The following is a 55,896-nucleotide window of genomic DNA, read 5'->3' as shown; positions in this document are numbered from 1 at the left end:
CGCGAGACACCTCGGTCGCGCATCCACCGGCATCCGCCGAAATCCGCCGGAGCCCCCGGCATCCGCCTGGGAGCTTCCGGGCGTCTGGTCAGCGACCGTCGACCCGCTGGGAGGACTCCCCGAACACCCAGGCGGAGGTCTGCGCGATGAAGTCGTGGGGGAACCCGGCGACGAAACCGGTGGCCTCCTCCAGCCGCCGCATCGCGGCGTCCGGCAGCTCGCAGTCGAGCGCGGCGAGATTGTCGGCCAGCTGGGCCGCGGTGCGTGCCCCGACGATGGGGTGGACGGCACGCGAACGGGCCCGCGTCCAGGCGATGGCCACCTGCGCGCTGGTGACATCCAGTTCCTCGGCCACCTCCTGCACCACGTTGGCGACGGCCAGGTCCTGCGCGCTGATCGACTCGGCCTTGATTCGGGTGCCCGGCCCCGCCGTACCCTGGGCGAACTTGCCCGACAGCACCCCGCCCGCCAGCGGGCTCCAGGCGGCCACCGTCATCCCGTACGCCTCGGCCATGGGCAGCAGTTCCCGCTCGATGTCGCGGTTGAGCAGGCTGTAGGGGACCTGCAGCCCCGCGAAAGGGGTCCAGCCGCGCCATTCGGCCAGCGTGTTCGCCCGGGAGACGATCCACGCGGGCGCGTCGGAGATGCCGACGTACAGCACCTTCCCGGCGCGGACCGCGTCGTCGAGGGCGCGCATGGTCTCCTCGACCGGTGTGTGCCTGTCCCACAGGTGCACCCAGTAGATGTCGAGGTAGTCGGTGCGCAGCCGGCGCAGGCTGGTCTCCAGGGAGGCGGTGAGGTTCTTGCGGTGGTTGCCCGCCGCGTTGGGGTCGGCGCCGTCGCGGGAGACGGTGTACTTGCTGGCCAGCACGAACGAGTCCCTGCGGCCGTCGAGCAGTTCGCCGAGGATCTCCTCGCTGGCCCCGCCTCGGTAGTTGATCGCCGTGTCGAGCACGTTGCCGCCCGCCTCGGCGTAGATGTCCAGCATCTTGCGGCATTCCTCGACCGGTGCGCCCACCCCGCCCTGCTCCCCGAACGTCATCGCGCCCAAGAACAGTTCCGAGACCCGCAGGCCGGTCGATCCGAACAGCCGGTAACGCATGATCAGTCCTTTCCATGGCAGGGGCGTCGACGCGCTCCCTGTCGATCATCAGCGTTCGCCCCGACTCCGTCCCTGATCCTCGCCGCGGCGATGCCACGTCCTTCGCAGTGCCTGGCGAGCCGGAGGGAGGCCCACGGGCTCAGGACGCCCGCCGCGGCGCCAGGACGGGCACCGCATTGCCTTCCACATCATTGTGATCTTTACGGCGAGGACTGTAAACGATCGCGAGCGCCACCCGACGACCGGATCCGAACGGCCCGCCCGTCAAGCCCCGGAGGCCCCGGCCGTCAGGGCCGGGCCGTCAGGGAAGGTGGCGTTCCTTCCACTGGGTGAGGTCCTGCCGCTGGATCGCGGCCGCCATGAGGTCGGGGAAGGCGTCGGGGGTGCAGGCGAACGCCGGAACCCCCAGCGCCGCCAGCGCCGCCGCGTTGTCGTGGTCGTAGAACGGCGCGCCCTCGTCCGACAGCGCCAGCAGGACGATCACCTGCACCCCGGCTCGCGTCATCGCCGCGACCCTGCGCAGCATCTCCTGGCGCACGCCACCCTCGAACAGGTCGCTGACCAGGATGAAGATGGAGTCAGCCGGCCTGGTGACCAACTCCTGACCGTAGGCGAGGGCCCTGTTGATGTCCGTGCCGCCGCCGAGCTGCGTGCCGAACAGCACCTCCACCGGATCGTGCAGCTGGTCGGTGAGGTCGACCACCGCCGTGTCGAACACCACCAGCGACGTCTTCAGCGACCGCATCGACGCCAGGACCGCCCCGAACACCCCCGAGTACACCACCGAGGACGCCATCGACCCGCTCTGGTCGACGCACAGCACCACCTCACGCCGCACGGCGCTCTGCTGCCGGGCGTAGCCGACCAGCTTGGACGGCACGACGGTGCGCCGGTCAGGAAGGTAGTGCCGCAGGTTCGCCCTGATCGTGCGGTCCCAGTCGATGTCGGCGGCGTTGCGTGGCCGGTGGGTCCTGGCCGTCCGGTCGAGGGCGCCCGCGATCGCCGACCTGGTGCGTTCGGTCAGCCTGCGTTGCAGCTCGCCCACCACCCGCCGGACGACCGCGCGTGCCGACTCTCGCGACTCGTCTGGCATGACCCTGTTGAGTGCGAGAAGGGTGCCGACGAGATGGACGTCCGGTTCGACGGCGTCGAGCATCTCCGGTTCGAGCAGCAGCCGGGTGAGGTTCAGCCGTGTGATGGCGTCCCGCTGCATGACCTGCACGACCGTGGAAGGGAAGCAGGACCTGATGTCGCCCAGCCAGCGCGCCACCCGCGGCGCCGACGCGCCGAGCCCGCCGGCCCGGTCCGGCTCGCTCTCGTAGACGGCGGCGAGCGCCTCGTCCATCCGGGCGTCGGCGCCGCGCGGCACGACCCCCGTGCCGTCGGCGTCACCGCCCCCCAGCACCAGCCGCCACCTGCGCAGCCGCTCATCCACGTGCCACCCCCAGGATCATCTGCACGGTGCGTACGGCAGGCGCCGCCCGGCCCTCGTCCACCTCGACCGGACGACCGGCCGTACCGGCGCCCGCGGCCTGCACCCGCTCCCCGATCACGCGCCGCTCCGGAGCCTCGAAGGCGGCGAAGGTACGGCGCAGCAGCGGCAGCACCTCGGTGAACTGGTCGCCGGTCAGGCCCGTCAGCCAGCCGTCGACGAGGGCCAGCAGGCGAGGGTCGTGGACGAGCATGAGCGCGCCGCCGGCCAGGAAGCCCTCGACCCACGCGGCGGACCTGGCGGGAGGGTTGCCGTGGGACATCGCCCTGGACATGCGGTCGCTCGCGTCGTCGAGGGCGAGCTGTCCGGCGTCGAGGAGGAGGCGGGTGAGACGGCCCTCGATGAGGCCGTGCGGCTCGGAGCGGTCGCACACGGCGTGCAACGTCGCCAGCCATCGGGTCTTCGGCGACGCCTTGGGGGATGCGCCGCCACCCGGCAGGTCGGACGAAGATCGGTCGGAGGTGGCCGGTTCGTTCGCGAATCCCCCGGTCGAGGGCCGATCGGGTGAGGATCGGTCTGGTGAGGATCGGCCAGGTGAGGGCCGGTCAGACTCGAGATGCTCGCCTGCGGATCGATCGGGTGAGGGCCGGTCAGATGAGAGCCGGTCAGACCGGAAATGCTCGCCTGCGGATCGGTCGGATGAGAGCCGGTCAGGTGAGGGCCGGTCAGACCCGAAATGCTCGCGTGCGGATCGCTCGGGCACCGGTGAACCGGATGAAGGCGACACCGACGCCGGCCGATCTGAAACCGGCTGTTCTCGGCCGGGCAGGGCAGCTGCGGGCTCGACAGGGGTGGGTCTGTCGTCGAACGCCCCGCGGGGGGCAGGTCGAGCTCCGCCGGGCAGGGCAGCCGAGGGTTCGGGAGGGGTGAGCCTGTCGTCGAGCGCCCGATGGGGGGCAGGTCGGGTGCCGCGGGGTTGCTCATCGGCGGGTCCTGCAGGCACGGCTGTCTCGGGAGCAGGTGCGGCAGCGGTCGGGCGGGCGGGGGTCGTGGAGGGGGCGAGGGTTGGGTCCGGAGCGCTGGAGGGATCGAGGGCCGTGGAGGGGGCGAGGGTTGGGTCGGGGGGCCTGGAGGGGTCGGGGGCCTTGGAGAACCCGGGGACCGTGGAGAACCCGGGGGTCGCGGAGGGCGGCGGGGTCATGGAAGGGCCGGAGGCCGGGGCGGAGGAGGTCGGGAAAGGGGCGGAGGCCGGGGAGGGGGCGGAGGCCGGGGAGGGGGCGGAGGCCGGGGAGGGGGCGGAGGCCGGGGAGGGGGCGGAGGTTGGGGAGGGGGCGGGGGTTGGGGAGGGGGCGGGGGTGAGGAGGGTGGCGGCGGTGTGGACGGCGTCGATGTGGGTGACCAGGGCCGCCGCCGACTCGTCGCTCAGTCCCGTCACCGCCGCCGGCAGTCCCGCGCAGATCCGGTCCAGCATCGACTCGGCCACCGCCGCCAGCCCAGCCGCCGAGGTTCCGCGCACGTCGCCGTACCGGTGGGCGCGGGCCATCGCGGGCAGGGCGGCCATGAGGTGGGTGAGGTCGGCGTCCAGCGCCGCCTTCGCCGACAGTGCCGCCAGCACGTCGGGCAGCGCCTCCCGCAGGTCCGCCAGCAGGCACCGCTCCACCAGCAGCGTCAGTCCGGCCAACCCGGCCGGATCCGCCTGTCCGGTCAGCCCCGCCCTCCCGCCCGGAGAGACCCGTCCACCCGGAGACGCCGGCCCTGCCGGAGAGACCCGTCCACCCGGAGACGCCGATCCACCCGGAGAGACCCGTCCACCCGGAGAGACGCCTCCCGGAGACGCCGGACCGGCCTCGTGCGGCGGGATGGTCACGGTTGCGGAACCATCCAGCCCCGCACCGTCCCGTCCCCCGTCGCCCGCCTCGGCGGCGAGGTCGCGGGCGTGGCGGGTGGCGGCCGACTCCACGCTGGTGCCGAGCGCGGCCGCCTCGATGAGCGTCAGGTCGAACTCCGGGCGCCAGGCCAGCCGCCACACCTCTCTGAACGTCCCCTTCCCCCGTGTCTCGGCCGGCCGGCCCCACTCCACGCCGAGCAGCCGCAGCCGGTGCAGGAGGTGGCTGCGCGCGAGGTCGAGCGGCCTGCGCAGGTCGAGGTCGAGCTCCCGCTCCCCCGGCTCGGCCTTGAGCCGCACCTTCCTGCGCTGTTCGCGCAGGTCGCGCTGGAGCGGCACCATCGGGGTGCGCTCGCTCACCGTCCCGAGGCGGTCGCTGACCACCATGCGTCGCTGGACCAGCTCGACCAGGAGTTCGTCGCCGTCGCACAGCACGGCCCGCACCGCGTCCGTCACCTCGCCGAGCCCGGCGAGCGGCCGGCCGCGCAGCGCGGCGAGCCCTTCGGCCAGCCGTACCGCCTCGATGACGTGGGCGGAGGAGACGGTCCTGCCCTCTTCGCGCAGGACGTCCGCCGCGGCGGTGAGCCAGCGTTCGACGGGCCGGTCGGGGACGGTGAACAGGTGGTGGTACCAGCCGGGCGAGGTGATGCCCGCGCCGTAGCCGCTCCACGAGGCGAGCCTGCCGTACGTCCACGGGACCCAGGTCAGTTCGGCCTTCACCTTCGGCAGCCCGCGCAGCAGCGCGTTGTCGGCGGTCGCGGACGGCAGCCGGCCGGTCAGGGCGGGGACGTGCCAGGCGCCGCAGACGACCGCGACGCGCTCGAAGCCCTCCTTGATCGCCGCGCGCAGGGATCGGCGCATGTGGGCCTCGCGGCGGGCCTCCCGCTCGCCGGGCCGGTGTCCCTCGCGGACGGCGGTCATGGCCTCGGCGATCGCTTGGAAGGGCGTGTCGCCGCGATGCTCGACGGCGTCCTCCCACCAGCGTTCGGGATCGTCGTAGCCGGCGGCGGCGGCCAGCTCGCCGAGCGGGTCGGTGTGCGCGTCGGTGCCGGGCGCGGCCAGGGTGTGGGCGGCCGGCAGGTCGATGAAGCGGACCGGGATCCCGGCCGCCGTGCCGTACAGGATGGCCTGCCATTCGGGGGAGAACACCGCGAAGGGCCAGAAGACGGCCCTGTCGCCCGCGTGCGCGAGCAGCGCCACGGGCGGCTCCATCTCGGGCGCCAGGGAGACCAGGGCGTCGGCCTCCGGCGGGCCCTCGATGAGGATCGCGTCGGGCTCGAGCCTGCGCAGCTCCTCTCGTACGGCACGCGCCGAGCCGGGGCCGTGGTGGCGGATCCCGAGCACCGAGACGGTCGCGGAGGCGGTCACGGCACCTCCCGGCAGGCGCGGTAGAAGTCTCGCCAGTCGTCGCGTTCGCGGACCACGGTCTCGAGGTATTCGCGCCACACCACCTGGTCGGACACCGGCTCGCGCATGACCGCGCCGACGATGCCCGCCGCCACGTCGGCGGCGCGCACGACGCCGTCGCCGAAGTGGGCGGCCAGCGCGATGCCGCTGGTCAGCACCGAGATGGCCTCGGCGGTGGACAGGGTGCCGCTGGGCGACTTGAGCTTGGTGCGCCCGTCGTGGGTGACGCCTTCGCGCAGCTCGCGGAAGATGGTCACGACCCGGCGGATCTCGGTGAGGTCGGCGGCGGTCTCCGGGAGTTCGAGCGAGCGGCCGAGCTCGGCGACGCGGCGGGTGACGATGGCGACCTCCTCCTCCGCGCTGGCGGGCACGGGCAGGACGACGGTGTTGAAGCGCCGCCGCAGCGCGCTGGACAGCTCGTTGACGCCCCGGTCGCGGTCGTTGGCGGTGGCGATGAGGTTGAAGCCGCGCCTGGCCTGGATCTCCTGGTTGAGCTCGGGAATGGGCAGCGTCTTCTCCGACAGCACGGTGATCAGCGCGTCCTGGACGTCGGACGGCATCCGGGTGAGCTCCTCGACCCTGGCGATCCTGCCCTCGGCCATCGCGCGCATGATCGGTGAGGGGGTGAGCGCGTCGCGCGAGGGGCCCTCGGCCAGCAGCCTGGCGTAGTTCCAGCCGTAGCGGATCGCCTCTTCGGCGGTGCCGGCCGTGCCCTGCACGAGAAGCGTGGAGTCGCCGCTGATGGCGGCGGCCAGGTGCTCGGACAGCCACGTCTTGGCGGTGCCGGGCACGCCGAGCAGCAGCAGCGCCCGGTCGGTGGCCAGGGTGGCGACGGCGACCTCGACGATGCGGCGCCGGCCGATGTACTTGGGCGTGATGCGGTCGCCGTCGCCCAGCAGGTAGGTGGTGACCGCCCACGGCGACAGCCGCCAGCCGGGCGGCCTGGCCCTGTCGTCCTCCTTGGCCAGCAGCGCCAGCTCCTCGGCGTAGTGGTCTTCGGCGTGCGGTCGCAGAACGGTCGTCACGTGAGCTCCTTCATCATCGCGGCGCGGAATCCCAGCAGGCCGGAGACCTCGCTCAACCCGTCGGCCAGGAAGCGGTCGGCGGGGTCGATCCGCTCGCCTGCCATCCTGGCCAGCTCGTCGAGGTTCCACGGCTGGGTGGCGGCCACCTTTCTGATCTTGGTGAGGACGGCGTGCGTCAGCCCACGCCCCCAGGGCGCCGAGGCGCCGCCCAACACCATGATCATCTGGCCGTCGACGCCGTGCCGCCGCACGAAGTCGGCGGCCACCTCGTCCTGGTCGCCGGGCGGCAGCACGGCCAGCAGGTCGGCCAGCGGATCCCACGCGAACAGCGCCCTGGCCCACACCGGGTCCCGTTGCAGCACGGTGGCCCGCACCCAGCCGGAGCGCACCTCCCGGTCCCACGCGGGGATGGTCATCCTGAGCATCGCCGGGTCCCACATCCGCAGCGGCGCCCTGGAGACGACCTGCTGCAGCCACCAGGCCCGCTCGCCGGTGCCCCGGGGCGGTCTGGCCCTGACGCCGTCGCGCTCCATGCCCGGGTCGCACGCGGCGGGCGGCTCTACGACGATCCTGCCCTCCCGTACGGCCAGGCAGCGGGCGGCGCGCTCGGCCATCCTGGCCGCGAGCCGGGAGCCGGGCAGCCTGGTGAGCAGGTCGGCGGCCTGCTGGCGCACCTCCCTGCGCCGGTCGTCGAGCACGCTCTCGAGGAACGGCTCGTCGGCCATCGACAGCCCCTCGCCCAGCACGGTCAGGAACTCAGCCCGGTCGTCGGGCGTCTCCTTCTCCCACGCCTCCTCCAGCAGCCGCCTGGCCGCCGCGGGATCGCGTGCGCGCAGCTCCCCGAGGTAGGCCATGCGGTCGCCGTGACCGCCGAGCTCCCAGCTCTCGCCCGTCGGCTCGGCCAGCAGGTAGGACCACGCGGGGTTGAGCCCGGCCAGCCACCTGCCGCGCCGTCCCGCCAGCACTCCCAGCGACGGCCTGATCGACCGGTCTCGCGCGCCCTTGTCGAGGAGTTCGGGCAGCAGCCGGGGCGGCACCCTGCGCCCGGTCGCCGCCGCCACGGCCAGCCACTCGGGCAGCAGGCGCGGCTGCTCGCCGGCCAGGATCCTGGCCAGGCGCGCGGCGGCCGCCGCGCCGACCTGCTCCTGGTCCTCCTCGGGCGCGGGCGTGAGCGCGGGGCCCTCCGGAGGTTCCGGCAGCCGGCCCGCCCTGCGCCGGACCAGCTCGGCGGCGGCGTCGGCCAGCAGGTCGCCGGGGTACGGCCGGCGGTCGGTGCCGACCAGCGCGGCCGACACCAGCTCCTCCCACGCCTCGCTCACAGGATCACCGCCTGCCCCTGCTCGTCCCAGGCGGTCAGCGGCACCAGGCCGCGCGGGGTCCATTCGGCGGCCACGGTCAGTGGCCGGCCGCCCGACACGGCGATCAGCCGCCACGGCGTCTCCAGCCTGGGGTGCAGTCGCAGCCCGCCGAGCCGGCCCGCCGAAGGGACGACGCCCGCCAGGACCAGCGGCCACGACTCGGTCCACGGATCGCCGGCCAGCGCCGCCGCCACCTGCTCGAGCGCCTCCCGCTCGGTCGTGCCGGGCGGGGGCGACGGCGGGCGGGGGCCGTCGTGCCGGGCCGACACCAGCGCCCGCAGCGGGGCGGCGCCCGGGTAGAAGGCCAGGCAGGCGTCGACCACGTCGCCGGTGGCCAGGGAGTCGTCGAGCGCGTGACCCACCGGCGCGAACGTCAGCACCAGCGCCGCCCGCCCCGTGGCCCGGCCCTTCAGCCAGACCCGCCGCGCCACCAGCCGGTCGCGCGTCTCGTCGCGCCTGCCGACCACGTGCCACAGGTCGCGTACGCCGGGCCCGGCCAGCACCTCCTCGCGCGGGATCGGGAAGCCCACCCTGGTGCGGACCGTCCTGGCCAGGTCGCCGGGCAGCTCGCCGGACCTGCGGTAGCCGACGGCCAGCAGGTGGAGCAGCGCGTACTCCTCCAGCAGCCGCTCCGGCCAGCCGGCCGCGGCCCTGATCCCGCCGAGCCGCCCCACGGCGCCCGCCACGCCCGGCGCCTGGGCGTCGACCAGCCGCCTGGCCAGCTCCGCCCACTCACGCTCGCCCGCGCCGGCCAGACCGTGGCGCACCTGGTCGGCCAGCCACCGCTCCAGCTCCGACAGCCCGGCCGCCACCCGCGTGTGGCGCGCGCCGGCGGCGGCGTGGCTCGACCGTTCGTTCACCTGCCGCACCCTAGCGACCCCCTCCGACAATTCCGCCACGGATGCGATGATGATCGCCATGTCAGGCGTCGAGTCGGCGGTGATCGCCGCGGGAAAGGCCATCGCGGAGCGGGCGGTGCGCGAGTGGCTGTCCGCCCGTGGCGCCAGGGAGCAGCGTGCCGCGGAGCTGAAGGAGCTCGTGCAGAGCGCGTTCAGGGACCGGATCCTGCGCAGGCGGTTCGACAACCAGGTGGAGGGCATCGCCCTCGCGGTCGAGGACCGGTTGAGGGCTCTGGTCGAGCAGGAGTTCCGCGGCCTGGAGGACCACGACCGCGCCGCGGTGCTGATGGAGGTCGTGGACGGGTTGCGCCGGGCCGACCTGTCCGACGCGGCCGTGCTCGGCGCGGACGGCGACGCCGTACGGCTGGCCGAGCGGGTGCGCGCCGCGCTGCCTCCGCCGAGGCTCGGCGAGGCGCAGGACCGGCTGTACGAGGTGCTGCTGGCCGAGTCGCTGGAGTGCCTGGTCAGGATGATCCAGCAGCTGCCGCAGTTCCTGCCCAGGGCCGCGGCCGAGACCCTGTCACGGCTGTCGGGCCTGGCCGAGCAGGTGGAGCGGCTGCTGGCGCGCATGCCGGTCCGCACGCTCGAAGCGCCCGAGGGGCGACAGGACGACGCCGCGTTCGAGCGCCGCTACCTCGACCACGTCAGCCGGGTGCTGGACCAGGTGGAGCTGTTCGGGGTGCGCGTGGAGAGCTTCCGGCCGCGCACCTCGCTCAGCGTCGCCTACATCAGCCTCAGCGTCTCCACGGCCGAGCCGGGGAAGGCCGCGGCCCCGCCGCCGCTCGCCTCGCTGACCGGACGGCACGAGCCCGACCCCGCGACGCTCCGGATCGAGGCGGCGCTCGGCAGGTCGCGGCTGACGCTGCTGCGCGGGGAGGCGGGTTCGGGCAAGAGCACGCTGCTGCGCTGGCTGGCGGTGACGGCGGCGCGCGGCGCCTTCTCCGGCGAGCTGGCCGGGTGGAACGGCTGCGTCCCGCTGATGGTCAAGCTGCGCAGCCACGCCGACGGCCGCCTGCCCGGCCCGGACGCCGTCCTCGACGACGTCGCCCAGGAGATCGCGGGTCTCGCGCCGCGCGCCTGGGCCGAGCGGGTGCTGCTGTCGGGGCGGGGCCTGCTGCTGGTCGACGGGGTCGACGAGCTGCTGGTACGGCACCGCCCCGCCGTACGGCAGTGGCTGTCGAGGATGCTGGCCGCCTACCCGGGCACCAGGGTCGTGGTGACCTCCAGGCCGGCCGCCGCGGAGGGCAGGTGGCTGGCCGACGAGGGCTTCGCCGCCTGCCAGCTCGAACCGATGACGCCCGGCGACCTGCGGGAGCTGGTCCGGCAGTGGCATCTGGCGATGCGCGACTGCCCGAGCCTGCCGTGCGAGCCCGACGAGCTCGACGGGTACGAGGGCGCGCTGCTGGCCCGTCTGGAGAGCAACGCCCACCTGCGCGTGCTGGCCACCACCCCGCTGCTGGCCGGCATGCTGTGCGCGCTCAACCTGGACCGGCGCAAGCAGCTGCCGCGCAGCCGGATGGGCCTGTACGACGCGGTGCTCGGGATGCTGCTCGAACGCCGCGACGCCGAGCGCGGCATCACCGACGACATCGTGCTCGACCCTGAGCAGAAGGTGTGGATCCTGCGGGACCTGGCCTGGCGGCTGGTGTCGATGGGACGTTCGGAGCTGTCGAAGGCCACGGCGCTGAAGCGGGTGGGGCAGCGGCTGGGCTCCATGACGCGGATGCCGTACCGGGCCGAGGAGGTGGTCGAGCATCTGCTGCGCAGGAGCGGCGTGCTGCGCGAGCCGGTGCCGGGACGGATCGACTTCGCGCACAAGACGGTCCAGGAGTACCTGGCGGCCGGCCAGCTCGCCGACGACGAGGACGTGGAGGCGGCGGTCGAGCGCGCCCACCTCGACCAGTGGCGCGAGGTCGTGATCATGGCGGCCGGGCACGCGACCGGCCGGCTGCGCCACGAGCTGCTGGCCGGGTTGCTCGACCGGGCGGCGCGCGAGCCCCGGCACGCCAGGCGGCTGCGGCTGCTGGTCGCCTCGTGCCTGGAGACCATCCAGGAGATCCCGGTGGAGCTGCGTGACAGGGTCGAGGAGTGCCTGGCCGCGGTGATCCCGCCGCGGAACGAGGACGAGGCGCGGATGCTCGCCGCGGCGGGCGAGGAGATCCTCCGGCGCCTGCCCCGGCCCCTGGAGGGCGTGCCGGACCGGGCCGCCGCGATGGCGGTCAGGACGGCGTGGCTGGTCAACGGCCCGGCGTCGCTGGACCTGCTGGCCGCCTACGCGCCCGACGGCCGCGACTGCGTCAACGAGGCCCTCCAGGAAGGCTGGCGGTTCTACGACCCCGAGGAGTACGCGCGCAGGGTACTGGCGCTGGCCCCCCGGTTGTGGCTGGGGGTCATCGGCGATCCGTGGCTGTTGCCCGGCCTGAGACATCTGGACGTGCAGGACAGCCTGCTGATCACGGCGCCGGTCACGGATCTGGGCTTCCTCGACGGCCTGCGGGAGCTGCGGAGCCTGCAGCTCTACGAGCTGGGCACGGCCGAGCTCGACCCGTTGCGCCGGCTGCCGCTGCTGGAGTCCCTCTTCCTCTTCTTCGAGGGCCTGCCGGCCGTCGACTTCGGCGCCTTCCCCGAGCTGGGCTCGCTGCGGGAGCTGTCGCTGTGGGGGACGGTGAGCGCCGACGGCCTCGGATTCCTCGACCGTTTCGCCGGGTTGCGCAAGCTCGGGCTCGAGGTGCCGGACGGCGGCCTGTCGTCGCTGAGCAGAGCGCTGGAGGCCCTGGCGCTCGACTGCCGCGGCCAGGCGTTCGACCCGCGGTCACTGGCCGGGGTCACCGGGCTGACCACCCTGCTGATCGAGGGCGCCGCGGACATCGCCGGCAGCGTGGCCGAGATCGCCGCGCTCTTCCCCGGCCTGCAGCAGCTCGGCCTGACGGGCACCGCGGGACCCGCCGGCCTCGACGCGCTGGAGCGGCTGCCGCTGTCGTGGCTGGAACTGGGCGGCCCCTGGGTCACCGACCTGGACTGGCTCCCGGACGGACCCAGCGACCTCACGGTCCTGCGGCTCATCGGCACCGCCGTGGCCGACCTGAGGCCACTGGCCGGGACGGACCGGCTGACGCTCCTCTACCTCGAACGCTGCGACCAGGTGAAGGACCTCAGCCCGCTCGCGCGGCTGACCGGGCTGGAGACCCTCCACCTGCGCGACATGCCCGACACCCTCGACCTCGCGCCGCTGGCCGGCCTGGACCACCTGACCGTGCACCGGACCTAGACTCGCCCCATGGAGCTGATGATCTATCCGGACGGCCCCGTCACCGAGGTCGCCGACGAGGCGGAGGCGCTGGCCAGCGGCCTGGAAGGCCAGCTCGTCCTCGACCGCACGCGCTTCCTGCGCCGCGACGTCAGGGGCGACGCCGTCGCCTTCGTCCAGCGCCCGCCGATCGCCGCGGCGCTCGACCTGCTCCCCCACCCCGAGGGCGGCTGGTACCGGCAGACCTGGAAGAGCGCCGTCACCTTCGAACCCGAGGGCTACGACGGGCCGCGGGCCAGCGCGACCGGCATCTACTTCCTCCTCCAGCCGGGCGAGGAGTCGGTGCCGCACATGGTCAGGTCCGACGAGATCTGGCTGTGGCACCGGGGCGGCCCGCTCGCCCTGACCATCGGCGACGAGCAGGTCCTGCTCGGCCCGGCCGTCGAGGAGGGACAAGTCCCGCAGGCCAGGGTGCCCGCCGGGGTGTGGCAGGCCGCGCGTCCCGCGGGTGACGAGGAGGTGCTGGTGAGCTGCGTCGTCTCCCCCGGATTCGAGTTCGCGGATTTCACCGCCTGAAGGCGGTGTTTCCCGCAAGTCGTGCGGAATGATTGGCTTGCGGCAGGAAGAACCACAAGGAGGTCACCGGTGACCCGTCAGATCGTCTCCGTCGTCGGCGGCAAGGAAGCCGCCGCCACCACCACCTACGACTCGACGAACCCCGCCGACACCGCCCAGGTCGTCGCGCGCGTGGGCCTCGCGGACGCGGCCGCCTTCGCCGCGGCCTGCCGTACCGCCAAGGAGGCGCAGCGGGAGTGGGCGCGCACGCCGGCGCCGGTCCGCGGCAGGGTGATCGCCTCGATCGGCCGGCTGGTCGAGGCGAACGCCGAGGCGCTGGCCAGGCTGGTGACCGAGGAGATCGGCAAGCCGTACGCGGAGTCTCTCGGCGAGGTGCGCGAGATCGTCGACACCTGCGACTTCTTCCTCGGCGAGGGCCGCAGGCTGTACGGCCAGACCGTGCCGTCGGAGATGCCGGACAAGAACCTGTTCACCTTCCGCAACCCCGTCGGCGTGGCCGCGGTGATCACCGCCGGCAACTTCCCGGTGGCGGTGCCGAGCTGGTACCTGGTGCCCGCGCTGCTGTGCGGCAACGCCGTGGTGTGGAAGCCCGCCGAGTACGCCGCGGCGTCGGCGCACGCGATGTACCAGCTGTTCGCCGCCTCGGGCCTGCCCGACGGCGTGCTCAACGTGGTCTTCGCCGACGGCCGGGAGACCTTCGAGGGGCTGGAGACGGCTCTGGGCGAAGGCACGGTGCAGAAGGTCGGCTTCACCGGCTCCTCCGAGGTCGGCAGGAAGATCGGCGAGCTGTGCGGCCGTCACCTGCAGTCGCCCTGCCTGGAGCTCGGCGGCAAGAACCCCATGGTGATCATGCCGGACGCCGACCTCGACCTGGCCGTCGAGGGCGCGCTGTTCGCCGGCTTCGGTACGGCGGGCCAGCGCTGCACCAGCCTCGGCACCGCCATCGTGCACGAGTCGGTGCACGACGAGTTCGTCGAGCGCTTCGCCAGGGCGCTGGCGACGGCCGAGATCGGCGACCCGAAGGGCGAGGTGCTCGCCGGGCCGCTGCTGGACGGCAAGTTCGCCGACCGGTTCGAGGAGTTCCTGACCTGGGTGCAGCCGCACCACACGGTGCTCACCCCGCAGGGCAGGATCAGCGCCGCCAACCCGCGCGGCTCCTTCACCGGCGACGGCGGCATCTACTACCACCCGACGATCGTCGACGGGGTCAGGCCGGGCGACCGGCTGTTCATGGAGGAGACCTTCGGCCCGATCGTCGGCGTCACCACCTTCAGCACCCTCGACGAGGCGATCGAGCTGGCCAACCTGCCCGGTTACGGCCTGTCCTCCTCGATCTACACCACCGACCCGCGCAGCGCCTTCCGCTTCCGCGAGGGCATCTCGGCGGGCATGGTCAGCGTCAACAACTCCACCAGCGGCGCCGAGGCGCACCTGCCGTTCGGCGGCAACGGCAAGTCCGGCAACGGCAGCCGCCAGTCCGGGATGTGGGTGCTCGACCAGTTCACCCGCTGGCAGGCGATGAACTGGGACCACTCGGGACGGCTGCAGAAGGCCCAGATGGACGTCGCCGAGATCACCCCGGACCTGGAGTTCCGTATCTGAGTTGATCTGGGTCGAAGCTGCGTCAACCCGGGTGTGGAAAAACCACATCCGCTCCTCCGCAGGTCGGTGCCGGGCTGTGTCACGATGACGACGCCTGCGATTACGGGGAGAAACCGATGCGTGACGATCCGATGCTGCCCGCGCCTGTGGCCCGCATGCTGGAGGAGTACCGCCAGCTGCTCGCCGATCACGGAATGACATGGGGCGAACCCCCCATCGCCTATGTCAGGGTCATGAGCCAGTCGCGGTTCGTGGACGTCGGCCCCTTCTGGCGGGAGGCCCGGCGCCAGGCCAGGCAGCAGGCCCCCGGGGCCGGCCCCGCCGAGCTGCAGCGCCTGGAGTGCGAGCTCGACTACGACGAGGTGCTGCGCGGCGCGCTCGGCCCCGTCCCGCCGGAGGGGCTGGCCGTGCTGCGCCTCACACCCGACGGCCACGACCTGCGCGGCCGTACCCGGGCGGTGGTGGGCGGCACGCCGCTGCCGCTCACGCTACTGATCGACAGCGCCTGCGACCACGCGGCGTGGGTGACGGTCGGCGACCAGGAGTACGAGGTGCCCGCCAAGGGCGCGCGCCTGATCGAGCTCGACACGGCGGCCGACGTGCGCGTCGACGGCCGCGGCCTCGACCTGTCCGGCCTGACCAGGAGCGCGCCCAGGGCGGCGCTGCGGCTGCGGGCCGGCTTCCCGTGCCGGTGGAGCGTGTGGAACGCCGACGGCCAGGGCTGGTACCCGCCAGGGGTGCCGCCCAAGCGCGACTTCAACGGCGTGCCGTACTTCCACGGCGACGATCTGATGCTCTTCGTCCCGGCCGAGCCGCTGACGGTCAGGGTGACGCGGGGCATGGAGTACGGCTGGGCGGAGACCTCGCTCACCCCTCCCGAGCACATCGAGACGCTGGTCGAGCTGACCCCCAAGCGCATCTACGACGCCGCGGCCAGAGGCTGGTACGGCGGCGACCTGCACGTCCACCTCAACTACGTCGGCGACCTGGTGGCGCCGCCGCAGTGGGCGGCCGACTCCCAGCACGGCGAGGACCTCCACGTGCTGAGCCTGCTGGCCGCGAACGTCTCCGGCGAGCGGGTGCTGGACAAGGAGGCGCTGGAGCACTGGGCGGGCCAGGACCTGCCGTGGTCGGACGCCACCCACGTGGCCAGGATGGGGGTCGAGCACCGCAACGACCTGTTCGGCCACCTGCACGCCTTCGCGCCGGCGGCCCCGCCGTCGCTCTACGCCACCGGGTTCGCCGGCGCGCCCGACTGGCCGCCGACGACGGAGGCGCTGAGAGAGCTGCGCGAGCTGGGCGCGCTCGTCGGCTACGCGCACGCCTTCCGCGGGCCGACCGAGACCCCCGAGCAGCTGGTCGGCACGCCCGGCTGCACGGCCAGGATGGCGGTCGTCGACGCGGCGCTCGGCCTGGTCGACGGGTTCGAGCTGCTCCACTTCTCCTGCGCCACGGGGTCCGCGCGGGCCTACCGACGGCTGATCGGCGCGGGCAACCGGCTGGCGGCCGTCGCCGGCACCGACTCGATGCTGACCTACACCAGGCAGCGCATGGAGATGGTGGCCAGCCCCGTCGGCTGGGAGCGCACCTACGCGCGGGTCGAGGGGCCGCTGACCGCGGACTCCTACGCCGACGCCGTACGGCGGGGCCGCACGTTCGCCACCACGGGGCCCTTCCTGGAACTGCTGGTCGACGGACAGGGGCCGGGCGAGACGCTGAACCTCACGCCGGGCCGGACGGTGCGGGTGACGGCCCGGGTGATCGGCCCTGAGGTGGAACGGCTGACCGTGCTGACCGCCGACGGGGAGCTGGCCTCGACGTCGGGCTCGGAGGTGAGCGCGGAGCTGGCCGTGCAGTGGCCGACGTACGTGGTGGCCGTGGCGGAAGGAGGCGCGCATCCCCGCTCGCTCTTCACGCACGTCTACGCGCACACGAGTCCGGTGTACCTCGACGTGGAACATCGGCGGGTGGCCAGGGAGGACGACGTCATGTTCTGCCTGCGGTGGATCGAGCTGCTCGAAGAACTGGTGAGAACGGCGGCCAGATTCGACGAGCAATGGCAGATGGACGATTACCTGAAGGCGATAGAAGAGGCGCGCCGCATTTATCGGGCCCGGCTGGCCATATAGCTTTTCGGCAATCGTCTGGCCTCGCCGGCGACCAAGCGCCTCCTGGAGGAGATCATGACGTCCACCACCTGGCCCGTCTACAGCCCGTTCGCCAAGGAGCACTTCTACCGAGGCAAGGAAGTAGGCATGGAGGAGGGCAGGGCACAGGGCCGAGAGGAAGGCCGGGAAGAAGGCCGCGAAGAGGGCCGGGAAGTGGGCCGCGAGGAAGGCATGGCGCGGGGGGAAGCGCATTGTGTGCTCATGCTCCTCGAGCACCATGGCGTAGCCGTTTCCGAGGAGGTCCGTCAGCGCATCCTCAGCTGTAACGACCTGGAACAGCTCGCGCAATGGGTCCTGCGCGCGGGCGCCGTCACCACGACTGACGAGCTCTTCGGCTAATCACCTCCAACCACCTTCCACAGAGCCCATCGCTGTTTCCGGCGTTGGGCTCTTTGCTTTCCGGCAGTGTCGATTTGTTCAGCTCCCTGGAAGGATGTGTATTTCTCCGGGGAGGGAGTCGAGCCATCCGATGAGGGAGGCGCCCTGCCGTTCCATGATGCCGGGGTCGCGCAGGGCGTTGGCCAGCAGGGACATGCCCTGGTAGGCGCCCACCATCGTCAGGGCGAGGCCGTCGGGTTCGGGCAGCCCCAGGTCGCGGAACTGGCGTTCCACCCAGTCCAGGAGGAGCCGGATGACCCGCCCGGCCTCGACGTCCAGGCCGCCCTCGGCGCGCTTGTCCAGCTCGACGGCCAGCGTTCCGGTCGGGCAGCCGTAGCGGGCGGCGAGATCGCGCTGGCTGACCCATGCCGCCACCAGGCCCTTGAGCCGTTCCATGGGATCGGGAAGCTCGTCCAGCCGTCCGATGAGGATCCCCAGCTGCCGGGCGTGCTCGCCGAGCGCGGCCGCGACGAGTTCGTCCTTGGTCTTGAAGTAGTAGTACACGTTGCCGACCGGGACGTCGGCGGCTCGGGCGATGTCGGCGATGGTGGTCCGCTCGGCGCCCTGCTGATGCACGACCCGCGCGGCGGCCGCCATCAGCCGCTGCCGCTTGGCGCTCGCGGCCCGCACCCGGGAACCCTTCGAGTCAGTCACCTGACTCACTATAGGCGCCCGTGGCATGCCGCCAGTATGGGTGGACGAGACGGCGGACTTGAACCTCCAGCAGGGGGAGGCGCGAAGGTGAGGGCATGCACGACGACACGCTCTACTCGATCGGCGACCTGGCCCGGCGCACCGGGCTGACGGTCAAGACCGTCCGGTTCTACTCCGACCGGGGAATCGTGCCGCCCACTGACCGCAGCCCTGCCGGTCACCGTCTGTACGGCATCGACGCCGTCGCCCGCCTGGACCTCGTGCGCACGCTGCGCGACCTGGGGTTGGATCTGCCCACGATCCGCAGGGTCGTCGACCGGGAGGTCTCGCTTCCCGAGGTCGCCGCCATGCACGCCGAGGCGCTGGCGGTGCAGATCCGCACGCTACGGCTGCGGCGGGCGGTGCTGACGGCGGTGGCCAGGCGCGGCTCCACCCCGGAGGAGATGGATCTCATGCACAAGCTGGCCAAGCTGTCCGAGGACGAACGCCACGTCCTGATCGACGACTTCCTCGACACCGTCTTCGGCGGTCTGGAGGCCGCCGCGCCGGAGTTGGCGGGTGTCCGGCGCTCGATGACTCCCGAACTGCCCGACAACCCCGAGGCCGAGCAGGTGGAGGCGTGGGTGGAGTTGGCCGAGCTGTCCCAGGACCCGGGTTTCCGCGCCGGCATGCGCCGGATGGCCGAGGAACATGCGGCCGAGCGCGCCAACGCCGGCGGGCCGGGACCGCGCCGCGATCTCGCCGCTGTCGTCCGGGACCACATCGCGCCGGCCGTGGCGAGCGGCGTCGACCCGGCCTCCCCCGGCGCCGAGCCGATCGTCGGATCGCTCACGGCCCGCTACGCGCGCCTCCTCGGCCGGCCGGACGGGGCCGAGGTCGGGCGGCTGCTGCTGGCGCGGCTGGAGAGCATGAACGATCCTCGCCGGGAGCGATACTCGCGGCTTCTCGCGGTCGTCAACGGCTGGCCGGCGCCGGAAAGCCTGGCGCCGGTGTTCGGCTGGTGCATCCAGGCGCTGCGCGCCCGCGCGGAGCCGTAGCCGACCGCACTCCACAGGGTCGGCCTCCACCTCGATGCGCACCCGGACGAACGGGGAGCAGATCCACCTCGACGCGCGCCCGGACGAACGGCGAGCAGATCCACCTCGACGCGCGCCCGAACGAACGGCGAGCAGATCCACCTCGTGACGGGCGACGGCTTGGCGGGTTTCGTGCCACACTGCCTGCGCGGCGCCGACAGCATCAAGGGGCGAGGGGGAGTGACGCGGATGGGCTTGGCGGTCGAGAGCCGATCGTCCGACTCGCCGTACATCGAGCGGGTGTGGCGGAGCAGCAGCGACGACGTCGGCCGCATGACGTCGGTCGCGACGGCGCGCTTGGATCTGGTCTTCTGGGACCACCGCGGCCAGATCCACGTCGCGGTTCAGGGCCCGGAGTCGAAGGCGAGCACGGCCCCCGTTCCCGAGGACGCCACGTTCTTCGGGATCATCTTCTCGCTCGGCACGTCGATGCCCCATCTTCCGGTCGGCGGACTCGTCGACGGTTCGGTGGAGCTCCCCGATGCGACGCGTAGGTCGTTCCGGCTGAAGGGTTCCGCCTGGCGCCTTCCCGACTACGACAACGCCGAGGAGTTCGTCGGGCGGATGGCACGTGAGGGGGTCCTGGACCGTGACCCGATCGTCGCCGCAGTGCTTCGTGACGGGTCGCCGGAGGTGTCCGAGCGCACCGTCCAGCGGCGCTTCGTGGCGGCGACCGGGCTCACGCGCGGCGCCGTCCGGCAGATCGATCGGGCCAGGCGGGCGGCGGTCCTCATCCAGGAGGGCGTGCCGGCCCATGATGTGATCCACCGGCTCGGGTACTTCGACCAACCGCACCTGGCGCGGTCGCTGGCCCGCTATGTCGGGCGGACCGCCACGCAGTTGCGCGACCGGGACGCGCCGGAGCCGCTGTCGCTTCTGTACAAGACGTGAGCGCCGCTTCCGCCTAGTCTGCCGGTCGCGGGCCACCGTCAGAGGAGGATCGCGCGGCCGGCGTCTGCAGCCGCGACACGTGCGGCGAGCGTGCCTGCCGTACATGCGGCGTAGGTGCCTGCCGCGACATGTGCGGCGGTGCCTGCCGTGGCGCCCTCCTCGTCACCCACGACGACCGAGGAGCAGAGCATATGGGCAGGATCGTTTCGAACTTCTTCATTTCCCTGGACGGCGTGGTCGAGTCGCCGGACCAGTGGCACTTCCCGTACTGGAACGACGAGATGGGCGCCGCGGTCGAAGCGGGCATGCAGCGCGCGGCGGCGTTCCTGATGGGCCGCAGGCTGTACGAAGAGTGGTCCGCGTACTGGACGACGACGGACAACGACCAGGACGCCGCCGCGTTCTTCAACAACGTGCGCAAGTACGTCGTGTCGAACACCCTGGAGAAGGCGGACTGGAACAACACCACCGTCGTCTCCGGTGACGTGGTGGCCGCGCTGCGCGAGGTCAAGGAGCGGACGGACGGCGACATCCAGATGTCCGGCTCGGCGACGACCGTGCGGTGGCTGCTGGCCAACGGGTTGCTCGACGAGCTGAACCTGCTGGTCCACCCGATCGCCGTCGGCCATGGCCGGCGGCTGTTCGAGGACACCCCGACCCACCGGCTGAAGCTCACCAGGTCGGAGACGTTCACGACCGGCGTGCTCAACCTGAGCTACGTTCCGGACGCCGGCTGACTCGCCGGACGCCGTCATGGTGCGGCGCGCACGGGTCCATGCTCGGCCCCTGCCAGGCCGGGCCGAGCCGGGCGGGCCTGGGCCGAACCGGCCGGGACGGGCCGAGGCCGGGGCTGGGGCTGAGGCTAGGCCGGGACGGGCCGAGACCGGGGCTGGGATGGGCTGGGGCTGAGGCTGGGGCTGGGGCTGGGCATGAGGAAAGCCCACCGCTGCCGGAACAGCGGTGGGCTTCTTCATGTTCGACGAACCAGCGCACCGATGCGCGCGGCCGATCCGAGCCGGAGTTCGGGGACCCGCCGGGCCGTCAGACCCGGCCGGTCTGCCGTCAGACCTGGCCGGCCTTCTCCAGGGCGGTGCAGCAGGTGTCCACCAGCAGGCGGGTCACCACGTACGGGTCGACGTTGGCGTTCGGGCGACGGTCCTCGATGTAGCCCTTCTTGTCCACCTCGACCTGCCACGGAATGCGCACCGAGGCGCCGCGGTGCGAGACGCCGTAGGTGTACTTGTTCCACGGCGCGGTCTCGTGGTGGCCGGTCAGGCGGGACTCGATGCCGGAGCCGTACTGGGTGACGTGCTCCATCGGCTTGTCGCCCTCGCCGAGCGCCTCGCAGGCGGTGATGATGGCGTCGTAGCCTTCGCGCATCGCCTTGGTGGAGAAGTTGGTGTGGGCGCCGGCGCCGTTCCAGTCGCCGCGGGCGGGCTTGGCGTCGAGCGTGGCCTCCACGCCGAACTCCTCGGCGGTGCGGTAGAGCAGCCAGCGGGCGATCCACAGGTGGTCGGAGACCTCGAGCGGGCCGGCCGGGCCTACCTGGAACTCCCACTGGCCGGGCATGACCTCGGCGTTGATGCCGGAGATGAGCAGGCCGGCGGCCAGGCAGCGGTCGAGGTGCAGCTCGACGATCTCGCGTCCGAAGATCACGTCAGCGCCGACGCCACAGTAGTAGGGGCCCTGCGGGGCGGGGAAGCCACCCTCGGGGAAGCCGAGCGGGCGCGAGCCCTTGAAGAAGGTGTACTCCTGCTCGATGCCGAACCACGACTCCTGCTCGGCGAAACGCTCGGCGATCGGGCGGAGTCGCGCACGGGTGTTGCTGGCGTGCGATTCGCCGTCGGTCTCCTCGACCTCGCACAGGACCAGGATGTTGTCACCGCCGCGGATCGGGTCGGGGCAGGTGAAGACGGGGCGGAGCACACGGTCGGAGGAGTGGCCCACGGCCTGGTTCGTGCTGGAGCCGTCGAAGCCCCACAGCGGCGGGGTGGCGCCGTCGGCAAGGATCTTCGTCTTCGAGCGGAGCAGAGCCGTGGGCTCGGTGCCGTCGATCCAGATGTACTCAGCCTTGATGCTCACGGCGGTCCTTTCGGGGTGTTTCTCAGCCACGCCGAGATTCGCAGTGCGCCGTTTCGCGGTTTTTGCCCGTATGTGAACGGCATGTTAATCGGGGCGAGTGTGAGCAAGGTCACCCGTGGACGGATCGGTCATCAACGACGGCGGAATGAGGACGATGGCGGTGGTGCCGCCGTAGGCGGAGCGCTGCAGGGTGACCTTGATGCCATGACGTACGGCCAGCCGTCCGACGACGAACAGCCCGAGCCTGTCGCTGTCGGCCAGGTCGAACTCGGGCGGGTCGGCCAGGCGCCGGTTGAGCTCGTCGCGTTCGGCGTCGGGCATGCCGAGGCCGCGGTCCTCGATCTCGACGGCGAAGCCGCGGGCCACGAGCTCGCCCGTCACGTTGACCTGGGTGTTGGGCGGGGAGAAGACGGTCGCGTTCTCGACCAGCTCGGCCAGCAGGTGGATGACGTCGGCCGCGGCGCTGCCGGTGAGGGTGCCCTCGGAGATGGGGTGGATGGTGACGCGCAGGTAGTCCTCGACCTCGGCCACCGCACCGCGCACGACGTCGAGCATCTGGACGGGGCGGCGCCACTGGCGTCCCGCGGGCGCGCCGGACAGGATCACCAGACCCTCGGCCTGGCGGCGCATGCGGGTGGTGAGGTGGTCGAGCCGGAACAGGTCACTGAGCTGGTCGGGCTCGGCGGTCTTGCGCTGCATGGCGTCGAGCTGGCCGAGCTGGCGGTGGACGAGCGACTGGTTGCGCCTGGCCAGGTTGCGAAAGACGCGGTTGAGGCCCTGGCGCAGCTCGGCCTGCCCGACGGCGGCCCTGACGGCGGTGCGGCGGACGCTTTCGAAGGCGTTGGCCAGGTCGCGCACCTCCTGGGTGGGGGTCGAGACGGAGATGGGCGAGGAGGTGTCGGCCTCGGCGGTCTGCCCGCTGCGCAGCCGTTCGACGAGCTGCGGCAGCCGTACCTCGGCCACGTCGGTGGCGGCGCCGCGCAGGCCGTCGAGCTCCTCGACCAGGCCGCGGCCCAGCCGTACCGACCAGATGACGGCGACCAGGATGGCGGCGATGCCGAGCACGCCGACGATGCCGATCCTGAGGATGATGCCGCCCGCGGCGTCGTCGGACCTGTTGGTGAGCAGCAGGACGCGGGATTCGAGCAGCTGGTCGAGCCCCGGGCCGAGGCGGGTGACGGTCTGCTGCCACGCGGTCGTGTCGCGCGGCAGCCTGGCGTCCTCGACGATCTCGTGTTCGAGTACGGCCAGCCGCTTGCTGTCGGCGCCCTCGAGCAGCCGCTCGAAGGGGCCGCGCAGCTCGGTGTCGAGCATGGCCACGCCCTCGTTCATGAGCAGCTGCCGGTTCGGCGCGAAGACCTCCATGGCCTCGTACTCGTCGTGTTCGAGCGTGCCCGACATCACCGCGCCGGAGATCATCGCGTCCTCGCGCGACATCAGGTCGCGGGCGTGGGCGATGCGCTGCAGGCCGATCGCCTGCTGGTAGAGCTGCACCCGGGGCACGGTGATGAGCTGGTCGAAGAGGCGGAAGACGGTGTCGGTGATGGCGCCGTAGGCCTGGACGGTGTCGAGCCGGTCCGACTGCTTGCCGTCGACCTTCTCGCGGAGCCTGGCCAGGCCCTGGGTGCGCTCCACGACGGCGTCGATGGCGGCGCGCACCTCCGGCGTGGTCACGGTCGAGGCGCGCTCGCCGGTGGCCGTCCCCCGGAACTGCTCGACCGCCTGGTCGGTACGGCGCCGCGCGTCGGCGAGCCGGAGCGCGTCCGGCTGTCCCGCGCTCAGGTAGACGGCCGAATCCCTGCGTTCCTGCTGGAGCGAGGTGACGAGCGTGGCGGCGGGGTCGCCGATCTCCTCGAAGACGGCCGTCGCGGCCGACAGTTCGAAGAAGTCGCCGAGCACGTGCCCCGCCACGAAGGTCCACAGGCCGACGAGGGCCACGATCGGCACGCTGAGCAGCGAGTACAGCTTGAAACGCAGACTTTGGGAGGCCATGGGTCAGGTCATTCCGGTCAGGGGCGAGCCGCCTACCACGGTCGCGACGCAGCGGCCCGCGCCGTGCTCGGCGAGGGTCCGGTAGGGGTTCGCGGTCGAAGGGTCGAGGTCGAACACCGCGAAGTCGGCGCGGTGTCCCGGGGTGAGGCTGCCGATATCGTGCTCCAGGCCCATCGCGCGGGCGCCCCCGACGGTGGCCGCCTCGATCAGCCGCTGGTCGAGGTCGCCGTCGCGGTAGCCCTGCCGTACGGCGAGCTCGCGGAGGGCGGCGACGTCGGCGAGCAGGTCGAGCGAGGGCGAGGACGACAGCGAGTCGGTGCCGACGGCGATGGGGTTGCCTTCGCGCAGCAGCGCTGCCACGTCGGGGCCCGGCAGGCCGAGCACGTGGTTGGAGCGGGGGCAGAGCGCGACGGAGGTCTCGCGTTCGCGCAGCAGCGCGCGGTCCTCGGCGGTGAGGTCCACGCCGTGCGCGATGTGGCAGGTGGGGCCGAGCAGTCCGGTGGAGTCGACGTAGGCGACGGGCGCCAGCCCCGAGCCGCCCTCGCGCAGGAGGGCGAAGTCGAGTCCGAGCTTGGTGATGTACCGCTCGAGCGCGCCCGTGCCGTGGACGGTGAACTCGCGCTCGTGGGCGGACTCGGCCAGGTGGATGTGGATCCGCAGGTCCCGCTGCCACGCCAGCGCCGCCAGGTCGGCCAGCACGCCGGTGTCGAGGGAGTAGGGGGCGTGCGGCGAGACGGCGTCGGCCTTGGCGAGCAGGTCGAGGTAGCGCTCGCGGCCGCCGTCGCGCCAGGAGGTGTCGTTGTCGCCGAGCGCCTCCAGGTAGCGCAGGCCGCCGAGCGGGGTGTCGACGAGCGCCTCCTGGTCGGTGACGATGTCGGCGACGGCGGTGGTGCCGGTGCGCAGGCACTGCCAGGCCCCGTCGGTCGCCCCGGCCGCCCAGTCCCACACGCCGTGCCGGAGGGCGGGGTTCCAGCTGCCGTCCTCGCCGCCGAAGTAGACCCGGTCGAAGACCTCGGCCCACTCCTCGAAGGAGGCGTAGACGCGGCGGCCGACCTCGGCCATGCAGGTGTACTGCAGGTGGGTGTGCGCGTTGACCAGCCCGGCGACGATGATCCCCGGGTAGTGGACCGCGCCCCCGCCGGTGTCGATCGCCTCGATCCTGCCGTCGCGCACCGCGATCCTGCCGTCGCGCACCGGCGGGCCGTCCATGGGCAGCACGAGCGGGGCGCTGAACGTGGTCACGGCACCCATACGACGTCACTCCCGAAGATCTTGTAGCTGAGCAGCGCCACGGTGAGCGCGGCGAAGGAGCCCAGCACCAGGTAGTCGGTCCTGTCGAAGGCCAGCTCGCGCATCCAGGTGCGGTGCTTGGCGCCGAACCCGCGCAGGTCCATGGCGTTGGAGGTGTCCTCGGCGTCGATGAGCGCGTTGACGGTGAGCGGGATGACGATGGGTTTGAGGGACCGGAGGCGTTTGACGGGGTTGCTGGTGCGCGGATGGTCGTAGCCGCGCACGCGCTGGGCGTCGATGATCTCCTGCATGCCGGCCGCCGTGGACGGCAGGAAGCGGAAGGTGAGGTCGACGCCGAAGGCCAGCCGCTGCGACACCTTCAACCTGGCGAAGGTGACCCCGAGATCTCCGGGCGCGACGCAGAAGGCGACCGGAAAGCCCATCATCGCCAGCGACACGAAGCGCACCAGCAGCGTCGCCGAGTACGACAGCGTGGCGGCGGTGACCGCGTTGCCGGTGATCGGCATCGTGAACAGCGTCGGCGCCCCGGTCGTCGTCTCGATCTGCAGGGCGTCGGTGAACACGCTGTTGACCAGCACGGTGATCGTCATCAGCGTGAGGACGAACGCCCAGTTGGCCCTGACCGCCCGCCACGGGATGCCCGCGCTCAGGTAGTAGGCCAGGGCCACCAGGCCGCACAGCAGGATGACCCGCAGGTCGTCGAGGCGCGCCACTGCCACGAGGTAGAACACCGGGACCAGCAGGAGCACGCGCGGATCACGGCGTCCGAGGAAGGAGTCGCCTCCCAGGTAACGTGGCGTGACGTCCATCGGCTACCTGCCGATGCGCTTGGAGATCGGTTCCCAGACCGCGTCGAGCGCGGGTGTGAGAATCAGCGCGACCAGCGTGTTGCTCAGCAGCAGCGGGCCGAAGGCGACGCTCGCCCAGGTCGCGAAGTTCATGTCCTGCAGCCACATGTCGGTGAAGGTAGTGGCGAAGGCGATGAGCATGGCGATCCAGGTGACGACGCCGACGGCCACCAGGCGGACGGCCTCCTTGCGGAGCCGGGAGGCGACGAGGGCGAACAGCACGCCCGCCAGCAGACCGGTCAGGGCGTTGGCCAGGCTCCAGTTCCAGTAGGTGAACGCGCCGTAGCCCTTGATCTGGTCGATGACGATGTTGCCGACCAGGCCGACGAAGAAACCGGCGACCGGGCCGAACCGCATGCCGAAGAACGGGACGAGCGCGAAGGCGGGTCTGATGTCGACGTTCTGGGTGCCGGGGATGGTGAAGCTGATGAGGCCGAGCACCGCGTAGAGCGCTGCGCCGACGGCCGCGAACACCACGACCCTGGAGTTGATCTCCCACAGGGGTGGGCGTGGTGATACTGCCTCTGTACTCATGGGGGGTCGAGTCCTTCCTCACTGGGGGGTCAGGCGCGCTAATTGGAAGGGGTGCGGGATGGTTCCCGTTCCGGGGAGGCGGTCGCGGACGGCTCGGACCAGGCTGGTCGCGCGCAGGCCCGATTCGGCCCACAGCTCCTCGCGGTGGGCCAGCTCGGCGGGGGGCGCGTCCGCGACGATCCGCCCCCCGTCGACGATCACGATCCGGTCGGCCGAGGTGATCGCCAGATCGACGTCGTGGGTGATGAAGTAGACGCTGCGCATGCCGCCGAGCACGCGCTCCATGAACGTCGTGGTGGTGTGCAGGTCCTGCCCGGCGGTCGGCTCGTCGAGGATGAGCGTCTCGGGCCGCATGGCCAGGGCGAGGGCGACGGTGAGGCGGCGCTGCTGGCCGTAGGACAGGGTGTGCGGCGAGCGTCGCATGATGTCGGGCTCGTGGTGCAGCAGCATGGCGGTCAGCGCCGCCTCGGCGGTCTCGGCGATCTGGTCGGCGCTCCACCCCAGGTTGCGGGGGCCGAAGGCGAGCTCCTCGGCGACGGTGGCGGAGAACAGCGCCTGGCTGGGGTTCTGGAAGACGTAGCCGAAGGTGGTGGCCAGGCTCAGCGTCGAGCGCCGGTCGACCGGTTCGCCGTCGACCAGCACCCGGCCCGCGGAGGGCTCGATCAGCCGGACGGCGGCGCGCAGCAGCGTGGACTTGCCCGCGCCGTTGCGGCCCAGCACCGCGATCCGTTCGGCCGCCCCGAGCGCCAGGTCGACCTCGCGCAGGACGGGCCGCGGGCCGTACCCGAGGGTGACCCGCTGGTAGTGCAGCCTGGCCGGGCCGCCGGGGGGCGCGGCGCGTGGCAGGGCGGGCACCTCGGGCAGCTCGTCCGCCCTGGCGACCAGCGCCTCGAAGGGGAGCTTGACGTGCGCGACGGGGGCTTCGCGCAGGAAGCCGGTCACGTCGCCGGTGTAGCGGGGCCGACCGCCCTCCAGGTAGAGCACCTGGGTGGGGCCGAACTCCAGCAGTTCCTCGACCCGGTGCTCGACCACCACGGCCGCGCCGCCGTCGTCGACGAACCGGCGCAGCTCGGTCAGCAGGTGGCGGCTGGCGGCGGGGTCGAGGTTGGCCAGGGGCTCGTCGACCACGACCACCCGTGGCCGCATGACCAGCACGCCCGCGAAGGCCACCATCTGCAGCTCGCCGCCGCTCAGCTCGTGGGTGGCGCGGCCGAGCAGGTGGGTGATGCCGACCCTGGCGGTGACCTCCTCGATGCGGGCGCGGATCTCGGCTCGGGGCAGCCCGAGGTTCTCGGGGCCGAAGGCGAGCTCGGAGAAGACGGTCGCGCCGACGATCTGCTTGTGGGGGTCCTGCAGGAGCGTGCCGACGACGGTGGACAGCTGCCGGATCGTCTGGTCGGCGACGGGCGCGCCGCCGACGTTGACCTGCCCGGTCACCTCGGCCCGGTAGGAGTGCGGGACCAGGCCGTTGACCATGCGCAGCAGCGTGCTCTTGCCGCCTCCCGAGGGGCCGCTGACCAGGGCGAAGTCGCCCGCGGCCACCTGGAGCGAGACGTCGCTGAGCACCTGCAGGCCGGTCGCGCGGTAGCGGACGGCGGCGTCGCGGATGTCGATGATCACTGGTCGAGCTCCAGTCCGAGCGCGTCGAGCTTCAGCCTGGCCACCCGCTCGTCGAGCTCGTCGGGCAGCGGGTGCAGTCCGGGTGTCAGGTCGTGGGTGAGCAGGTGGCCGACGGCGAGGGCCTGCAGCGACAGGGACAGGTCCATGATCTCGATCGGGTTGCCCTCGGCGGCCGCGCAGTTGACGCACTCGCCGTCGGCCAGCAGCCGGTAGGCGCCCGCGACGCCGGGCTCGACCTCGTCGCGCACCCCGCCGGCGACCGCCACGACCGCGCCGGCCCTGAGCGCCTCCAGGTGCTGCCGCCTGATCGTGTACGGCTCGCCGGTCGCGGAGAACACCAGGTCGGCCTCGGCGCACGCGGCGAGGAGCCGGCGCACCTCGTAGCCGTCGTGGAAGGCGCGCAGCGCGGCGAGCGCGTCGACCTCGCTCACGATCACCCGGGCGCCGAGCGCGGCCGCGTAGCGGGCGACGCCCTGGCCGACGTGGCCGTAGCCGGCGACGGCGACGGTCGCTCCGTCGAGATCGAGGCCGGTCAGGTCGAGGGCGGCCATCACGCACGACTGTCCCGTGCCGTGGACGTTGTCGAACAGGTACTTGGAGCGGGCGTCGTTGACGGCGATGACCGGGATGCGCAAGGGGGTGCGCCGCAGGGCGCGCAGCCCGCTGGTGGTCTCCTCGGCCGCGCCCTTCAGCGTGGCGAGCCGGTTCTCGGCGTGGGCCAGCGTGATGACCCGGGCGCCGTCGTCCACCAGCACGTCGAGCCGCTGGTCGAGCATCCTCCTGGCCAGCTCGTCGTCCTCGGCGCGGCCGGCGTCGGAGCGGGCCAGCACGGCGACGCCCTCGTGGACGAGCGCGGCGGCCACGTCGTCCATGGTCTCCCTGCCGGGACAGGTGACGATGACGTCGGCCCCGGCGTCCCTCAGCGTCAGGGCCAGGTTGGCGGTCTTGGGCTCCAGGACCAGGACCAGGCCGATCCGAACGCCGTGGAGGGACAGCCCCGAGCGCAGCGCGGCCATGACCGGCATGAACCGGCGTGCCCACGCGATCTTCTCCAGCCCCTCGGACCACCGCTCGGGGTGCCTGATGTCGGTTAACACGTCAGGTCCACCACGAACAGGCGGCCCTGCGCCAGGACCCCGTCACGCATCCGCTCGCCGTCGCCCGGCCGGGTGGTCGCCAGGATCGCGCCGGGCCGCAGCGCGGCCCGGTCGACGTCGTCGCCGATCACGAGGTCGGCCTCGGCGAGCGCGGCGCCGGGGTGGGCGCCCATGGCGCGCAGGCGGGAGGCCAGTCCTGGCACGTCGCCCACGATCGATACGCGCTTGCCCGCCATGAGGAGGTTCGTGCGCCGCAGGATGGTCTGGATGACGACCTGGGCGGCAGGTAGCGGGGTCAATGGTCTCCGTCCGAAATCGCAGGTTCCGATTAAAGGGGAGATCAGGGGCTGACGGCAAGGAAGAGAAAGGCCCCGAAAAGCACCAGGTGGACGGTTCCCTGCATGAGTGTCGCTCTTCCCGGGGCGACGGTCAGAGTTGTTATCACCACCGTCAGTGCCAGCAGCACCATCTGGAGCGGTCCAAGGCCGAGGGCGAGACTGTCGCCGGTCAGCAGCGAGACGACCGCGATCGCCGGAATGGTCAGCCCGATGCTCGCCAGAGCGGAGCCGAGCGCGAGGTTGAAGCTGTTCTGCACCCTGTTGCGGGCCGCGGCGCGCACCGCCGCCACCGTCTCGGGCAGCAGGACCAGCAAGGCGATCGCCACGCCGACCGTGGTGCGCGGCGCGCCGATCGCCGCGATGCTCTCCTCGATGGCCGGAGAGACGGTCTTGGCCAGTCCCACGACGCTGACCAGGCAGATCAACATCAGGCCGAGGCTGATCAGGGCGGTGCGCCCGGTGGGCGGGTCGGCGTGCTCCTCGGACGGGCGCACCCCGCCGCCGGTCTGGACCGGCAGGAAGTAGTCGCGGTGGCGCACGGTCTGCATGAAGACGAACACGCCGTAGAGGACCAGCGAGGCGATGCCCGCGAAGGCCAGCTGCGCGGCCGAGTACGTCGGTCCCGGCGTGGCGAGCGTGAAGTTCGGCAGGACCAGCGCGAGCGTGGCCACGGCGCTCAGCGTCGCCAGCGCGGCGGTGACGCCGTCGACCCTGAACTCCAGCACGTGGTGCTTCAGCGCGCCCACCAGCAGGCACAGGCCCATCACGCCGTTGCAGACGATCATGAAGGCGGAGAACACGGTGTCGCGCGCCAGGGACTCCGCACCCGCGCCGCCCGCGCTCATCAGGATGACGATGAGCCCCACCTCGATGACGGTGACGGCGATGGCCAGGATCAGCGTGCCGAACGGCTCCCCCACCCGGTGGGCGACGATCTCCGCGTGGTGCACGGCGGCGATCACGGCGCCGACCAGGGCCAGCGCGACCAGCGCCATGAGCAGGCCGACGGCCGGGCGGCCCCAGGCGAAGGCAAGAACGAGGAAGGCGGCGACAGGCACGATCACGGTCCAACGCAACATCATGCCGATCACCCTATCGGCTCTCTTGACGGAGTGAGCGCTCACTCCGTACCGTGGGCGATATGACGACAGACACACCCCGGCGCCGCGCCCCCGGCATGACCCCCGAGCGCCGTCGCGCGATGATCGTCGCCGCCGCGCTCCCCCTCGTCGCCGAGCACGGCACCGCCGTGACGACCAGCCAGATAGCCCGGGCCGCCGGCATCGGCGAGGCGACGATCTTCCGCGTGTTCGCCGACAAGGAGGAGCTGCTCGACGCCTGCATGGCCGAGGCGCTCCGCCCCGACCACGCCGTCGAGCAGATCGCCTCGATCCCGATGGACCAGCCGCTCGCCGACCGCCTCACCGAGGCCGCTGACGCGCTCGGCGCCCACCTCGCCCGCATCGGCGCCGTCGCCGGGGCGCTGATGTCCTCGGGCCACCGTCGCGGCGACGCGACCGCCGGCCGGCCCGGCGACCGCGAGCGCTCCATGGACCTCGTCAGGGCAGCGATCGCCGAACTGTTCGAGCCGGAGGCGGGCGCCCTGCGGGCGAGCGCCGACCAGGTCGCCGCCGTCTTCCTCGGCCTGCTGTTCACCGGGGCGCGGACGGGCGACGGCCCCGCCACCGCCGATCTCGTCCAGATCTTCCTCTACGGCGCGCTGCGGGAGGAGCCCTCCTGACCGTCCCCGCCGCCGGCCAGGACGCGGCCAGGTGTCCTCGCCGGCGTCGTCGCCGCTCCCCCGCTCTCCGCCGGCGCGACCGGTGACCGCACCGAGGTCACGTCCCCTCGCTGACCGAGCCGGTGCCGGACACGGTGATCACGGCCTGCGGACCCGCCTCGCCGCAGTCAGGGCCGTTGGGGAAGACGGCCTTCGGCGTGAGGGTCAGGCGCCGCTCCACGACGGTCGCTCCGGCCCGCCCCTCCAGCCGTAGCACCGCGTCCACCCGCGCCTTCGGCAGCTCCGCCAGGTCGCCGAAACCCTGCTTGCCGCCCTTGGGCCCCAGCTCGGCCGTGCAGTCCGTGCCCTCGCAGCTCTGCCGCACGATGCCGCCGGCCGGGTGGAGCTCCACCCTCGTCCGGCGGCAGGAGCCGTTCCAGCATGCCGTCAGCTCGGCCGCCGACACCCGGCCGGCGAGCGGGGCGTCGACGCGTATCGAGATCCCGGCGGGTGCGCCGACCAGCGTGCACGCCCGCTCGGCGGCGCAACCCGGCAGCGCCGTCAGGATGCCCACGGCCGCGACAAGTCTCCTCATGCACCCACTCACGTGCGCCGCGGCCGTGTGGTTCACCCCGGCCTCGTGGCCCGAGCGGAACCCGATACGGTTCTGGGTCGTGATGTCAGCGACGATCCTGGCCAACGGGCCGCGGCGGGGGCGATGAGGAGGTCGACCGCGCTCGAACGGTTCCAGCGCCCCACCCAGGTGATCGCCACCGCGTTCGGGCTCGCCGTCCTGGCGGGCACGCTGTTACTGATGCTGCCCGCGGCCACGACCACGGGCGAGCCGGCCGGCTGGGTCATCGCGGTGTTCACGGCCGCCTCGGCGGTGACCGTGACCGGCATGGCGACCGTCGACACCGAGGGGCACTGGTCGGTGTTCGGCGAGGTGGTGATCGCCGGTCTGATCCAGGTCGGCGGCCTGGGCATCATGACGCTCGCCACCATGTTCACCGTCCTGGTCTCGGGACGCCTCGGCCTGCGCGCCCGCATGCTGGCCCAGGCCGAGTCCAAGGCGCTCGGCACCGCCGACATGCGCAGAGTCGCCCGCAAGGTGCTCTTCTTCAGCCTCGGCTGTGAGGCGGTCATCGCCGTCATCCTCACCCTGCGCTTCCTCCTCGGGTACGGCGAGCCGCTGGGCAGGGCCGTCTACCTGGGTGTCTTCCACGCGATCTCCTCCTTCAACGACGCCGGGTTCGCCCTGTGGAGCGACGGCCTGACGCGCTTCGTCGGTGACCCGTGGATCTGCCTGACGATCGCCGCCGCGGTGATCGTCGGCGGGCTCGGCTACCCGGTCGTCTTCGAGCTGTTCCGCGCGTGGCGGCACCCGGGCCGGTGGACCGTGCTCACCAGGATCACCGTCTGGATGACGGTCGTCCTGCTGGCCGCCGGCACGCTGGCCTTCCTGCTGACCGAGTGGACCAACCCGCGCACGCTCGGCCCGCTCGACGAGCCGGGCAAGCTGCTGGCCGCCTTCTTCGCCGGCGTCATGCCGCGCTCGGCGGGGTTCAACACGCTCGACATCTCCCAGATGCACCCGTCGAGCTGGCTGGTGACCGAAGTCCTGATGTTCATCGGCGGCGGCAGCGCGGGCACGGCGGGCGGCATCAAGGTGACCACCTTCGGCCTGCTGGCCTTCGTCATCTGGGCCGAGTTGCGAGGGGAGTCGAGGGTGAACATCGGGCACCGCCGGCTGCCGGAGTCCGCGCAACGGCAGGCCGTGGCGATCAGCCTGATGGCGGTGGCGTTCGTGACCGTCTCCACCTACATCCTGCTGGTGATCACCCCGCACAGCCTGGACAGGGTGCTGTTCGAGGTGATCGCCGCCTTCGGCACGGCGGGCCTGTCCACCGGCATCACCGCCGACCTGCCGCCCGCGGCGCACCTGCTGCTCGTGCTGCTGATGTTCGTGGGCCGGATCGGGCCGCTCACGCTCGGCTCGGCGCTGGCCCTGAAGGAACGCTCGAGCCGGTACGAACTACCTGAGGAACGGGTCATAGTTGGTTGACATGAGAAACGACCCCGTGGTCGTCATCGGTCTCGGCAGGTTCGGGACCGCGCTCGCGCTCGAGCTCACCAGACGAGGCACCGAGGTGCTGGCCATCGACAGCCGCCCCAAGGTGGTGCAGGCCCTGGCGGGCCAGATCACCCAGATCGCCGCCGCCGACGCCACCGACCCGGAGGCGCTCACCCAGCTCGGCGTGCCCGACTTCTACCGCGCGGTGGTGGCCATCGGCGGCGACCTGGAGGCCAGCATCCTGACCACCTCGGTGCTGGTCGACATGGAGATCGAGGACATCTGGGCCAAGGCGGTGAGCAGGCAGCACGGCCAGATCCTCAGCCGGATCGGCGCCCACCGCGTGGTGCTGCCCGAACACGACATGGGCGAGCGGGTGGCGCACCTGGTCAGCGGGCGGATGCTCGACTACATGCAGGTGGACGCGGGCTTCGCGCTGGCCAAGACGCGGCCGCCGAAGGAGTACGTCGGGATACGGCTCGGCTCGTCGGGGCTGCGCAAGAAGTTCGGGGTGACCGTGGTGGCGGTCAAGAGCCCCGGCGAGGAGTTCACCTACGCCACGGCGGAGACCGAGCTCGCCTACGGGGACGTCATCCTCGTCTCGGGCAGGACCGAGAACGTGGAGCGCTTCGCCGAACTCCCCTGAAACCGCAGATGTCGGAAATATCATGATCAATTGGATCATGATCTGCTAGCTTGCTCGCATGCGGGGCGGCTTGACACAACGGGGTAAAGCGTGGCGGCTGTTCGCGGCGGGGGCCGTGATCGCCGCGCTGGGATACGGCACGGTGCTGGGGGACGACGACCTGTTCCCCTTCGGGCCCATGGTGCAGTTCGCGTTCAGCATCCCGCCGGACGGCGAGATCAAGTCGCTGCACCTGCAGGCCGAGACCGTCACCGGCGCGCGGGTCGAGATCCCCATCGAGCCCTACTACGTCGGCATCCGCCGGGCCGAGCTCGAAGGCCAGCTCAGCCTCTACCTCGCCCAGCCCTCGCTGTTACAGAGCCTGGCGGACGCCCACGAGCGCATCCGCCCCAACGATCCCCGGCTCACCCGGCTCATCGTGATCACCAGGGTCGTCACGCTCGAAGACCGCCGTCCCGCGGGGACCAAGGACGTGGAGAGGGTGTCATGGGTGGTGCGCTAGAGCGGTGGTGGTTCGCTCCCGTCCCGGCGCGGCGGGTGCGGATCATGTCGCTGATCGTCTACCTGTTCCTCCCGCTGGACATGATGCTGTTCACCGGCAGCGTCTGGGGCCACGCCGAGAACCCCGCCGGGTACCGGCCCGTGCTGGTGGCCCGTCTGCTGCACCTGCCGGGCGCCTCCCCCGTGCTGGTCTACACGCTGTTCGCCGTCGTGCTGGTGGCGGCGCTGGTGGCGGCGTGGGGAAGGCTGCCGCGCGCGGCCGGATACGTCGTGGCGGCCGGCTACCTGTACTGGGCGCTGCTGGCCATGTCGTACGGCAAGGTCGACCACGACCACCTCGCGCTGGTCGTGGCCCTGTTCGTGCTGCCGACGGCCGCGCGGGCGGGTGAGGAGGCGGCCGGGTGGGCGATGCGGTGCGTCCAGATCGCGGTCGCGGCCACCTACTTCCTGTCCGCCTACGCCAAGATCAGGCACGGCGGCTGGGAGTGGCCGAACGGCGCCACCTTCCAGTGGGCGATCTCCAGGCGCGGCACGTTCTTCGGCGAGTTCGCCGCGGCCCTGCCAGGCGCGCTGCTGATCGGGCAGTGGATCGTGCTGCTGGCCGAGACGGCGTCGCCGGTCATGCTGGCGCTGCGCGGCAGGGCGCTCCACGCGGCTGTCGCCTTCTGGGGGCTGTTCCACCTGCTCACCTGGGCGGCGATCACGATCCACTTCCTGCCGCACGTCATCTGCCTGGCGGCCTTCCTACCGCTGGAGCGGGCGACGATCGGCCGGAAGCGCGCACGCGGGGCTGCCACCAGGAAGCCGGTGCCGGTTGTTGGCGACGGCACGGTAGAGCCCGTGGGCTAGCCAGCGCACCGGCGGCACCCGCAGCAGCAGGCCGAGCGGGCTCCACGGCAGTCCCGCGTCGATGAGCAGCTTGGCCACGGCCTGGGCGCCGCCGAAGACGGCGCCCCGCTCGTCCACCCACAGCAGCTCGTACTCGGCCCGCGCCTGGCTCACACCCAGCGCCCGCAGGTCCGCGAACTGCCACGGGATGATCTCCGCCTTCGTCGGCAGCAGCCGTTCGACGAACCTCACGCAGGTGGTGCAGAAGGCGCAGTCGCCGTCGAAGACGAGCAGGGATCTCATGATCCAGACTCTACGCTCCCAGCAGCTTGCGAACCCGGTCGGCCCCCACGGCCAGCAGCAGCGTCGGCAGGCGCGGCCCGGTGTCGCGGCCGACGAGCAGGGTGTAGACCAGGACGAAGAACTCCCGCTGCGCGGCCTTCAGCTCGGGGGTGGCCTTCGCGTCGGCGGGCAGCCCCGCCTGCCGCTTGGGCACGCCGTAGACCAGGTCGGTCAGCCCGTCGAGCGACCAGTGCGCGTCGAGCCCGTCGAGCAGCAGCCGCAGCGACTCGCGCTGTTCCGCACCCAGCGAGGACAGCAGCTCCTCGTCGGGCTCCGGCCTGACGGTGGTGCGCTGCTCGGCGGGCACCTGGGTGGTGACCCAGCGCTGGGCCTTGTCCAGGCGCGGCCGCACCTGGGCGAGGTCGGTGATCGGCGCGGCCGGGTCGAGCTCGCGCAGGATGCGCAGCGTCTGCTCCTCGTCGCCGGTGGTCACGTCGACGATGGAGGCCAGCATCCGGTACGGCACGCGCCGCTCGGTGGCGGCCAGCGGCTGCTCGGCCGTCCGCACCGCCCTGGCGTGGGCGAGCTGGTCGGCGGGCAGCGCCTGCCCCTCGCTCACCTTGCGCTCCAGGGCGTCCCACTCGTCGTAGAGGCGCTGGATCTCCTGGTCGAAGGCGACCTTGAAGGACTGGGCGGGCTTGCGGCGGGCGTACATCCAGCGCAGCAGCGGCGCCTCCATGATCTCCAGCGCGTCGGCCGCGGTCGGCACGCCGCCCTTGGAGCTGCTCATCTTCGCCATGCCGCTGATGCCGACGAAGGCGTAGCGCGGGCCGATGGGCTGCACGCCGTCGAAGATCTCGCCGACCAGGTGGCCGCCGACCTCGAAGGACGAGCCGGGCGAGGTGTGGTCGACGCCCGAGGGCTCGAAGACGACGCCCTCGTAGGCCCAGCGCATCGGCCAGTCGACCTTCCACACCAGCTTGCCGCGGTCGTGGGTGGCCAGCCGTACGGTCTCGCCGAAGCCGCACTCGCAGGTGTAGGCCAGCTCGGTCGTCTCGTCGTCGTAGCCGGTGACGGTGGTCAGGTCGCGCCCGCACAGCGTGCAGTAGGGCTTGTACGGGTAGTAGCCCGCCTCCTCCTCGGCCGCGCCGGAGCCTTCGAGCGCGGCGGCCTCGTCGGCGTCCTTGGCCTTCGGCTTGGCCTTGGTGCGGTAGCGGGCCAGGACGGCGTCGATGCGGTCACGCTCGCGCATCGCGTGGAGGATCTGCTCGCGGTAGGCGCCCGAGGTGTACTGCTTGGTCTGGCTGATGCCGCGGTAGGTGACGCCCAGCCTGGCCAACGCGGAGATCATCGGGGTCTTGAAGTGCTCGGCCCAGTTGGGGTAGGCGCTGCCGGGCGGGGCGGGCACCGAGGTGAGCGGCTTGCCGATGTGCTCGGCCCACGACGGGTCGATGCCCGCGGGCACCTTCCTGAAGCGGTCGTAGTCGTCCCAGGACAGCAGGTGGACGCAGTCGAGGCCGCGCCGCCTGATCTCGTCGGCCACCAGGTGCGGGGTCATGACCTCGCGCAGGTTGCCCAGGTGGATCGGTCCGGACGGGCTGAGCCCCGAGGCGCAGACGATCGTTTTGCCGGGCGCGCGCCGCTCCGACTCGGCGATGACGTCGTCCGCGAGTTGGGAGACCCAGTCGGTCATGGAACAGCCCTTCCATCGAAGTGTGACGCCCCATTCTGACGGAAGAATCGGCGGGTATGGACGCGACCGCGCCAGGCCGCCGGTTCCGTCCGGCCCGGCCGGCCCGCCGCGGGCCGTTCGGAGGCCGTTCGGAGACCGTTCGGAGGCCGTCGCCCTGCGGTTCGGCGCCGGGCGGCGGAGCGCACCCTCGGCGGCGGCCGCCTCGCCGGGCCCGGGTAGAAAGGTGTCCATGACCCACCTCGCGAGCTGGATGGACGCCTACATCCGGGCCTGGCACACCAACGACCCCGACGACATCGGCGCGCTGTTCGCCGACGACGCCGTCTACTTCACCGAGCCCTACGCCGAGCCGTGGCGCGGCAAGGACGCGATCGTCACGCGATGGCTCGAGCGCAAGGACACCGACGGCCCCGCGGCCTTCGAGTACGAGCCCGTCGCCGTCACCGAGGAGGTGGCCGTGGTCAAAGGCGTCACCACCTATCCCGACACCGCCTTCAGCAACCTGTGGCTGGTCAGGCTGGACGCCGGGGGCCGGTGCACGGAGTTCGTCGAGTACTGGATGGAGCAGCCCGCATGAGCCGGCCTGTCGTCTTCGACCTGGACGGCGTGCTCGTCGACTCCGAGCCGGTGTGGGAGGAGGTCCGCAGGTCCTACGTCGCCGCGCACGGCGGCACGTGGCTGCCCGAGACCCAGTCGAGGCTCATGGGCATGAGCACCGGCGAATGGGCCGCCTACCTGGCCGAGCTCGGCGTGCGGCGGTCGCCGGACGAGATCGCGGCGGGCGTGGTCGGGCTGATGGCCGAGCGGTACCGCCACGGCGTCCCCCTCATGCCCGGCGCGAAGGAGGCGGTCGCCCGCCTGGCCGAGCACCGGCCGCTGGGCCTGGCCAGCTCGTCGCCCCGCTCGCTCATCGACGTCGTCCTGGACGCCACGGGGCTCGGCGCGTTCTTCTCCGCGACCGTCTCCACCGAGGAGGTCGCGTACGGCAAGCCCGCGCCCGACGGCTACCTGGAGGCGGCGCGGCGGCTGGGCGCCGACCCGCGCGGCTGCGTGGCTGTCGAGGACTCCAGCAACGGGCTGCGCTCGGCGGCCGCGGCCGGGATGCGGGTGATCGCCGTCCCCCATCCGAGATACCCGCCCGCGCCCGACGCCCTCGAACTGGCCGCCGCGGTCGTGCCCGCTCTCGGCGATCTCACCCCCGGCCTGGTCGACCGGCTCGGCTGAGCACCCACCGGCGCGGTGGGTGCTCAGGGGCGTTCGTCGGGCCCGCGGCGGCCGTCGTAGCCGAGCAGGCGCATCGCCGTCTCCGGGTCCATGGCCGCGGCCAGCAGCTGGGCGCGGGCGTTGGCCCTGTCACGTTCCTGCTCGGCCCGCTTCTGTCCCGCGCGCACCGCCTTCAGCGCGATGAGCGCCACCCCGATGCCGACGACCACCGCCACCACGACGACGAACAGCACGAGCAGCAGGCCGGGGGACATCGCGCCGACCGCGCTGCCGGTGGCGCCGGTCGCCGCCAGCGCGCCGAACAGCGCGAGGCCGGCGAGCGTGAACAGGCTGCCCACGACCACCCACGCGGTCGCGCCCGAGCGGCGCGCGGGCGGCGGCTCGGCCGTACCGGACGAAGCGGCCAGGAAGGGAGCGGGCATCTGCGGGGCGGTCCCGAACGGCGCCGCCTGGTGACCCGGTGTGGCGGGCGCGCCGGGTTGCGGGGGCTCCCACGGGACGAACTGGGGCCGCCGGTCGTCCGGCACCAGCGCGTTGCCGGGCGAGGGGGCGGCGGCGTCGGCCGGGTCGAGCACCTGCACGTCGTAGGACGGCTCGGCGATCCCGGCCGTGACCTCCACGGCGCCGGGCAGGTCGCGCTCGACGCCGCTGTGCTCGCGGTGCGCCCTGGCCGCGTCGCGGTGGTACTCCTCGATCTCCTCGATGAGCGTCTCCGACCGGTAGACGCCGCCGTCCACCAGCGGGCCCTGCCGCCCTTCGAGCACCGCGACGACGTCCTCGCCGTTGAGCGTCTTGTGCGTCTCCAGCGCGTGGGCCAGGCACAGCACCTCGCGCCGGTGCTCGCGCAGCAGTTCCTCGGTCTTCTCCAGCAACCTGACCAGGTTGAACTCGACGCGCTCGCTGAGATGCTCGGGGACGACGCCCTCGCGCGGCGCGGGACTCTGCTCCTGCGCCCCGGGCTGGCCGCGCAGGGCCTTGCCGGCGTGGATGCCGAGCTCCTGCAGCGCGGGCAGGGAGGCGATGCCGGTGCCCATGCCCCAGTGCGACTCCATGAGCCCGACGAGATAGGTCGCCGACATGAGGTCGCCGGAGACGCCGGAGGAGTTGTCGTCGCCGAAGAACATCCGCTCGCCGGCCAGCGAGGCGAGCGAGACCATGATGTCGGCCTCGTGCTCGGACTTCCACCGGGTGAACTGGTCCTCGGGCTTGATCGAGGCGACCATGCCCAGGTAGTCGGCGCCCTTCTCGATGGTGGCGATGTCGATCTCGAGGTGGTAGCGGGTGCGGTAGGCGATCACCGCGTGGCAGGCCTCGTGGACGGCGACCGCGTGCCGTTCCCGCTCGATGTACTCGACGTCCTCGGGCGGGCCGAGCTGCTTGAGCCGCTTGGCGCGCAGCACGTCCGACCAGGTGATGGTCTCGCGGCCGTCGCGGATGGTGGTGATGAGCGCCTCGTTGACCAGGTCCTTGATCGTGGCGCCGGTGGCGTAGGGGGTGATCGTGGCCAGCTTGTCGATCTGCTCGTCGGTCAGCTCGTGCTGGACCTTGGCGAAGTAGCCCTGGTAGGTGCGGACCCTGCCCGCCTTGGACGGGTAGCCGACCTTGTAGATGCGGTCGATACGGCCCGGCCGCAGCAGCGCGTCGTCGAGGGCGTCCGGCATGTTGGTCGCCATCATGACCAGGATGCGGTACTTCGGCGGCGGCTTGGGGCGCATGCCGAGGGCGCGCCGTACGAGCCGGTTGAACAGGCCGCGCGGCTTCTTCAGGCCGGACAGCTCGGTGAGCAGCGCCTGCAGCGTGCCCATGTCGCCGCCGCCGTTCATGCCGCCGCCCATGAAGAACCTGCTGTTCTCGGTGTCCGGCGGCGTGACCCTGGTGGACAGGATGGATCTGGACGACTCCGACAGGTAGCCGAATCCGTGGCAGCCGTCGGCGCTGAAGCCCTGCCCGGGCGGGGCCTGCCCGGCCAGGCGGCCGCGGCGGCCGAGGGAGTCGGCCTCGTCGAAGAAGACGATGACGCCGCCGTAGCGCAGGGCGAGCTTGCGCAGCTTCCTGAACAGCGACTTGACCTTCAGCACGCCGATGCCCATGAACATGTTGATGAACGCGCCCGGGTCGACGAAGACGTACGGCTTGCCCGTCTCGCCGGCCACGGCCTCGGCCATCAGCGTCTTGCCGGTTCCGGGCGGCCCCCACAGCAACAGACCGCTGGGCACGTAGCCGCCGCGCGCCTCGATGGCGTCCGGCTGCTCCAGGAAGACGATGTTCTCCTTGACGCGCTCGACCACGTGGTCCTGGCCCCACACGTCCCTGAACCTGGTCTTGATGTCGTCGGGGTAGTAGGTCTCGACGCCGCCGCGCGACAGGAACCAGAACAGTCCGACGAACTGGAAGATGACGAAGAAGAACGCGAAGGCCAGCTGGGCGACGTACGGCAGCGCCTGGAAGGCCAGCGCCGGAGCCTGGAACAGGGCCAGGAAGGGGCTGCGGTCGAGCACCGCGCCCAGGACCAGAGCCAGCACGGTGACCCAGAACAGGATCTTGATGATCCTGGCGAGCCTGAACCTCGTCCAGTCGCTGAACCGGCGGTGCGTCCACCGTTCGAAGCCGCCGAAGACGCCCTTGCTCCAGAAGCGGTGGTAGCCGGGGGAGCGCTCGCTGACGAAGAAGTGCACCTGCCGGACGAGTTCGGCGGCCAGCAGGTAGAAGATCCACGGATGGTTGTCCCCGATACGCTGTAATGCGTCGGTGAAGGGCATGATGCCCTCGTAGTCGGCCATCTCCTTCCAGGCGAGCACGAGGAAGGCCAGGCCCAGGCCGAGCATGAACTTGCTGCGATCCCAGAAGGCCATCCGCTTGCGGGTCACGGAGTCGGGATCGTTGGGGCCGCTGCCGGGAGCGCGCAGTCCCTCAGGGTGGGTCGTGGTCACGGTCGCTCCCTCATCCTGGCATCTTGAGCAGCTTGAAGGACTCGGCGATGTTGTCGAACTCGGCGACCCTCTTGCTGAAGCACGCGGCCGTGCAGCGGATCAGCAGCACCGAGACGGTCCCGCCCGTCCGGTCGAGGTAGGCGGTCTGGTCGAAGGTCTGGACGGTGTCGCCGATCAGGTAGTTGAACCGCACGCGCACGCCTCTCGCGCCGTCGCTGAGCACGATCGGCTGGTCGGTGAGCAGCTCGAACCGCGCGAGGGTGGGCTGCTGGCCCGTCTCCATGAGGCGCTGGGTGTAGGCCTGCCGCATCTCCTCCGTCACGGGAAGGATGAAGTCGCGCATCGTGTTGAGCGAGACCACGTTCCGCTGCGGTTCGGTCAGCCGGTGGACGGTGGAGTAGACGAACGGGTCCTGGGAACCCAGCAGGTGGTCCACGGCCGGTTCGGGGGCCTGGTCGAAGGCGGTCGACCAGACCAGCTGCTTGCGCAGTTTCGCCGTCTCGGACTCGGGATGGTCGCCGCTGAGCAGGAGATCGATCTTCGTGGAGTCGATCTTCGAGAACGAGGAGGGCACCTTGAAGTAGGTGGTGCCTTCCCTGTCGCGCACGTAGGTGTACTCCGCCTGACCGCAGGCGGCGACTCCGGCCGTCAGCACGGCCGTGACCGTGGCCGTGCTGACGGCCGCTTTCATCCAAGCCCGTGTCTTTTTCACCAGGGCTTACCTCCGCGTTACCCGCCAACGCCTTGGTTGTGCCCGTTTTTGGCGGCTAATCTCCTCTTCCGGCCCCAGAAGTCTTGACCAAAGCGCAGCCGACTATTGGCTGTGTTTGTTATAGATCGCTGAGACGCGCGGAGAAAGTCCGGATCAAGACCTACTCGCCCATCTCTACCCTGCTGCAACGTTTGCGCAACCAGGGAACGGCCAAGATGTCTTGCCGAAGGGCCTATCTCTTCGCGCCGGACTGGCGAAGGATAAGGAGCTTCGGACCCCCCTCCCGCCTCGCTCGGAGCGCGACATGAACGAACCGATCAACTTCGCCATGACCGTGGAGCACCTGTTCGCCGAGGTGTGGGCGCGCGAGGCGATCAGCGACCGCGACCGCCGACTGCTGCTCATCGGCCTGCTCGTCGGACAGGGGCTCGACCAGGCGGTCGAGATCCAGCTGGAGACCGCGTTGCGCACCGGCGACCTGAGCGCGGAGGAGCTGAGGGAGACGGTCGTCTTCCTGACCCACTACGCGGGATGGGCGCGCGGGGCGCGGCTCAACGCCCAGGTGGAGGACCTGATCGAGCGCGTGGTCATGGGCTGATCGTCGCCGCGGCCGTCGCGCCCAGCTCCCAGCACGCCTCCAGGTCCGCCTTGGTGACCGCGCCGATCACCACGACGGGCGCCGCGACCGGCTCCCAGCCGAGACCACGCGTGATCGACTCCACGCCGCGCACCGCCCCCGTGGCGTCGTTGTTGCCGTGCACGTACAGCCCGTACGGCAGGCGCCGCGTCTCCTCCAGGCACGGGTAGTAGATCGTGTCGAAGAAGTGCTTGAGCGCCCCGCTCATGTAGCCGATGTTGGCGGGGGTGCCGAGGATGAGCGCGTCGGCGGCGAACACGTCGGCGGCGGTGGCGTTGAGGGCGGCCCTGGTGACCACCTCGACACCCTGGATCTCGTCGGTCGTCGCGCCCTCGCGCACCTTCTCCAGCAGCTCGTGCGTGGCCGGTGAGGCGGTGTGGTGGACGATCAGCAGCCGGCTCACGACGCCGCCCGCACCTGGTAGAGCCCGCCCTGGAGGCTGAGGGCGTAGAGCTCGCCGTCGTGGCCCTGCCCGAACGACGACAGCTGCTCGACCCTGCCCACCTCGATGCCGTGCGCCGGGTCGCTCACGGGCGCGGCCTTGACCCATCCGGCGCAGAAGTCGCCGTAGAGGAAGTGGCCGGCCAGCCCGGGGATCCGGGCACCCCGGTAGACGTGGCCCGCGATGACCGAGCAGGTCCCGTCCTGCCCGAGGGGATAGGTGATGACCGGCTTGACGGCTCCGGCGGCCCGCACGCCGGTGTCGAAGGGATGCCCGCCCTCGAAGGCGTTCCAGCCGTAGTTGCGGCCGCCCTTGCCGCTCGGCTCGTGGTCGACCTCCTCCCAGGCGTTCTGGCCGACGTCGCCGATCCACAGGTCGCCGGTCCTGCTGTCGAAGCTGAAGCGCCACGGGTTGCGCAGGCCGTACGCCCAGATCTCCGGCCTGGCCCCGCCGCGGCCGGTGAACGGGTTGTCCGGGGGAACCCGGTAGGGCGTGCCGCGCGGGTCGATGCGCAGGATCTTGCCCAGCCAGGTGCCCAGGTTCTGGCCGTTGCCCTGCGGGTCTCCCCCGCCGCCGCCGTCGCCGAGGCCGATGTAGAGGTAGCCGTCGGGGCCGAAGGCGAGCTGCCCGCCGTTGTGGTTGGCGTACGGCTGGTCCTGGGTGAGCACGTCGCGCCGCCCGCCGGCCCTGCGGCCGTCGAAGGCCCACTCGGTGACGTGGGTACGGCCCGCGGCGTCGGTCCAGTCGAGGTAGAGCCACCTGCCGGTCGGATGGAAGGCCACGCCGAGCAGGCCCTGCTCGTTGCCGTCGCTGACCTCGCCGGACAGGTCGACGATCACCTGCTGGCGGCCGTCGACGAGCGCGCGCAGCCGGCCGCTCTGCTCGGCGACGTAGAGCGCCTCGTCGCCCTCGCGCACGGCGAAGGCCACGGGCTTGTCGAACCGGGCGATCTCGGCGAACTCCAGCCTCGCGGGCACCGGCCGCCCGGACGCCGCCCGGCCGGGCGCCGTGGTCGCCGCCCCCGCCGAGGGCCGGACGGGCTGTCCCGCCTCGGGGCGGGCAGGCTCCCGCCCTGCCGGCTGGGTGGCCGAGCAGGCGGTCAGCACCGCGACCAGGGCGATGGCGGCAAGCGCGGGGCGCACGCTGCCGATCCTCTCATGCGATCTCGTCACGGTGCCTGTACGCGCCGGGGCCGGGAAAGGTTCGGCGCAGGCGGCGGCCCTGCCCTGGCGCGCGTGCCCGGCCGTGCGATCGTGATCGTCGGCGCGCCGCCGGGAGCGGGCGGGGCGGGCGTTACGCTGGCCGTATGCCTACCGCACTGATCACGGGCGCGACCGCCGGCATCGGCGCGGCCTTCGCCCGCCGCCTTGCCGCCGACGGCTTCTCGCTGGTCCTGGTCTCCCGCGACGAGACCCGGCTCGCCGAGGCCGCCGAACGGCTCAAGCAGAAGTACGGCGTCGCCGTCGACGTCCTGCCCGCCGACCTGGCCACCGACGACGGGCTGGAGCGCGTCGAGGCCCGCCTGCGCGAAGGCGTCGACTGCCTGGTCAACAACGCGGGCTTCGGCCACCCCGGCCACTTCCTCGAGGTGCCGCTCGAGGACGAGGTGCGCATGCTGAAGGTGCACTGCGAGGCCGTGCTCAGGTTCACGCTCGCGGCCCTGCCGGGCATGCGGGCGCGCGGCAGGGGCGCCGTGATCAACGTCGCCTCGGTGGCGGCCTTCTTCACCCGGGGCACCTACAGCGCCTCCAAGGCGTGGGTGGTCAACTTCAGCGAGTCGACGGCCGTCGAGGTGGGCGACCCGAAGATCCGGATCATGGCGTTGTGCCCCGGCTTCGTGCGCACCGAGTTCCACCAGCGGGCCTCGATGGACGTCTCCGGCATCCCCGGCTTCCTCTGGCTGCAGGCCGACGCCGTGGTGAACGAGGCGATGCGCGACCTGGCGCTCGGCAGGACGGTCTCCATCCCCGACCCTCGCTACAAGGCGATCGTGGCGGTGGGCAGGCTCATCCCGCGCGGGCTGACCCACCGGATCTCCGCCATGATCGGCCGCAAGTAGCCCGACGCTCCCCCCGCCTCCGGAACACGGGGAGCGGACCCCGCGAAGACGATCCCCCCGCCGCGGGAGGGGGTCGCGGCGGGGGGATGCTCGGAAGAGGCGTGCTCTAGCGGTTGGCCTCGTGGCCGATCGCCAGGCCGCTCGCGGCGTCGAAGAAGTGCAGGTTGTGGGTGTCGACGACCAGCTCGATCGACTGGCCGGGACGCACGTGGCTGCGGGCGTTGACGCGGGCGGTCCACAGCGACTTGTCGCCGGACAGCGGCAGCGTGGCTTCCTCGTCGTCACCGGTGTCCTGGGCGGCCACGGTGTCCTTGTGCTCGACCGGCGGGGCGTCGATCAGGAACAGGACGTTGATCTCGGAGCCGAGCTCCTCGGTGACCTCCGCCTTGACGGGCAGGGTGGCCCAGCCGTTGGCGTGGCTGCCGGCGGCGCTGGAGTCCTCGAAGTCGGAGGGCCGGATGCCGAGGATGACCTTCTTGCCGATGTACTGGTCGAGGCCCGGCTTGTCGGAGAAGGTCGACTCGGGGATGGCCAGCTTGTAGCCGGCGAAGGCCACCGCGGCGCCGCCGTCGCGGACCAGCTCGGCGGTGACGAAGTTCATCGAGGGCGAGCCCATGAAGCCGGCGACGAACAGGTTGACGGGCTTGTCGAACAGGTTCTGCGGGGTGTCGACCTGCTGGAGCAGGCCGTCGCGCAGGACGCAGACGCGGTCGCCGAGGGTCATGGCCTCGACCTGGTCGTGCGTGACGTAGACGGTGGTGACGCCGAGGCGCTCGTGCATCTGGTTGAGCGAGGCGCGCATGGAGACGCGGAGCTTGGCGTCGAGGTTGGACAGCGGCTCGTCCATGAGGAAGGCCTGCGGCTCGCGGACGATGGCGCGGCCCATCGCGACACGCTGGCGCTGACCACCGGACAGGGCGGCCGGCTTGCGCTTGAGGTAGGTCTCGAGGCCCAGCATCTTGGCGGCCTCGTTGACGCGCTTCTGGATCTCCGGCTTGGGCATCTTGCGGAGCTTCAGACCGAAGGCGAGGTTCTCCTCGACGGTCATGTGGGGGTAGAGCGCGTAGTTCTGGAAGACCATCGCGATGTCGCGGTCCTTCGGCGGCAGGTGGTTGACCACCTTGTCGCCGATGGCGATCTCGCCGCCGCTGATGTCCTCGAGTCCGGCGATCATCCGCAGCGCGGTCGACTTGCCGCAGCCGGAGGGGCCGACCAGAACCATGAACTCCCCATCCTTGATCTCAAGGTTGAGTGCGTTCACGGCCTTCACGCCACCGGCGTAGATCTTGTCGACGTTTGTCAGAACGATGGATGCCATGACAGTCCTTCGCGCAGCGGGCCGGAACCCGGACGTATGTGGGGGACACCACTCACCGTGGATACGTTTTCATGCATCTCACCCGAAAGGGGGAACCCTGTCAAGAGACCAGGCGATGTTACCCATTCGAGCTGGAAAGCTTCCGGAATGAGTGGTGGAATCGTTTCCATGAAGCGCACCACCATCAAGGACGTGGCGGAGGCCGCCGGTGTCGGCGTGGCCACGGTCTCCCGGGTGCTGTCCGGTGGATCGGCCAGCCAGGAGACCCGCGAGCGGGTGCTCGCGGTGGCCGCGCATCTCGACTACCGCCCCAGCGCGGTGGGCCGCAACCTGCGCCAGCAGCGCGCCGGCGGCATCGGCCTGCTGGTTCCCGACCTGACCGACACCCTGTACGGCAGGCTCGCCGAGGGCGTGCTCGCCTGCGCCCGCTCGGCGGGCGAGCCCGTCGTGGTCGGCTCGACGGGCGACGACCCCGAGCAGGAGGCCGAGCTCATCGGCATGCTGCTGGAGCAGAGCGTCGACCGGGTGATCGCCGTGCCCTCGGGAGACGCCGAGGCGTGGGGCCCGGCGATCAGGGCGGGCATGACGGTGGTGTTCGTCGGCGAGCAGCCCCAGGAGGACGAGCCGTCCGACGAGCCGCTCGACGACCTGCTGATGCTCGACGGCCTGCGGACGCCGCCCCGTCCCGACAGCGCCATCCCCGCCGTCCTGGCCGACGACCGCTCCGGTGTCCGTACGGCGGTGCAGTACCTCAAGGGCCTCGGCCATCGCCGCATCGCCTACCTCGGCGGCCCTGGGCGCGCCCGCCGGGTGGCCGCCTTCCGGGAGGCGATGGGCACGCTGGCGGACGAGGAGCTGATCGTCTCCGCCGGCGGCAGCCGCGACTCGGCCTACGCCGCCGCCTCGGGGCTGCTGCAGAGCCGGGGCGACGTCACCGCGCTGGTGGCCGGCGGCAGCGCGCTGGGCGAGGCGGCCGTGCTGACCGCGCGGGAGCTCGGCCTGCGCATCCCGGGCGACCTGTCGCTGGTGATGTACGACGACGTGCCGTGGGCCGAGCTGTGCTCGCCCCCGCTGACGGTGATCGCCCAGCCGGGCCAGGATCTCGGCTACCGGGCGGCCGAGCTGGTGCTCAGGTCGGGCGCCAGGCGCCCGCGCAGCGTGCTGCTGCCCACCGAGCTCATCGTGCGTGGGAGCTGCGGGCCTCGCCGGTGAGGTACGCCCAGGCGCCCTCGTGCCGGGTGAACCTGCTGACCTCGCGCATCTCCCCCGCCCTGCCGGCCTGGCTGTAGCGGGCCCGGAACTCGACCGTCCCCTCGGTGTCGCCGGCCCCGCCGCCGCTCGTGCTCACGATCGACAGCCGCTTCCACCGCAGGTACGGCTCGAAGGTGATCTCGGCGGGCCTGGTCGACGGGTGCCAGCTGCTGAGCAGGTAGGCGGCGTCGCCCACCGCGAAGGCGCTGAAACGGGAGCGCATGAGCTGCTCGGCGGTCTCGGCCGCCGCCGCCCCGCGGTGCAGCCGCCCGCAGCAGTCCTCGTAGGCTGCGGGCAGCCCGCACGGGCAGGTCCGCCCACTCACAGGAGCTTCTCGATCGCGGCGGTGACGGCGGGGTCGGACGGCTCGGTGCGCGGCCTGAACCTGGCCACCACCGTCCCCTCGCGGTCGACGAGGAACTTCTCGAAGTTCCACTGGATGTCGCCGGCCTCGCCGTCGGCGTCGGGCGTGGCGGTGAGCGGGCCGTAGAGCGGGTGCCGGTCGGCGCCGTTGACGTCGGCCTTCTCCAGCAGCGGGAAGTCGACGCCGTAGGTGGTGGAGCAGAACTCCTGGATCTCCTCGGCCGTGCCGGGCTCCTGGCCCATGAACTGGTTGCACGGCACGCCGACCACGCTGAAGCCTCGCGGGCCGTACTCCTGCTGGAGCTTCACCAGGCCGGTGTACTGCGGGGTCAGGCCGCACCTGGAGGCCACGTTGACGATGAGCAGGGCCTTGTCGCCGGCCAGCTCGGCGAGCGTGGTCGGGGCGTCCGCGAGGGTGCGGACCGGGATGTCGCGGAGATTCATGATCCGACTCTACCTTCCCAAGAAATGTGACAGAGTCCACTTTTTCCCGCTAAACCCCCTGTACAGCCATAGATCACGTTCTTTACTGACGATCTACCTTTTCATGGTCAATTAGCGACAAATGGCGCGAGTGCGGCAGGGTGACGCAGTCCCCCGACCCCTTCGAAGGGAAGACCGCATGCCTACGCTCCGCCGTACCAGAGCCTTGCTCCTGACCGCCACGGTCGTGGTGTCGGGAGCGGGAACAGCGACGGCGGCGTCCGCGGACGCCGCCGCGACCGGCAGCGCCACCACCGGCGCGAGGAACAAGGCCATCGCCAGGCCCATGGTCGCGGCCAAGGGATGGCCCCGGGCCCAGTTCGGCTGCCTGGAGCGGCTGTGGGCCAGGGAGAGCGGATGGAACCACCGGGCCGGCAGCGGCTCGGGCGCCTACGGCATCCCGCAGGCGCTGCCCGGAAGGAAGATGGTCAGCGCCGGCCGGGACTGGCGCACCAACCCCAGGACGCAGATCACCTGGGGCCTGTCCTACATCAAGAAGAGGTACGGCTCGCCGTGCGCCGCCTGGTCCCACTTCCAGGGGCGGGGCTGGTACTGATCTCCGCACCCGCTGTTCGAATACGCATGGTCATCGGGCCGCCGGGCCGATCCAAGGCGAGACCGTTCAGCGGCAAAGTCCTCTTCTTCCGGCGTCTGAGATCACGCACCAGGGGCGACATGGCGTATTAGAAACCGCCTAGAGACATCGTCGCGGTGCCTTCCGGGCCGTCCAGGTCGATCGGACGGGAAAGGATCTCGGAGGCCGCGCGGGCCCGTTCTCGCCCGAGCCACGGGCGCGGATCGGCAGGACCCTTGCTTCACGAAGGTCCGCCCGCACGCGACCCGACTGCAAGGATCAAGTTGGACAGCAAACGCGTTCTCGCCATGGTGGTCGCCTCCGCGGCGTTCACCGGCGGGACATCCACGATCGCCCTGGCCGACGCCGAGTCGCCCGGGACGGTCCACCAGCGGACCTGGACGGTCGCGGTCCAGCCCCACGTGATCCATCACGCCACGTGGACGACCAAGGCCGAGCCGAAGGCGCGGCCCGCGCTGCCCGGCAGGAACACCAACAAGCGGATCGCGCTCGACCTCGTGGTACGGAGGTCGTGGTCGCTGCGGGAGTTCCAGTGCCTGGACAGCTTGTGGACCAGGGAGAGCAACTGGAACCACCGGGCACAGAACCCCAGCTCAGGGGCTTACGGCATTCCGCAGGCACTGCCGGCGGTGAAGATGTCGGGCGCCGGAAGCGACTGGCGGCACAATCCCGCCACCCAGATCCGCTGGGGCCTGCAGTACATCAAGGGCCGTTACGGCAAGCCGTGCGGCGCCTGGGGCCACTTCAGGTCGCACAACTGGTACTAGGGGCAGCCGCCGAGGGGAAGTGGCGCCTGCCGTGGAAGGGCATCCGGGCTCAGCCCCGGGTGCCCTTCCTTTCCAGGTGGACGGCGATGGCCTGGATGAGCAGGTCGAGGCCGAAGTCGAACTCCTCCTCGTGGTCGCACGAGCCCAGCAGCGAGGACAGCTCGCTGACCTGGGGGAACAGTTCGGGGTCCACGTCGCTGACCGGAGGGGCGCCGGGGACGGGCGCGAAGGTCGGCGTGACCCCCACCTCGCGCAGCAGCGAGCCGATCACGTAGGCGATGAACAGGCGCAGCATGCGCACCGCGTCGGCGCCGTCGAAACCCGCCTGGCGCAGCGTGGTCAGCGCCCGCTCCACGGGGAACAGCCCGGCGTTGGAGTGGAGCTGCCGGCTGACCACCAGCATGGTGGAGCGCGGGTAGTGGTGGGCGATCTGCCGGAAGGCCCTGGCCTGCATGCGCACCCTGTCGGTCCAGTGGGCGCCGGGGTCGTCGGTGAACTCGATCTGCGACAGCACCGACTCGGCGACGCCGTCGAGCAGCGAGGCCTTGTTCGGCACGTGGTTGTAGAGCGACATGACGCCGACGTTCAGGTCGGCGGCGATCCTGCGCATGGACACCGCGTCCGCGCCCTCACGCTCGATGAGGTCGATCGCGGCCGCGACGATACGCACGCGGGAGAGCGGCTCGGTGGGCATAGCTCATTCTATTGACGCACGTACACCGTACGTGCCACGCTCGAGATATACGTACGGTGTACGTCCCCCTGGAGGCCGCATGTCGACGCACGATCTCTACACGATCCCCGCAGAGCTCTCCACGTGGAACGTGGACATGGCCGGGTCCAGCCGTTTCACCTGGGAGTACGACGACGGCAGGGACCGCATGCTCGCCCTGTACCAGAAGGGCAAGGACAAACAGTGGGACTCGGTGAAGAGGATCGACTGGGACCTGGAGGTCGATCCGTACGACGTGCTCGGCATCCCGGACACCACCATCGCCATCCACGGCACGCCACTGTGGGAGCGGATGGACGACAGGACCCGCGCCGAGGTGCGCAGGCACGGCGCCGCCTGGCAGTTCTCCCAGTTCCTGCACGGCGAGCAGGGCGCGATGATCTGCTCGGCGCGCATCGTGGAGTCGGTGCCCGACCTCGACTCCAAGTTCTACGCCGCCACCCAGACGATGGACGAGGCCAGGCACGCCGAGACCTACGCGCGATTCCTGCAGGAGAAGGTGGGCCTGGCCTACCCGATCAACGAGCACCTCAAGTCGCTGCTGGACTCCACCCTGACCGACTCGCGGTGGGACATGCCGTACCTGGGGATGCAGGTGCTGATCGAGGGGCTGGCGCTGGCCGCGTTCGGCGTCATGCGCGACATCACCACCAAGCCGCTGCCCAAGCAGATCCTCGCCTACGTCATGCAGGACGAGGCCAGGCACGTGGCCTTCGGCCGGATGGCGCTGCGCGACTACTACAAGAACCTGTCGGAGAGCGAGCTGCGCGAGCGCGAGGACTTCGTCATCGAGGGCTGCTACCTCATGCGCGACCGGCTGCGCGGCAGGGAGACGTGGGAGACGCTCGGCCTGTCGCAGGCGGAGGTCGCCGAGGCGATGCGGGCCGTCGACGAGTCGGAGTACCTGCGGCTGTTCAGGTCACTGCTGTTCAGCAGGATCGTGCCGTGCGTGAAGGACATCGGCCTGTGGTCGCCGCGCCTGCAGCAGGCCTACGCCGACATGGGCGTGCTGGAGATGGCGGGGCAGTCGCTCGAGGCGCTCATGAAGCAGGACGAGGACATCGCCGACAGGCTCGACGCCGAACGCTTCGCCGCCGAGGAGGCCGAGCGCCACGCCGAGGTCGCCGAGACCATCGCCCTGGGCACGACCTCCTGACGCCTATCCGGCCGGGTGGACGCGGGCGATGACCTCCCTCAGCACCCGCACCAGGCCGTCGATGTCATCCTCCGTCGTGCGCCAGTTCACGATCGCGGGGCGGAGGGCGGTCATCCCCCGGTAGGTCGTCGTGCCCGCGTAGAAGCGGCCGTCGGCGATCAGCTCCTCGCCGATGCGGTGGTTGAGGTCGTTCAGCTCGCCCTCTGGCACGCCCGGCGGCGCGTAGCGGAAGCAGACCACGCAGAGCGTCACGGGGGCCAGCAGCTCCAGGTCGGGCGCCTTCTCCACGGCCTCTCCCAGGCGCAGGGCCAGGTCGTGATGGCGCTCGACGAGCTGCCGGTAGCCCTGCCTGCCGTAGGCCCGCAGGGTCGCCCAGATCGGGAAGGCCCGCGCCCTGCGGGAGGACTCCGGGCCGAGGTTGTTGTAGTTGACGTCGGAGGGCAGGTAGTGGGCGCCCCACGCGCCGAACGCCCTGAACATCAGGTCCTGGTCGTGGACGAAGGCGAAGCCGCTCTCGTAGGGGACGTTCAGCCACTTGTGGCCGTCGGCGGCGACGGAGTGGGCGCGTTCGACGCCCGCCACGAGGTGGCGCAGGCGCGGTGAGGCCGCGGCGAACAGCCCGAACGCGCCGTCCACGTGCAGCCACGCGCCGTACCGCTCGGCGAGGTCGGCCAGGTCGGCGATGGGGTCGAAGTCGCCGGTGTTGACCTCGCCCGCGTTGCCGACGATCACCGCGGGCCCGTCGAGCGCGGCCAGCTCCCGTTCCATGGCGGCCAGGTCGACGCGACCGGCGTCGTCGCGCGCGCACACCGTCACGCCGTCGCGGCCCACGCCGAGGATCTGCAGCGCTTTGCGGCTGCTGGGATGGATGTAGCCGCCGGCCAGCACCGGCATCCGCGGCAGCCCGGCCAGCCCTTGCGAGACGATGTCGGCGCCGTGCTGTTCGCCCCACCACTGCCGCGCGCAGGCCAGCCCGGTCAGGTTGGCGAACGTCGCGCTCGGCGTCAGCACTCCCCCGTACGGCTCCGGCAGCCCGCACAGGTCCTTCAACCACGCCAGCACCACCTTCTCCGCCCGCGCCGCCAGCGGCGAGGTCAGGTGCAGCCCGCCGGCCTGGTCGAGCAGCGAGGTCACCCAGTCGCCCGCCTGCGCCGCGGGGGTGGCGCCGCCGACGACGAAGTGGAAGAAACGCGGGCCCGAGGTCTGTGTCGACGCCCTGGTGCCCACGGCGAGCAGTTCCTCGACGGCCGCCAGCGTCCCCTCGCCCCTGTCGGGGAGGGGACCCTCGAGGAGGTCCATGAGGTGGTCGGCGGCGTGGTCGTGGACCGGGCGGTCGGTCAAGGTGCCGAGGAAGGGGCCGGCGGCACGGGCGACGAGGTCCAGGGCCGCGGGAGCGGCGTCCCGCTCGAACAGTGGATCATGCATAGCCGGATTCTGCATGACGGATCACCTCAGCGGCAGGCGCAGGACGAGCCGTGCGCCCCCGCGGCCGCTGTCGGCGACCACCAGGCTGCCGCCGTGGGCGACGGCGATGTCGCGGGCGATGGGCAGGCCGAGGCCGGTGCCGCCGATGTCGCGCGAGCGGGCGCTGTCCAGTCTGGTGAAGCGCCGGAAGACGGCCTCGCGCTGGTCGGCGGGGATGCCGGGGCCGTCGTCGCTCACCTCGACGACGGCGTCGCGGCCGTCGCGGGCCACGGTGACGTGGACGGCGCTCTCGCCGTACCTGTCGGCGTTCGACAGCAGGTTGGTCAGCAGCCTGTCCAGCCGCAGCCGGTTGCCGCGCACCATCAGGCCCGGCTCGACGGAGGTGGTGAACGGCAGGCGGGAGGGCCGCCTGCCGACCTCGTCGGCCACCAGCTTGCCCAGGTCGAGCAGCTCGTCGGGCGGGCGCACGCCCGCGTCGAGGCGCGCCAGGAGCAGCAGGTCCTGCACGATCGCCGACAGCCGCCGGGCGTCACCGAGCGCCTCGCCCAGGGTCCTGTCGGCGTCCTCTCCCTCGGGCCTGCCCTCCAGCCGGACCAGCATCGCCGTCAGCGGCGTGCGCAGCTCGTGGGAGGCGTCGGAGACGAAGCGGCGGTGCCGGCCGACCGCGTCCTCCAGCCGCTGCAGCGTGTCGTTGACGGTGATGGCCAGCTCGGCCACCTCGTCGCCGGTGCCGGGCACCGCGATGCGGTCGCTCAGGTCGGTGGCGCTGATCTGCTCCAGACCCGACCTGATGCGCTCGACGGGCGCCAGGACCCTGCCGACGCCGACCCAGGTGGCCCAGGCCATGAGCGTGAGCAGGACGGCGGCGGCAAGCGAGAGGAGCCCGGCGATCAGCGGGACGTCCAGGGCGATCGACTCCCTGACCGCCGCGTAGGCGATGACCGGGCCGTAGGGGGTGGACCGGTTGGAGGTGCCGACGACGATGAGGCACCGCTGCTCGCCACCGCACACCCGCGTCTGCACCCGGGAGTCGCCCGCCGCGGGACGCGCGGTGGTCAGCGGCGGCCGTCCCCGCAGCGCTTCGCCGGCCGCCACCACCCTGCCGTCCGCGTCCACGACCTGCAGGAGCGCCACGCCGTGCTGCGGCGGGATCGGGCCGTGGACGGGCTCGTCGTCGACCAGCAGGGTGACCTGCCTGCTGGCCTGGTCGGCGCGGTCGACCAGCTGGGCGCGCACCCGGCCGGGAAGGGCCAGGCAGAGTGCCACGACTCCGGCGAGCAGGACGACGCCGAAGCCGACCACGGTGGCGGCCGTCATGCGGGCCCTGATCGAGCGCGGGCGCAAACTGCCGAGGTGCACACTTCCACGGTCACCGACCGGCCATCAGGTGCGGGTCTCGGTGTGGCATGGAGACCGTCGCGCGCGGGTCAAAGCCACGAAAGCACGGATAGCGTGACCTCGTGGTGCATGTTCTCCTCATCGAGGACGACGCGGCGATCAGGACGGCGCTGAGAGGGCGCTGACCGAGCGCGGCCACGCGGTCTCCTCCAGCCCCACGGCCATGGGCGGGCTGCACCAGGTGATGGACAGCCGCCCCGACGTCGTGGTCCTCGATCTGGGCCTGCCCGACGTCGACGGCTGCGAGCTGCTGCGGATGCTGCGGGCGGTCAGCGCCACCCCGGTCGTGGTGGCCTCGGCCAGGGACGCCGAGTCGGAGATCGTCAAGGCGCTCAACGCGGGCGCCGACGACTACGTGATCAAACCGTTCGGCGCCGAGCAGCTGGAAGCGAGGATCAGGGCGGTGCTGCGCCGAGGAGGCGCTCCCGCCGAGGAGGATCAGGGCATCGAGGTGGGCGGCCTCCGGGTGGACGTGAGTGCGCGCGAGGCGACGCTCGACGGCGTACCGCTGGAGCTGAGCCCGAGGGAGTTCGACCTGCTGCACTACCTGGCCGCCCGGCGCGGCCGGGTCGTCACCAAGCGGGAGCTGATGGTGGAGGTGTGGCAGGTGCCGTACGGCGGGGCGGACAGGACCGTCGACGTCCACCTGTCGTGGCTGCGCCGCAAGCTCGGCGAGAGCGCCGAGCGCCCGCGCTACCTGCACACCGTGCGCGGCGTGGGGGTGAAGCTGGTGCCGCCCGAGGGGCCGTGACGCCTTAGCGGCGCCTTAACGTCGCCATGACACCGCCCTATGACCGTTCCCCGCATTCTCTGAGATGTCAGCAATAACGAGACATTCGGGGGAATGTTGATATGCGTACCTTCATCGCTGCTTCGACCGTGGCCCTGACGATCACCGCCGCCGCCGTGGCCGGAACCGTGCTCGCGGGGGCCGCCGGCGCCGCCGTTGACGGCGGACGCCACGTCGGCGGCGGCTACGTCGTCACCAGCGCCGGCGGGGCGCCGATCCGCTCCTGTCCCGCCAAGACCTGCGCGGCGGTCGACTGGATCCCCGCAGGTGGCGTCACCACGGGCACGAAGGCGGGCAACTGGCTGCACCTGGACAGCGGCGGCTGGGCCTGGCTGGTCCTGCACGACGACGGCAACCTCGTCATCTACCCCCCCGACGGCAGGCCCGTCTGGTCGCCGTGCACGGGC

At 71.8% G+C, this 55,896-nt stretch carries 53 protein-coding genes and 1 pseudogene; 23 read left to right on the top strand and 31 right to left on the bottom strand.

Going from position 1 to position 55,896, the window contains the following annotated elements; all coding sequences use genetic code 11:
- Positions 1-88: 88 nt before the first annotated feature.
- The 7 genes and pseudogenes from ACWDLG_RS32065 to ACWDLG_RS32035 all read right to left on the bottom strand — a co-directional run bounded on the left by ACWDLG_RS32065 (position 89) and on the right by ACWDLG_RS32035 (position 9,069).
- On the bottom strand, positions 89-1,102 hold the full coding sequence (locus ACWDLG_RS32065; protein ID WP_449927223.1) for an aldo/keto reductase: 1,014 nt from the start codon (positions 1,100-1,102) through the stop codon (positions 89-91).
- A 301-nt stretch (positions 1,103-1,403) separates the two neighbouring features.
- Positions 1,404-2,537 (bottom strand): VWA domain-containing protein, encoded by a 1,134-nt coding sequence (locus ACWDLG_RS32060; protein ID WP_449927221.1) that lies wholly within the window; start codon positions 2,535-2,537, stop codon positions 1,404-1,406.
- Positions 2,530-3,735: a DUF5682 family protein gene (locus ACWDLG_RS32055; RefSeq protein WP_449927737.1), complete on the bottom strand. Its 1,206-nt coding sequence runs from the start codon at positions 3,733-3,735 to the stop codon at positions 2,530-2,532. Before ACWDLG_RS32055 ends, ACWDLG_RS32060 begins: the two co-directional genes overlap by 8 nt.
- A gap of 165 nt (positions 3,736-3,900) precedes the next feature.
- A pseudogene (locus tag ACWDLG_RS32050) lies at positions 3,901-5,787 on the bottom strand (DUF5682 family protein); the annotation flags it as partial.
- Positions 5,784-6,851 (bottom strand): AAA family ATPase, encoded by a 1,068-nt coding sequence (locus ACWDLG_RS32045; RefSeq protein WP_449927218.1) that lies wholly within the window; start codon positions 6,849-6,851, stop codon positions 5,784-5,786. The pseudogene ACWDLG_RS32050 and the gene ACWDLG_RS32045, both read right to left, overlap by 4 nt.
- Entirely contained in the window at positions 6,848-8,170 is a 1,323-nt protein-coding gene (locus tag ACWDLG_RS32040; protein WP_449927215.1) for a DUF5691 domain-containing protein, read from the bottom strand. Before ACWDLG_RS32040 ends, ACWDLG_RS32045 begins: the two co-directional genes overlap by 4 nt.
- On the bottom strand, positions 8,167-9,069 hold the full coding sequence (locus tag ACWDLG_RS32035) for a hypothetical protein (RefSeq protein ID WP_449927211.1): 903 nt from the start codon (positions 9,067-9,069) through the stop codon (positions 8,167-8,169). Before ACWDLG_RS32035 ends, ACWDLG_RS32040 begins: the two co-directional genes overlap by 4 nt.
- 58 nt (positions 9,070-9,127) lie before the next feature.
- Between ACWDLG_RS32035 and ACWDLG_RS32030 the strand changes: the two genes are divergently transcribed.
- The 5 genes from ACWDLG_RS32030 (at position 9,128) to ACWDLG_RS32010 (ending at position 17,040) form a co-directional block, all read left to right on the top strand.
- Complete coding sequence (locus ACWDLG_RS32030) at positions 9,128-12,376, top strand: NACHT domain-containing protein (RefSeq protein WP_449927208.1); 3,249 nt, start codon at positions 9,128-9,130, stop codon at positions 12,374-12,376.
- A 9-nt stretch (positions 12,377-12,385) separates the two neighbouring features.
- The gene (locus ACWDLG_RS32025) at positions 12,386-12,931 is read left to right on the top strand and encodes a cupin domain-containing protein (protein WP_449927205.1); all 546 of its coding nucleotides are present in this window, start codon (positions 12,386-12,388) and stop codon (positions 12,929-12,931) included.
- Between the two features lie 69 nt (positions 12,932-13,000).
- A complete protein-coding gene (locus ACWDLG_RS32020) occupies positions 13,001-14,533 on the top strand; it encodes an aldehyde dehydrogenase family protein (protein ID WP_449927202.1) in 1,533 nt (510 codons plus the stop codon).
- A gap of 116 nt (positions 14,534-14,649) precedes the next feature.
- The gene (locus ACWDLG_RS32015; protein WP_449927199.1) at positions 14,650-16,662 is read left to right on the top strand and encodes a CehA/McbA family metallohydrolase; all 2,013 of its coding nucleotides are present in this window, start codon (positions 14,650-14,652) and stop codon (positions 16,660-16,662) included.
- Between the two features lie 54 nt (positions 16,663-16,716).
- Positions 16,717-17,040: a hypothetical protein gene (locus tag ACWDLG_RS32010; RefSeq protein WP_449927196.1), complete on the top strand. Its 324-nt coding sequence runs from the start codon at positions 16,717-16,719 to the stop codon at positions 17,038-17,040.
- 78 nt (positions 17,041-17,118) lie between these two features.
- On the opposite strand, the gene ACWDLG_RS32005 is transcribed toward ACWDLG_RS32010, so the two are convergent.
- The gene (locus tag ACWDLG_RS32005) at positions 17,119-17,733 is read right to left on the bottom strand and encodes a TetR/AcrR family transcriptional regulator (RefSeq protein ID WP_449927193.1); all 615 of its coding nucleotides are present in this window, start codon (positions 17,731-17,733) and stop codon (positions 17,119-17,121) included.
- 95 nt (positions 17,734-17,828) lie between these two features.
- On the opposite strand from ACWDLG_RS32005, the gene ACWDLG_RS32000 reads away from it, so the two are divergent.
- Both ACWDLG_RS32000 and ACWDLG_RS31995 read left to right on the top strand, forming a co-directional pair.
- A complete protein-coding gene (locus tag ACWDLG_RS32000; protein ID WP_449927191.1) occupies positions 17,829-18,770 on the top strand; it encodes a MerR family transcriptional regulator in 942 nt (313 codons plus the stop codon).
- Between the two features lie 228 nt (positions 18,771-18,998).
- Positions 18,999-19,700, top strand: coding sequence for a helix-turn-helix domain-containing protein (locus ACWDLG_RS31995; protein WP_449927188.1), 702 nt, complete (start codon positions 18,999-19,001; stop codon positions 19,698-19,700).
- A gap of 38 nt (positions 19,701-19,738) precedes the next feature.
- Here the strand turns inward: ACWDLG_RS31995 and ACWDLG_RS31990 are convergent, their stop codons facing one another.
- Positions 19,739-19,891: a hypothetical protein gene (locus ACWDLG_RS31990; RefSeq protein ID WP_449927185.1), complete on the bottom strand. Its 153-nt coding sequence runs from the start codon at positions 19,889-19,891 to the stop codon at positions 19,739-19,741.
- Here ACWDLG_RS31990 and ACWDLG_RS31985 point away from each other — a divergent pair, their 5' ends adjacent.
- On the top strand, positions 19,892-20,437 hold the full coding sequence (locus ACWDLG_RS31985; RefSeq protein WP_449927182.1) for a dihydrofolate reductase family protein: 546 nt from the start codon (positions 19,892-19,894) through the stop codon (positions 20,435-20,437). It begins immediately after the preceding gene.
- Positions 20,438-20,762: 325 nt separating this feature from the next.
- Here ACWDLG_RS31985 and glnII read toward each other — a convergent pair whose 3' ends face one another.
- The 9 genes from glnII to ACWDLG_RS31940 form a co-directional block, all read right to left on the bottom strand.
- Positions 20,763-21,782 (bottom strand): glutamine synthetase, encoded by a 1,020-nt coding sequence (gene glnII / locus ACWDLG_RS31980; protein ID WP_449927179.1) that lies wholly within the window; start codon positions 21,780-21,782, stop codon positions 20,763-20,765.
- 84 nt (positions 21,783-21,866) lie between these two features.
- Positions 21,867-23,774, bottom strand: coding sequence for a sensor histidine kinase (locus tag ACWDLG_RS31975; RefSeq protein ID WP_449927176.1), 1,908 nt, complete (start codon positions 23,772-23,774; stop codon positions 21,867-21,869).
- A gap of 3 nt (positions 23,775-23,777) precedes the next feature.
- Positions 23,778-25,016: an amidohydrolase family protein gene (locus ACWDLG_RS31970; RefSeq protein WP_449927173.1), complete on the bottom strand. Its 1,239-nt coding sequence runs from the start codon at positions 25,014-25,016 to the stop codon at positions 23,778-23,780.
- A complete protein-coding gene (locus ACWDLG_RS31965; protein WP_449927170.1) occupies positions 25,013-25,834 on the bottom strand; it encodes an energy-coupling factor transporter transmembrane component T family protein in 822 nt (273 codons plus the stop codon). The genes ACWDLG_RS31970 and ACWDLG_RS31965 overlap by 4 nt, the downstream gene beginning before the upstream one ends.
- A 3-nt stretch (positions 25,835-25,837) precedes the next feature.
- Entirely contained in the window at positions 25,838-26,407 is a 570-nt protein-coding gene (locus ACWDLG_RS31960; RefSeq protein WP_449927167.1) for an ECF transporter S component, read from the bottom strand.
- A gap of 18 nt (positions 26,408-26,425) precedes the next feature.
- Complete coding sequence (locus tag ACWDLG_RS31955; RefSeq protein WP_449927164.1) at positions 26,426-28,027, bottom strand: ABC transporter ATP-binding protein; 1,602 nt, start codon at positions 28,025-28,027, stop codon at positions 26,426-26,428.
- Entirely contained in the window at positions 28,024-29,124 is a 1,101-nt protein-coding gene (locus ACWDLG_RS31950; protein WP_449927161.1) for an adenosylhomocysteinase, read from the bottom strand. The genes ACWDLG_RS31955 and ACWDLG_RS31950 overlap by 4 nt, the downstream gene beginning before the upstream one ends.
- A complete protein-coding gene (locus ACWDLG_RS31945; protein ID WP_449927158.1) occupies positions 29,118-29,423 on the bottom strand; it encodes a hypothetical protein in 306 nt (101 codons plus the stop codon). Before ACWDLG_RS31945 ends, ACWDLG_RS31950 begins: the two co-directional genes overlap by 7 nt.
- A gap of 41 nt (positions 29,424-29,464) precedes the next feature.
- On the bottom strand, positions 29,465-30,544 hold the full coding sequence (locus tag ACWDLG_RS31940; protein WP_449927154.1) for a calcium:proton antiporter: 1,080 nt from the start codon (positions 30,542-30,544) through the stop codon (positions 29,465-29,467).
- Positions 30,545-30,603: 59 nt separating this feature from the next.
- On the opposite strand from ACWDLG_RS31940, the gene ACWDLG_RS31935 reads away from it, so the two are divergent.
- On the top strand, positions 30,604-31,203 hold the full coding sequence (locus tag ACWDLG_RS31935; protein ID WP_449927152.1) for a TetR/AcrR family transcriptional regulator: 600 nt from the start codon (positions 30,604-30,606) through the stop codon (positions 31,201-31,203).
- A gap of 97 nt (positions 31,204-31,300) precedes the next feature.
- On the opposite strand, the gene ACWDLG_RS31930 is transcribed toward ACWDLG_RS31935, so the two are convergent.
- Positions 31,301-31,777, bottom strand: a complete 477-nt coding sequence (locus ACWDLG_RS31930) for a hypothetical protein (protein ID WP_449927149.1) — start codon at positions 31,775-31,777, stop codon at positions 31,301-31,303.
- A 123-nt stretch (positions 31,778-31,900) separates the two neighbouring features.
- Between ACWDLG_RS31930 and ACWDLG_RS31925 the strand changes: the two genes are divergently transcribed.
- From ACWDLG_RS31925 to ACWDLG_RS31910, 4 genes are read left to right on the top strand one after another with little or no spacing between them, the layout of a single operon-like run.
- Positions 31,901-33,247 carry a TrkH family potassium uptake protein gene (locus ACWDLG_RS31925; RefSeq protein ID WP_354907417.1) on the top strand — a complete coding sequence of 449 codons (1,347 nt, stop codon included), beginning with the start codon at positions 31,901-31,903 and terminating at the stop codon, positions 33,245-33,247.
- Position 33,248: 1 nt separating this feature from the next.
- The gene (locus tag ACWDLG_RS31920) at positions 33,249-33,902 is read left to right on the top strand and encodes a potassium channel family protein (RefSeq protein ID WP_354907418.1); all 654 of its coding nucleotides are present in this window, start codon (positions 33,249-33,251) and stop codon (positions 33,900-33,902) included.
- A gap of 58 nt (positions 33,903-33,960) precedes the next feature.
- Complete coding sequence (locus ACWDLG_RS31915) at positions 33,961-34,404, top strand: hypothetical protein (RefSeq protein ID WP_449927146.1); 444 nt, start codon at positions 33,961-33,963, stop codon at positions 34,402-34,404.
- The gene (locus tag ACWDLG_RS31910) at positions 34,389-35,252 is read left to right on the top strand and encodes a hypothetical protein (protein ID WP_449927143.1); all 864 of its coding nucleotides are present in this window, start codon (positions 34,389-34,391) and stop codon (positions 35,250-35,252) included. Before ACWDLG_RS31915 ends, ACWDLG_RS31910 begins: the two co-directional genes overlap by 16 nt.
- Here the strand turns inward: ACWDLG_RS31910 and ACWDLG_RS31905 are convergent.
- A complete protein-coding gene (locus ACWDLG_RS31905; protein ID WP_354907421.1) occupies positions 35,148-35,534 on the bottom strand; it encodes a thiol-disulfide oxidoreductase DCC family protein in 387 nt (128 codons plus the stop codon). The two genes, ACWDLG_RS31910 and ACWDLG_RS31905, sit on opposite strands and share 105 nt — an antisense overlap.
- A gap of 10 nt (positions 35,535-35,544) precedes the next feature.
- The gene (gene lysS, locus ACWDLG_RS31900) at positions 35,545-37,206 is read right to left on the bottom strand and encodes a lysine--tRNA ligase (protein WP_449927140.1); all 1,662 of its coding nucleotides are present in this window, start codon (positions 37,204-37,206) and stop codon (positions 35,545-35,547) included.
- 229 nt (positions 37,207-37,435) lie between these two features.
- Here lysS and ACWDLG_RS31895 point away from each other — a divergent pair, with 229 nt between their 5' ends.
- Together ACWDLG_RS31895 and ACWDLG_RS31890 are read left to right on the top strand one after the other, a co-directional pair.
- Positions 37,436-37,783: a YybH family protein gene (locus tag ACWDLG_RS31895; RefSeq protein WP_354907423.1), complete on the top strand. Its 348-nt coding sequence runs from the start codon at positions 37,436-37,438 to the stop codon at positions 37,781-37,783.
- Positions 37,780-38,430, top strand: coding sequence for an HAD family hydrolase (locus tag ACWDLG_RS31890; RefSeq protein ID WP_449927136.1), 651 nt, complete (start codon positions 37,780-37,782; stop codon positions 38,428-38,430). The genes ACWDLG_RS31895 and ACWDLG_RS31890 overlap by 4 nt, the downstream gene beginning before the upstream one ends.
- Positions 38,431-38,453: 23 nt before the next feature.
- On the opposite strand, the gene ACWDLG_RS31885 is transcribed toward ACWDLG_RS31890, so the two are convergent.
- Together ACWDLG_RS31885 and ACWDLG_RS31880 are read right to left on the bottom strand one after the other, a co-directional pair.
- Positions 38,454-41,360, bottom strand: coding sequence for an AAA family ATPase (locus tag ACWDLG_RS31885; protein ID WP_449927134.1), 2,907 nt, complete (start codon positions 41,358-41,360; stop codon positions 38,454-38,456).
- 10 nt (positions 41,361-41,370) lie between these two features.
- Positions 41,371-42,051 (bottom strand): hypothetical protein, encoded by a 681-nt coding sequence (locus ACWDLG_RS31880; protein ID WP_449927131.1) that lies wholly within the window; start codon positions 42,049-42,051, stop codon positions 41,371-41,373.
- Positions 42,052-42,376: 325 nt separating this feature from the next.
- Between ACWDLG_RS31880 and ACWDLG_RS31875 the strand changes: the two genes are divergently transcribed.
- Complete coding sequence (locus tag ACWDLG_RS31875) at positions 42,377-42,670, top strand: carboxymuconolactone decarboxylase family protein (protein ID WP_354907427.1); 294 nt, start codon at positions 42,377-42,379, stop codon at positions 42,668-42,670.
- Here ACWDLG_RS31875 and ACWDLG_RS31870 read toward each other — a convergent pair.
- Together ACWDLG_RS31870 and ACWDLG_RS31865 are read right to left on the bottom strand one after the other, a co-directional pair.
- Positions 42,660-43,112: a flavodoxin family protein gene (locus tag ACWDLG_RS31870; protein ID WP_449927128.1), complete on the bottom strand. Its 453-nt coding sequence runs from the start codon at positions 43,110-43,112 to the stop codon at positions 42,660-42,662. The two genes, ACWDLG_RS31875 and ACWDLG_RS31870, sit on opposite strands and share 11 nt — an antisense overlap.
- Positions 43,109-44,293 carry a PQQ-dependent sugar dehydrogenase gene (locus ACWDLG_RS31865; protein WP_449927126.1) on the bottom strand — a complete coding sequence of 395 codons (1,185 nt, stop codon included), beginning with the start codon at positions 44,291-44,293 and terminating at the stop codon, positions 43,109-43,111. The genes ACWDLG_RS31870 and ACWDLG_RS31865 overlap by 4 nt, the downstream gene beginning before the upstream one ends.
- A 164-nt stretch (positions 44,294-44,457) precedes the next feature.
- Between ACWDLG_RS31865 and ACWDLG_RS31860 the strand changes: the two genes are divergently transcribed.
- A complete protein-coding gene (locus tag ACWDLG_RS31860; RefSeq protein ID WP_449927123.1) occupies positions 44,458-45,210 on the top strand; it encodes an SDR family NAD(P)-dependent oxidoreductase in 753 nt (250 codons plus the stop codon).
- Between the two features lie 106 nt (positions 45,211-45,316).
- Here the strand turns inward: ACWDLG_RS31860 and ACWDLG_RS31855 are convergent, their stop codons facing one another.
- The gene (locus tag ACWDLG_RS31855; RefSeq protein ID WP_354907431.1) at positions 45,317-46,528 is read right to left on the bottom strand and encodes an ABC transporter ATP-binding protein; all 1,212 of its coding nucleotides are present in this window, start codon (positions 46,526-46,528) and stop codon (positions 45,317-45,319) included.
- A gap of 168 nt (positions 46,529-46,696) precedes the next feature.
- On the opposite strand from ACWDLG_RS31855, the gene ACWDLG_RS31850 reads away from it, so the two are divergent.
- On the top strand, positions 46,697-47,740 hold the full coding sequence (locus ACWDLG_RS31850) for a LacI family DNA-binding transcriptional regulator (RefSeq protein WP_449927119.1): 1,044 nt from the start codon (positions 46,697-46,699) through the stop codon (positions 47,738-47,740).
- Here the strand turns inward: ACWDLG_RS31850 and ACWDLG_RS31845 are convergent.
- Positions 47,706-48,104 (bottom strand): YchJ family protein, encoded by a 399-nt coding sequence (locus ACWDLG_RS31845; protein WP_449927116.1) that lies wholly within the window; start codon positions 48,102-48,104, stop codon positions 47,706-47,708. The genes ACWDLG_RS31850 and ACWDLG_RS31845 overlap by 35 nt on opposite strands.
- Positions 48,101-48,586 (bottom strand): glutathione peroxidase, encoded by a 486-nt coding sequence (locus tag ACWDLG_RS31840; protein ID WP_449927113.1) that lies wholly within the window; start codon positions 48,584-48,586, stop codon positions 48,101-48,103. Before ACWDLG_RS31840 ends, ACWDLG_RS31845 begins: the two co-directional genes overlap by 4 nt.
- Positions 48,587-48,764: 178 nt before the next feature.
- Between ACWDLG_RS31840 and ACWDLG_RS31835 the strand changes: the two genes are divergently transcribed.
- Complete coding sequence (locus tag ACWDLG_RS31835) at positions 48,765-49,181, top strand: aggregation-promoting factor C-terminal-like domain-containing protein (RefSeq protein WP_449927109.1); 417 nt, start codon at positions 48,765-48,767, stop codon at positions 49,179-49,181.
- Between the two features lie 302 nt (positions 49,182-49,483).
- The gene (locus tag ACWDLG_RS31830; protein WP_354907435.1) at positions 49,484-49,987 is read left to right on the top strand and encodes an aggregation-promoting factor C-terminal-like domain-containing protein; all 504 of its coding nucleotides are present in this window, start codon (positions 49,484-49,486) and stop codon (positions 49,985-49,987) included.
- Positions 49,988-50,036: 49 nt separating this feature from the next.
- Here the strand turns inward: ACWDLG_RS31830 and ACWDLG_RS31825 are convergent, their stop codons facing one another.
- Positions 50,037-50,681: a TetR/AcrR family transcriptional regulator C-terminal domain-containing protein gene (locus tag ACWDLG_RS31825; RefSeq protein WP_354907436.1), complete on the bottom strand. Its 645-nt coding sequence runs from the start codon at positions 50,679-50,681 to the stop codon at positions 50,037-50,039.
- 79 nt (positions 50,682-50,760) lie between these two features.
- On the opposite strand from ACWDLG_RS31825, the gene ACWDLG_RS31820 reads away from it, so the two are divergent.
- Positions 50,761-51,876 (top strand): ferritin-like domain-containing protein, encoded by a 1,116-nt coding sequence (locus ACWDLG_RS31820; protein WP_449927105.1) that lies wholly within the window; start codon positions 50,761-50,763, stop codon positions 51,874-51,876.
- 3 nt (positions 51,877-51,879) lie between these two features.
- On the opposite strand, the gene ACWDLG_RS31815 is transcribed toward ACWDLG_RS31820, so the two are convergent.
- Complete coding sequence (locus tag ACWDLG_RS31815) at positions 51,880-53,301, bottom strand: pyridoxal phosphate-dependent decarboxylase family protein (protein WP_449927102.1); 1,422 nt, start codon at positions 53,299-53,301, stop codon at positions 51,880-51,882.
- 21 nt (positions 53,302-53,322) lie between these two features.
- On the bottom strand, positions 53,323-54,660 hold the full coding sequence (locus ACWDLG_RS31810; protein ID WP_449927099.1) for a sensor histidine kinase: 1,338 nt from the start codon (positions 54,658-54,660) through the stop codon (positions 53,323-53,325).
- Between the two features lie 202 nt (positions 54,661-54,862).
- On the opposite strand from ACWDLG_RS31810, the gene ACWDLG_RS31805 reads away from it, so the two are divergent.
- Entirely contained in the window at positions 54,863-55,450 is a 588-nt protein-coding gene (locus ACWDLG_RS31805; protein WP_449927096.1) for a response regulator transcription factor, read from the top strand.
- Positions 55,451-55,551: 101 nt separating this feature from the next.
- Positions 55,552-55,896, top strand: a 345-nt coding sequence (locus tag ACWDLG_RS31800) for a hypothetical protein (protein WP_449927093.1), incomplete at its 3' end; no start/stop codon positions are given.

The organism is Nonomuraea sp. NPDC003727 (assembly GCF_053586935.1).
Note: the sequence above shows the minus strand (reverse complement) of the source record. Positions and strands in the feature narration are given on the sequence as shown.

Coding starts and splice junctions, on each gene's coding strand:
- ACWDLG_RS32065 (WP_449927223.1), bottom strand. CDS start 1,102: ATGCGTTACCGGCTGTTCGGATCGACCGGCCTGCGGGTCTCGGAACTG.
- ACWDLG_RS32055 (WP_449927737.1), bottom strand. CDS start 3,735: ATGACCCCGCCGCCCTCCGCGACCCCCGGGTTCTCCACGGTCCCCGGG.
- ACWDLG_RS32030 (WP_449927208.1), top strand. CDS start 9,128: ATGTCAGGCGTCGAGTCGGCGGTGATCGCCGCGGGAAAGGCCATCGCG.
- ACWDLG_RS32025 (WP_449927205.1), top strand. CDS start 12,386: ATGGAGCTGATGATCTATCCGGACGGCCCCGTCACCGAGGTCGCCGAC.
- ACWDLG_RS32015 (WP_449927199.1), top strand. CDS start 14,650: ATGCGTGACGATCCGATGCTGCCCGCGCCTGTGGCCCGCATGCTGGAG.
- ACWDLG_RS32010 (WP_449927196.1), top strand. CDS start 16,717: ATGACGTCCACCACCTGGCCCGTCTACAGCCCGTTCGCCAAGGAGCAC.
- ACWDLG_RS32000 (WP_449927191.1), top strand. CDS start 17,829: ATGCACGACGACACGCTCTACTCGATCGGCGACCTGGCCCGGCGCACC.
- ACWDLG_RS31995 (WP_449927188.1), top strand. CDS start 18,999: ATGGGCTTGGCGGTCGAGAGCCGATCGTCCGACTCGCCGTACATCGAG.
- ACWDLG_RS31990 (WP_449927185.1), bottom strand. CDS start 19,891: ATGCTCTGCTCCTCGGTCGTCGTGGGTGACGAGGAGGGCGCCACGGCA.
- ACWDLG_RS31985 (WP_449927182.1), top strand. CDS start 19,892: ATGGGCAGGATCGTTTCGAACTTCTTCATTTCCCTGGACGGCGTGGTC.
- ACWDLG_RS31975 (WP_449927176.1), bottom strand. CDS start 23,774: ATGGCCTCCCAAAGTCTGCGTTTCAAGCTGTACTCGCTGCTCAGCGTG.
- ACWDLG_RS31965 (WP_449927170.1), bottom strand. CDS start 25,834: ATGGACGTCACGCCACGTTACCTGGGAGGCGACTCCTTCCTCGGACGC.
- ACWDLG_RS31960 (WP_449927167.1), bottom strand. CDS start 26,407: ATGAGTACAGAGGCAGTATCACCACGCCCACCCCTGTGGGAGATCAAC.
- ACWDLG_RS31940 (WP_449927154.1), bottom strand. CDS start 30,544: ATGATGTTGCGTTGGACCGTGATCGTGCCTGTCGCCGCCTTCCTCGTT.
- ACWDLG_RS31935 (WP_449927152.1), top strand. CDS start 30,604: ATGACGACAGACACACCCCGGCGCCGCGCCCCCGGCATGACCCCCGAG.
- ACWDLG_RS31930 (WP_449927149.1), bottom strand. CDS start 31,777: ATGAGGAGACTTGTCGCGGCCGTGGGCATCCTGACGGCGCTGCCGGGT.
- ACWDLG_RS31925 (WP_354907417.1), top strand. CDS start 31,901: ATGAGGAGGTCGACCGCGCTCGAACGGTTCCAGCGCCCCACCCAGGTG.
- ACWDLG_RS31920 (WP_354907418.1), top strand. CDS start 33,249: ATGAGAAACGACCCCGTGGTCGTCATCGGTCTCGGCAGGTTCGGGACC.
- ACWDLG_RS31915 (WP_449927146.1), top strand. CDS start 33,961: ATGCGGGGCGGCTTGACACAACGGGGTAAAGCGTGGCGGCTGTTCGCG.
- ACWDLG_RS31910 (WP_449927143.1), top strand. CDS start 34,389: ATGGGTGGTGCGCTAGAGCGGTGGTGGTTCGCTCCCGTCCCGGCGCGG.
- ACWDLG_RS31905 (WP_354907421.1), bottom strand. CDS start 35,534: ATGAGATCCCTGCTCGTCTTCGACGGCGACTGCGCCTTCTGCACCACC.
- lysS (WP_449927140.1), bottom strand. CDS start 37,206: ATGACCGACTGGGTCTCCCAACTCGCGGACGACGTCATCGCCGAGTCG.
- ACWDLG_RS31895 (WP_354907423.1), top strand. CDS start 37,436: ATGACCCACCTCGCGAGCTGGATGGACGCCTACATCCGGGCCTGGCAC.
- ACWDLG_RS31890 (WP_449927136.1), top strand. CDS start 37,780: ATGAGCCGGCCTGTCGTCTTCGACCTGGACGGCGTGCTCGTCGACTCC.
- ACWDLG_RS31880 (WP_449927131.1), bottom strand. CDS start 42,051: ATGAAAGCGGCCGTCAGCACGGCCACGGTCACGGCCGTGCTGACGGCC.
- ACWDLG_RS31875 (WP_354907427.1), top strand. CDS start 42,377: ATGAACGAACCGATCAACTTCGCCATGACCGTGGAGCACCTGTTCGCC.
- ACWDLG_RS31860 (WP_449927123.1), top strand. CDS start 44,458: ATGCCTACCGCACTGATCACGGGCGCGACCGCCGGCATCGGCGCGGCC.
- ACWDLG_RS31855 (WP_354907431.1), bottom strand. CDS start 46,528: ATGGCATCCATCGTTCTGACAAACGTCGACAAGATCTACGCCGGTGGC.
- ACWDLG_RS31850 (WP_449927119.1), top strand. CDS start 46,697: ATGAAGCGCACCACCATCAAGGACGTGGCGGAGGCCGCCGGTGTCGGC.
- ACWDLG_RS31840 (WP_449927113.1), bottom strand. CDS start 48,586: ATGAATCTCCGCGACATCCCGGTCCGCACCCTCGCGGACGCCCCGACC.
- ACWDLG_RS31835 (WP_449927109.1), top strand. CDS start 48,765: ATGCCTACGCTCCGCCGTACCAGAGCCTTGCTCCTGACCGCCACGGTC.
- ACWDLG_RS31825 (WP_354907436.1), bottom strand. CDS start 50,681: ATGCCCACCGAGCCGCTCTCCCGCGTGCGTATCGTCGCGGCCGCGATC.
- ACWDLG_RS31820 (WP_449927105.1), top strand. CDS start 50,761: ATGTCGACGCACGATCTCTACACGATCCCCGCAGAGCTCTCCACGTGG.
- ACWDLG_RS31815 (WP_449927102.1), bottom strand. CDS start 53,301: ATGCATGATCCACTGTTCGAGCGGGACGCCGCTCCCGCGGCCCTGGAC.
- ACWDLG_RS31805 (WP_449927096.1), top strand. CDS start 54,863: ATGGGCGGGCTGCACCAGGTGATGGACAGCCGCCCCGACGTCGTGGTC.